General features: G+C 39.4%; 57 protein-coding genes, 1 pseudogene, 2 riboswitches and 1 other annotated feature (1 of these 61 running past the window's edge). Of the genes and pseudogenes, 26 read left to right on the forward strand and 32 right to left on the reverse strand.

The genetic code is table 11. The features are described from left to right. Window positions 1–307: 307 nt before the first annotated feature. Entirely contained in the window at window positions 308–619 is a 312-nt protein-coding gene (locus K3T81_RS10490) for a rhodanese-like domain-containing protein (protein ID WP_106897205.1), read from the reverse strand. 112 nt (window positions 620–731) lie between these two features. On the opposite strand from K3T81_RS10490, the gene K3T81_RS10495 reads away from it, so the two are divergent. Continuing rightward, on the forward strand, window positions 732–1,478 hold the full coding sequence (locus tag K3T81_RS10495; protein WP_238019917.1) for a hypothetical protein: 747 nt from the start codon (window positions 732–734) through the stop codon (window positions 1,476–1,478). 82 nt (window positions 1,479–1,560) lie between these two features. Here the strand turns inward: K3T81_RS10495 and leuS are convergent, their stop codons facing one another. Then, a complete protein-coding gene (gene leuS / locus K3T81_RS10500; RefSeq protein ID WP_238019925.1) occupies window positions 1,561–3,975 on the reverse strand; it encodes a leucine--tRNA ligase in 2,415 nt (804 codons plus the stop codon). Between the two features lie 95 nt (window positions 3,976–4,070). Beyond that, window positions 4,071–4,284 (reverse strand) — a binding site (T-box leader). 101 nt (window positions 4,285–4,385) lie between these two features. On the opposite strand from leuS, the gene mnmM reads away from it, so the two are divergent. Beyond that, on the forward strand, window positions 4,386–4,952 hold the full coding sequence (gene mnmM, locus K3T81_RS10505) for a tRNA 5-(aminomethyl)-2-thiouridylate-methyltransferase MnmM (RefSeq protein ID WP_238019926.1): 567 nt from the start codon (window positions 4,386–4,388) through the stop codon (window positions 4,950–4,952). Window positions 4,953–4,993: 41 nt separating this feature from the next. Here mnmM and K3T81_RS10510 read toward each other — a convergent pair whose 3' ends face one another. Next, window positions 4,994–6,052, reverse strand: a complete 1,059-nt coding sequence (locus tag K3T81_RS10510; protein ID WP_238019927.1) for a tetraprenyl-beta-curcumene synthase family protein — start codon at window positions 6,050–6,052, stop codon at window positions 4,994–4,996. Between the two features lie 81 nt (window positions 6,053–6,133). On the opposite strand from K3T81_RS10510, the gene K3T81_RS10515 reads away from it, so the two are divergent. Then, window positions 6,134–6,649, forward strand: a complete 516-nt coding sequence (locus K3T81_RS10515; RefSeq protein ID WP_238019928.1) for a gamma carbonic anhydrase — start codon at window positions 6,134–6,136, stop codon at window positions 6,647–6,649. Window positions 6,650–6,816: 167 nt separating this feature from the next. Here the strand turns inward: K3T81_RS10515 and metK are convergent, their stop codons facing one another. Further along, the gene (gene metK / locus K3T81_RS10520; protein WP_106897209.1) at window positions 6,817–8,019 is read right to left on the reverse strand and encodes a methionine adenosyltransferase; all 1,203 of its coding nucleotides are present in this window, start codon (window positions 8,017–8,019) and stop codon (window positions 6,817–6,819) included. Window positions 8,020–8,150: 131 nt separating this feature from the next. Next, window positions 8,151–8,257, reverse strand: a riboswitch (SAM riboswitch). Between the two features lie 198 nt (window positions 8,258–8,455). Between metK and pckA the strand changes: the two genes are divergently transcribed. The 4 genes from pckA to K3T81_RS10540 all read left to right on the forward strand — a co-directional run bounded on the left by pckA (window position 8,456) and on the right by K3T81_RS10540 (window position 12,817). Then, a complete protein-coding gene (pckA, locus tag K3T81_RS10525; protein ID WP_238020206.1) occupies window positions 8,456–10,045 on the forward strand; it encodes a phosphoenolpyruvate carboxykinase (ATP) in 1,590 nt (529 codons plus the stop codon). A gap of 157 nt (window positions 10,046–10,202) precedes the next feature. Further along, window positions 10,203–11,192 (forward strand): ABC transporter substrate-binding protein, encoded by a 990-nt coding sequence (locus K3T81_RS10530; RefSeq protein ID WP_238019929.1) that lies wholly within the window; start codon window positions 10,203–10,205, stop codon window positions 11,190–11,192. A gap of 13 nt (window positions 11,193–11,205) precedes the next feature. Further along, window positions 11,206–11,985 (forward strand): ABC transporter ATP-binding protein, encoded by a 780-nt coding sequence (locus tag K3T81_RS10535; RefSeq protein ID WP_106898538.1) that lies wholly within the window; start codon window positions 11,206–11,208, stop codon window positions 11,983–11,985. Between the two features lie 19 nt (window positions 11,986–12,004). After that, complete coding sequence (locus K3T81_RS10540) at window positions 12,005–12,817, forward strand: ABC transporter permease (RefSeq protein ID WP_106897211.1); 813 nt, start codon at window positions 12,005–12,007, stop codon at window positions 12,815–12,817. 33 nt (window positions 12,818–12,850) lie between these two features. Here the strand turns inward: K3T81_RS10540 and ytkD are convergent, their stop codons facing one another. The 4 genes from ytkD to K3T81_RS10560 all read right to left on the reverse strand — a co-directional run bounded on the left by ytkD (window position 12,851) and on the right by K3T81_RS10560 (window position 15,552). Continuing rightward, the gene (gene ytkD / locus K3T81_RS10545; RefSeq protein WP_238019931.1) at window positions 12,851–13,318 is read right to left on the reverse strand and encodes an RNA deprotection pyrophosphohydrolase; all 468 of its coding nucleotides are present in this window, start codon (window positions 13,316–13,318) and stop codon (window positions 12,851–12,853) included. Between the two features lie 36 nt (window positions 13,319–13,354). Then, window positions 13,355–13,903: a hypothetical protein gene (locus K3T81_RS10550; RefSeq protein ID WP_238019933.1), complete on the reverse strand. Its 549-nt coding sequence runs from the start codon at window positions 13,901–13,903 to the stop codon at window positions 13,355–13,357. 251 nt (window positions 13,904–14,154) lie between these two features. Further along, on the reverse strand, window positions 14,155–14,475 hold the full coding sequence (locus tag K3T81_RS10555) for a hydrolase (protein WP_106897214.1): 321 nt from the start codon (window positions 14,473–14,475) through the stop codon (window positions 14,155–14,157). A 249-nt stretch (window positions 14,476–14,724) separates the two neighbouring features. Further along, window positions 14,725–15,552, reverse strand: coding sequence for an ABC transporter ATP-binding protein (locus K3T81_RS10560; RefSeq protein ID WP_036574604.1), 828 nt, complete (start codon window positions 15,550–15,552; stop codon window positions 14,725–14,727). Between the two features lie 436 nt (window positions 15,553–15,988). On the opposite strand from K3T81_RS10560, the gene K3T81_RS10565 reads away from it, so the two are divergent. Continuing rightward, window positions 15,989–17,002, forward strand: coding sequence for an NAD(P)/FAD-dependent oxidoreductase (locus K3T81_RS10565; RefSeq protein WP_238019935.1), 1,014 nt, complete (start codon window positions 15,989–15,991; stop codon window positions 17,000–17,002). 79 nt (window positions 17,003–17,081) lie between these two features. On the opposite strand, the gene K3T81_RS10570 is transcribed toward K3T81_RS10565, so the two are convergent. From K3T81_RS10570 to K3T81_RS10590, 5 genes are all read right to left on the reverse strand, one after another. Beyond that, window positions 17,082–18,530 carry an o-succinylbenzoate--CoA ligase gene (locus K3T81_RS10570; protein WP_238019937.1) on the reverse strand — a complete coding sequence of 483 codons (1,449 nt, stop codon included), beginning with the start codon at window positions 18,528–18,530 and terminating at the stop codon, window positions 17,082–17,084. 122 nt (window positions 18,531–18,652) lie between these two features. Beyond that, entirely contained in the window at window positions 18,653–19,471 is an 819-nt protein-coding gene (gene menB / locus K3T81_RS10575) for a 1,4-dihydroxy-2-naphthoyl-CoA synthase (RefSeq protein ID WP_106897218.1), read from the reverse strand. Window positions 19,472–19,564: 93 nt separating this feature from the next. Further along, a complete protein-coding gene (menH, locus tag K3T81_RS10580; protein WP_238019940.1) occupies window positions 19,565–20,374 on the reverse strand; it encodes a 2-succinyl-6-hydroxy-2,4-cyclohexadiene-1-carboxylate synthase in 810 nt (269 codons plus the stop codon). 3 nt (window positions 20,375–20,377) lie between these two features. Continuing rightward, window positions 20,378–22,114: a 2-succinyl-5-enolpyruvyl-6-hydroxy-3-cyclohexene-1-carboxylic-acid synthase gene (gene menD, locus K3T81_RS10585; protein ID WP_238019942.1), complete on the reverse strand. Its 1,737-nt coding sequence runs from the start codon at window positions 22,112–22,114 to the stop codon at window positions 20,378–20,380. Next, on the reverse strand, window positions 22,111–23,499 hold the full coding sequence (locus tag K3T81_RS10590; RefSeq protein ID WP_238019950.1) for an isochorismate synthase: 1,389 nt from the start codon (window positions 23,497–23,499) through the stop codon (window positions 22,111–22,113). Before K3T81_RS10590 ends, menD begins: the two co-directional genes overlap by 4 nt. A 327-nt stretch (window positions 23,500–23,826) precedes the next feature. On the opposite strand from K3T81_RS10590, the gene K3T81_RS10595 reads away from it, so the two are divergent. The 3 genes from K3T81_RS10595 to K3T81_RS10605 are packed head-to-tail and all read left to right on the forward strand — an operon-like array spanning window position 23,827 to window position 25,541. Continuing rightward, window positions 23,827–24,765, forward strand: a complete 939-nt coding sequence (locus tag K3T81_RS10595; protein WP_161464047.1) for a 1,4-dihydroxy-2-naphthoate polyprenyltransferase — start codon at window positions 23,827–23,829, stop codon at window positions 24,763–24,765. Window positions 24,766–24,782: 17 nt separating this feature from the next. Continuing rightward, on the forward strand, window positions 24,783–25,172 hold the full coding sequence (locus tag K3T81_RS10600; protein WP_286162921.1) for a hotdog fold thioesterase: 390 nt from the start codon (window positions 24,783–24,785) through the stop codon (window positions 25,170–25,172). A gap of 15 nt (window positions 25,173–25,187) precedes the next feature. Then, window positions 25,188–25,541, forward strand: coding sequence for a TraR/DksA C4-type zinc finger protein (locus tag K3T81_RS10605; protein ID WP_106897223.1), 354 nt, complete (start codon window positions 25,188–25,190; stop codon window positions 25,539–25,541). A gap of 128 nt (window positions 25,542–25,669) precedes the next feature. Here the strand turns inward: K3T81_RS10605 and K3T81_RS10610 are convergent, their stop codons facing one another. The 3 genes from K3T81_RS10610 to K3T81_RS10620 form a co-directional block, all read right to left on the reverse strand. Then, window positions 25,670–26,254, reverse strand: a complete 585-nt coding sequence (locus K3T81_RS10610) for an ECF transporter S component (RefSeq protein ID WP_161464049.1) — start codon at window positions 26,252–26,254, stop codon at window positions 25,670–25,672. Between the two features lie 161 nt (window positions 26,255–26,415). Then, a riboswitch (FMN riboswitch) is annotated at window positions 26,416–26,559 on the reverse strand. A gap of 186 nt (window positions 26,560–26,745) precedes the next feature. After that, entirely contained in the window at window positions 26,746–31,131 is a 4,386-nt protein-coding gene (locus K3T81_RS10615) for a S8 family peptidase (protein ID WP_275949831.1), read from the reverse strand. 570 nt (window positions 31,132–31,701) lie between these two features. Beyond that, window positions 31,702–32,760, reverse strand: coding sequence for a M20/M25/M40 family metallo-hydrolase (locus K3T81_RS10620; RefSeq protein WP_238019965.1), 1,059 nt, complete (start codon window positions 32,758–32,760; stop codon window positions 31,702–31,704). 127 nt (window positions 32,761–32,887) lie between these two features. Between K3T81_RS10620 and K3T81_RS10625 the strand changes: the two genes are divergently transcribed. Together K3T81_RS10625 and K3T81_RS10630 are read left to right on the forward strand one after the other, a co-directional pair. Further along, complete coding sequence (locus K3T81_RS10625; RefSeq protein ID WP_106897225.1) at window positions 32,888–33,439, forward strand: thioredoxin family protein; 552 nt, start codon at window positions 32,888–32,890, stop codon at window positions 33,437–33,439. Window positions 33,440–33,532: 93 nt separating this feature from the next. Further along, window positions 33,533–34,540, forward strand: coding sequence for a potassium channel family protein (locus K3T81_RS10630; RefSeq protein WP_238019967.1), 1,008 nt, complete (start codon window positions 33,533–33,535; stop codon window positions 34,538–34,540). Here the strand turns inward: K3T81_RS10630 and K3T81_RS10635 are convergent. Then, a complete protein-coding gene (locus tag K3T81_RS10635; RefSeq protein ID WP_036574641.1) occupies window positions 34,517–34,930 on the reverse strand; it encodes a YugN family protein in 414 nt (137 codons plus the stop codon). The genes K3T81_RS10630 and K3T81_RS10635 overlap by 24 nt on opposite strands. Window positions 34,931–35,044: 114 nt before the next feature. Between K3T81_RS10635 and yugI the strand changes: the two genes are divergently transcribed. Then, window positions 35,045–35,431: a S1 domain-containing post-transcriptional regulator GSP13 gene (gene yugI / locus K3T81_RS10640; RefSeq protein WP_238019976.1), complete on the forward strand. Its 387-nt coding sequence runs from the start codon at window positions 35,045–35,047 to the stop codon at window positions 35,429–35,431. 415 nt (window positions 35,432–35,846) lie between these two features. On the opposite strand, the gene K3T81_RS10645 is transcribed toward yugI, so the two are convergent. Next, the gene (locus K3T81_RS10645; protein ID WP_238019978.1) at window positions 35,847–36,089 is read right to left on the reverse strand and encodes a DUF378 domain-containing protein; all 243 of its coding nucleotides are present in this window, start codon (window positions 36,087–36,089) and stop codon (window positions 35,847–35,849) included. 144 nt (window positions 36,090–36,233) lie between these two features. Here K3T81_RS10645 and K3T81_RS10650 point away from each other — a divergent pair, with 144 nt between their 5' ends. Continuing rightward, the gene (locus K3T81_RS10650) at window positions 36,234–37,583 is read left to right on the forward strand and encodes a glucose-6-phosphate isomerase (protein WP_238019980.1); all 1,350 of its coding nucleotides are present in this window, start codon (window positions 36,234–36,236) and stop codon (window positions 37,581–37,583) included. A gap of 41 nt (window positions 37,584–37,624) precedes the next feature. Here K3T81_RS10650 and K3T81_RS10655 read toward each other — a convergent pair whose 3' ends face one another. Then, window positions 37,625–39,118 carry a hypothetical protein gene (locus K3T81_RS10655; RefSeq protein ID WP_238019983.1) on the reverse strand — a complete coding sequence of 498 codons (1,494 nt, stop codon included), beginning with the start codon at window positions 39,116–39,118 and terminating at the stop codon, window positions 37,625–37,627. A gap of 231 nt (window positions 39,119–39,349) precedes the next feature. Here K3T81_RS10655 and K3T81_RS10660 point away from each other — a divergent pair, with 231 nt between their 5' ends. After that, window positions 39,350–40,519 carry a MalY/PatB family protein gene (locus K3T81_RS10660; RefSeq protein WP_238019985.1) on the forward strand — a complete coding sequence of 390 codons (1,170 nt, stop codon included), beginning with the start codon at window positions 39,350–39,352 and terminating at the stop codon, window positions 40,517–40,519. Between the two features lie 86 nt (window positions 40,520–40,605). On the opposite strand, the gene K3T81_RS10665 is transcribed toward K3T81_RS10660, so the two are convergent. After that, window positions 40,606–41,184, reverse strand: coding sequence for a superoxide dismutase family protein (locus tag K3T81_RS10665; protein ID WP_238019987.1), 579 nt, complete (start codon window positions 41,182–41,184; stop codon window positions 40,606–40,608). Between the two features lie 78 nt (window positions 41,185–41,262). Next, a complete protein-coding gene (locus K3T81_RS10670) occupies window positions 41,263–41,454 on the reverse strand; it encodes a hypothetical protein (protein ID WP_106897233.1) in 192 nt (63 codons plus the stop codon). A 119-nt stretch (window positions 41,455–41,573) separates the two neighbouring features. On the opposite strand from K3T81_RS10670, the gene kapB reads away from it, so the two are divergent. Next, entirely contained in the window at window positions 41,574–41,951 is a 378-nt protein-coding gene (gene kapB / locus K3T81_RS10675; protein WP_238019989.1) for a kinase-associated lipoprotein KapB, read from the forward strand. 92 nt (window positions 41,952–42,043) lie between these two features. Here kapB and K3T81_RS10680 read toward each other — a convergent pair whose 3' ends face one another. Then, window positions 42,044–42,307, reverse strand: a complete 264-nt coding sequence (locus K3T81_RS10680; protein WP_036574659.1) for a phosphocarrier protein HPr — start codon at window positions 42,305–42,307, stop codon at window positions 42,044–42,046. Between the two features lie 214 nt (window positions 42,308–42,521). Here K3T81_RS10680 and deoD point away from each other — a divergent pair, with 214 nt between their 5' ends. From deoD to K3T81_RS10695, 3 genes and pseudogenes are all read left to right on the forward strand, one after another. Continuing rightward, a complete protein-coding gene (gene deoD / locus K3T81_RS10685; RefSeq protein ID WP_036574661.1) occupies window positions 42,522–43,229 on the forward strand; it encodes a purine-nucleoside phosphorylase in 708 nt (235 codons plus the stop codon). A 180-nt stretch (window positions 43,230–43,409) separates the two neighbouring features. Continuing rightward, a complete protein-coding gene (locus K3T81_RS10690) occupies window positions 43,410–44,003 on the forward strand; it encodes a biotin transporter BioY (RefSeq protein ID WP_106897235.1) in 594 nt (197 codons plus the stop codon). 126 nt (window positions 44,004–44,129) lie between these two features. Next, window positions 44,130–44,594 (forward strand): annotated as a pseudogene (locus tag K3T81_RS10695) (divergent PAP2 family protein); the annotation flags it as partial. Between the two features lie 98 nt (window positions 44,595–44,692). On the opposite strand, the gene K3T81_RS10700 reads toward K3T81_RS10695, so the two are convergent. From K3T81_RS10700 to K3T81_RS10710, 3 genes are all read right to left on the reverse strand, one after another. Then, window positions 44,693–45,391, reverse strand: a complete 699-nt coding sequence (locus K3T81_RS10700) for a 3D domain-containing protein (protein WP_238019996.1) — start codon at window positions 45,389–45,391, stop codon at window positions 44,693–44,695. A gap of 107 nt (window positions 45,392–45,498) precedes the next feature. Next, on the reverse strand, window positions 45,499–45,810 hold the full coding sequence (locus tag K3T81_RS10705) for a YuiB family protein (protein ID WP_106898542.1): 312 nt from the start codon (window positions 45,808–45,810) through the stop codon (window positions 45,499–45,501). Between the two features lie 295 nt (window positions 45,811–46,105). Next, window positions 46,106–47,323, reverse strand: coding sequence for an NAD(P)/FAD-dependent oxidoreductase (locus K3T81_RS10710; protein WP_106897237.1), 1,218 nt, complete (start codon window positions 47,321–47,323; stop codon window positions 46,106–46,108). Window positions 47,324–47,966: 643 nt separating this feature from the next. Here K3T81_RS10710 and K3T81_RS10715 point away from each other — a divergent pair. Further along, complete coding sequence (locus K3T81_RS10715; protein ID WP_238019998.1) at window positions 47,967–48,953, forward strand: NAD(P)/FAD-dependent oxidoreductase; 987 nt, start codon at window positions 47,967–47,969, stop codon at window positions 48,951–48,953. 59 nt (window positions 48,954–49,012) lie between these two features. Here K3T81_RS10715 and K3T81_RS10720 read toward each other — a convergent pair whose 3' ends face one another. The 3 genes from K3T81_RS10720 to K3T81_RS10730 form a co-directional block, all read right to left on the reverse strand. After that, entirely contained in the window at window positions 49,013–49,369 is a 357-nt protein-coding gene (locus K3T81_RS10720) for a HesB/IscA family protein (protein WP_106897239.1), read from the reverse strand. Between the two features lie 81 nt (window positions 49,370–49,450). Next, a complete protein-coding gene (gene dapF, locus K3T81_RS10725; protein ID WP_234368498.1) occupies window positions 49,451–50,281 on the reverse strand; it encodes a diaminopimelate epimerase in 831 nt (276 codons plus the stop codon). A 36-nt stretch (window positions 50,282–50,317) separates the two neighbouring features. After that, the gene (locus K3T81_RS10730) at window positions 50,318–50,647 is read right to left on the reverse strand and encodes a YuzD family protein (RefSeq protein ID WP_238020000.1); all 330 of its coding nucleotides are present in this window, start codon (window positions 50,645–50,647) and stop codon (window positions 50,318–50,320) included. A 149-nt stretch (window positions 50,648–50,796) separates the two neighbouring features. On the opposite strand from K3T81_RS10730, the gene K3T81_RS10735 reads away from it, so the two are divergent. Continuing rightward, complete coding sequence (locus K3T81_RS10735) at window positions 50,797–51,021, forward strand: NifU family protein (RefSeq protein ID WP_036574679.1); 225 nt, start codon at window positions 50,797–50,799, stop codon at window positions 51,019–51,021. Window positions 51,022–51,393: 372 nt separating this feature from the next. Here K3T81_RS10735 and K3T81_RS10740 read toward each other — a convergent pair whose 3' ends face one another. Beyond that, window positions 51,394–52,359 carry a 2-hydroxyacid dehydrogenase gene (locus K3T81_RS10740; RefSeq protein ID WP_238020209.1) on the reverse strand — a complete coding sequence of 322 codons (966 nt, stop codon included), beginning with the start codon at window positions 52,357–52,359 and terminating at the stop codon, window positions 51,394–51,396. A 27-nt stretch (window positions 52,360–52,386) separates the two neighbouring features. Beyond that, complete coding sequence (locus K3T81_RS10745; protein ID WP_238020210.1) at window positions 52,387–53,355, reverse strand: protein kinase family protein; 969 nt, start codon at window positions 53,353–53,355, stop codon at window positions 52,387–52,389. Window positions 53,356–53,505: 150 nt separating this feature from the next. Here K3T81_RS10745 and K3T81_RS10750 point away from each other — a divergent pair, with 150 nt between their 5' ends. Next, window positions 53,506–54,015, forward strand: a complete 510-nt coding sequence (locus K3T81_RS10750; RefSeq protein ID WP_238020002.1) for a phosphatidylglycerophosphatase A family protein — start codon at window positions 53,506–53,508, stop codon at window positions 54,013–54,015. Window positions 54,016–54,076: 61 nt separating this feature from the next. Here K3T81_RS10750 and K3T81_RS10755 read toward each other — a convergent pair whose 3' ends face one another. Beyond that, window positions 54,077–54,850 (reverse strand): TIGR01457 family HAD-type hydrolase, encoded by a 774-nt coding sequence (locus K3T81_RS10755; RefSeq protein ID WP_238020004.1) that lies wholly within the window; start codon window positions 54,848–54,850, stop codon window positions 54,077–54,079. 36 nt (window positions 54,851–54,886) lie between these two features. Then, window positions 54,887–55,327 (reverse strand): DUF86 domain-containing protein, encoded by a 441-nt coding sequence (locus K3T81_RS10760; protein WP_106897244.1) that lies wholly within the window; start codon window positions 55,325–55,327, stop codon window positions 54,887–54,889. Window positions 55,328–55,468: 141 nt separating this feature from the next. On the opposite strand from K3T81_RS10760, the gene K3T81_RS10765 reads away from it, so the two are divergent. From K3T81_RS10765 to K3T81_RS10775, 3 genes are all read left to right on the forward strand, one after another. After that, a complete protein-coding gene (locus K3T81_RS10765) occupies window positions 55,469–55,738 on the forward strand; it encodes an SAV0927 family protein (RefSeq protein ID WP_106897245.1) in 270 nt (89 codons plus the stop codon). Window positions 55,739–55,774: 36 nt separating this feature from the next. After that, window positions 55,775–57,220, forward strand: a complete 1,446-nt coding sequence (locus tag K3T81_RS10770; RefSeq protein WP_238020006.1) for an amidase — start codon at window positions 55,775–55,777, stop codon at window positions 57,218–57,220. 67 nt (window positions 57,221–57,287) lie between these two features. After that, window positions 57,288–57,320: the start of a hypothetical protein gene (locus K3T81_RS10775; protein ID WP_106897247.1), read on the forward strand. Its footprint extends 222 nt past the window's final position; only the first 33 of its 255 coding nucleotides appear in the window; it begins with the start codon at window positions 57,288–57,290; its stop codon lies off the right edge, out of view.

Consider the following 57,320-nt stretch of genomic DNA (forward strand, 5'->3'; position numbering starts at 1 on the left):
CTTCGAAAAACAGAAAGTCTGTTTTTCCTTGACATACTAGTTGTTCTGTTCAGTTTTCAAAGAGCAATTTGTTTAGGTTGCTTTTTTAAGCAACTTTTATAGTATAACAAGATATTCCGGTGATGTCAACAACTTTCTTTGCGACAGCTTTGAAAATCTATATACCAGATTCCATCCACAATCACTAGTTAAATGAAACAACCTGTCCTTTGTGGTGGATAATTATTATAGCATTATTCTACAAAAATAGTCAATACCATTTTCACAAAAAAAGAGAAGGGTTTTAAAGCCTTCTCTTCGTTACGTTTTACGCTTTAATGTCGCCTTCCCATTCAAGCATTCCGCCAGCCATATTACTGACCTTATAACCATGCTCTTTTAAATGCATAGCTGCATGCATACTTCTTTTACCTGAGCGACAAACCATAATATATTGCTTATCCGTGTCTAATTCGTTAAGAGATTCAGGAATCTGCTGCAGAGGTATGTGTTTTGCTTCAGGTATAATTCCTTGGGCAACTTCTTCATTTTCCCTGACATCTATTACTACAAGGTCTTTCTCATCATCACGTAATCTGTTACGTAATTCATTAGGTGTAATCTCATTTATTTCTGTCAAAAAGCGCACCCTCTTTCAAATATTATCATGTTTATCATACGTTTTCGTTGGATAACATGCAACTTTCCAACACACACTATAAAAAATGTATTATATAGGAAGAAGGTATGAAATGAGAAGCGTGTCAACCATTATCTTAGCCCTGTTCTTAAATGTAATCTGGTTCTCTCCGATAAATGCTAAAGAGGCAGATGTTGTTTTAATTGAAACCCTTCAGGGAGATTTAACCGGGGATGGACAAAACGAAGAGATAAGCTTAAAAGGTATATTGTTTTCTCCTGACACTGTTTTTTACAAGGATATATGGGTAGAAATTGCTAGCCCAAACGAGGAAAGATGGAAGATTAGTTACCAAGGTGGTTATGAACCCGCTGTTGAACTAGTCGATTTAAATCATGACGGGATTAAAGATATCTTTTATCAAAGTGCGACAGGGGGAAGTGGTGGACTCTACAATTACCAGCTAAACACATTAGCAAATGGTGAGTTGAAAGAAATTCCATTACCCGAACAACTCTTCTTGCAAGGATCTTTTAAAGATGACTTTATTGTTTCAATCCAATTGACACCAGACAGTGACCCTTATTTAATGGATGTGTCAAATAGATCTGAAGATTATATCAGGTTAGGGATATATGACGAGAACGGAACCCTTCGAAAACCACAGTCACTAATGATTGATCCGATAGCGTTTTTCGAACCCGTGTTAATAAGCGATAGTAAAGGATATGGACTGAAAAGCAGCCAGCAAATAAGCGGCGCCTATCACGCAGATGGATTAGGCACGGTGGAATCACTTTGGTATTTAGAAAATGGCAAATGGATATTGCTTCAGACTGAGTGGTTGCCATCAAATTAAAAAAGGGCGTTCCTTTTAAATAAGGAGCGCCCTTTTATTGTATAAATTTTAATTGGTTTTTTACAACCTTGTGCAAGCATTGTTAATTTGCAACAATATTTACAAGTTTACCTGGTACCACAATTACTTTCCTAATCGTTTTACCTTCTAATAACTCTTGAATTTTCTCATCACGAAGCGCTTGCTTTTCTAGTTCATCCTTCGAAATATCTTTATCGACATTTAATTTTGCCCGAACTTTACCCATAATTTGAACTACTACTTCAATTTCATCTTCCACTAACTTGGATTCATCGTATTTCGGCCACTGTTCATAACTGACTGTACCCTCATGGCCCAAGCACTCCCAAAGTTCCTCAGAGATATGTGGTGCCACAGGTGAAAGCATCTTTACAAAGCCTTCCATATATTCTTTTGGTAATTGTTCAGCTTTGTATGCTTCGTTAATAAACACCATTAACTGTGAAATACCTGTATTAAAATGAAGATTGTTAAAGTCCGTGGTTACTTTTTTCACCGTTTCATGATATACCTTCTCCAAGGAGCCATCATTTGCATCGGTTATGTTAGCAGAAAGTGCTCCGTTTCCGTCCGTATACAATCTCCAAACTCTATCAAGAAATTTACGTGCACCATCTAGACCATTTGTAGACCAGGCTACCGCAGCATCTAATGGGCCCATAAACATTTCGTATAGACGTAAGGTATCGGCACCATGAGAGAAAATAATGTCATCAGGATTCACAACGTTTCCTTTTGACTTACTCATTTTCTCATTACCTTCCCCAAGGATCATACCTTGGTTAAACAATTTCATAAACGGTTCTTTTGTTGGAACTACACCGATATCGTAAAGGAATTTGTGCCAGAAACGCGCATACAATAAGTGAAGCACGGCGTGTTCTGCTCCACCAATATATATATCAATTGGCAGCCACTTCTTAAGGGCTTCTGGGTCAGCGAGTTGCTCTGTATTATCTGGATCTATAAAGCGCAGGAAATACCAACAGCTACCAGCCCATTGTGGCATTGTGCTTGTCTCTCTGCGACCCTTCATGCCAGTTTTAGGATCCACCACATTTACCCAGTCTTCGCTATTTGCAAGTGGGGATTCCCCTGTGCCAGACGGCTCTATTTTTGACATTTTAGGAAGTTCAAGTGGTAGTTCTTCTTCAGGTACTGTTGTCATGCTACCGTCTTCCCAGTGAATAACCGGGATTGGTTCTCCCCAATAACGCTGTCTAGCAAACAACCAGTCACGCAAGCGGTAAGTTACCTTTTTCTCACCTTTGGTGTTTTCTACTAGCCAATCAATCATTTTCGTTATGGCTTCATCTTTTGCCATGCCATTAAGAAATCCAGAGTTAACATGCTCGCCGTCTCCGGTGTATGCTTCTTTAGATATATCTCCACCAGCTACTACTTCTTGGATCGGCAAATCAAATTTCACAGCAAATTCATAGTCCCGCTCATCATGAGCAGGAACAGCCATAATGGCACCAGAACCATAAGACATCAGAACATAGTCAGCAACCCAGATCGGCATTTTTTCATTGTTAACTGGATTAATTGCATACGCACCAGTAAATACGCCACTTTTGTCTTTAGCAAGATCTGTTCGTTCCAAGTCGGATTTTGTTTGAACCTTATTTAAATATGCTTCTACTTCCTCTTTTTGTTCAGGTGTTACAATCTCTTTAACCAAATGATGCTCAGGTGCAAGAACTGCATATGTGGCACCAAAAAGTGTGTCTGGACGTGTCGTAAACACGGTAAACTTGTTTTCATGGCCATCAATAGAGAAATGAACTTCTGCTCCTTCTGAACGACCAATCCAATTTCGTTGCATATCTTTAATGCTCTCTGGCCAATCGACATCTTCCAAGTCCTCAAGAAGACGATCCGCATAAGCAGTAATTTTTAGCATCCATTGTTTCATTGGTTTACGAACAACCGGATGTCCACCCCGCTCACTTTTTCCATCAATAACTTCCTCGTTGGCCAAAACCGTACCTAATGCAGGGCACCAGTTCACTGCTACTTCATCCATGTATGCAAGGCCTTTTTCATATAGCTTTGTGAAAATCCACTGTGTCCATTTGTAGTAGTTTGGTTGCATTGTGGAAATCTCTCTGTCCCAATCATAGGAGAAACCTAGCTCCTCAATTTGTCGCTTAAATGTAGCGATGTTTTTCTCCGTAAAAGCCGCCGGACTATTACCAGTATCAATCGCATATTGTTCTGCAGGCAGTCCAAATGCATCCCATCCCATTGGATGAAGTACTTCATAGCCCTCCATTCTTTTCATTCTTGAAATAATATCTGTCGCCGTATAGCCTTCAGGGTGGCCAACATGCAGACCAGAACCGGATGGATAAGGGAACATATCCAACGCATAAAACTTCTCTTTGTCGGAAAACGTTTCTGCTTTAAATGTTTTGTTTTGCTTCCAATGATGTTGCCATTTCTTTTCCACGTCTCTGTGGTTAAAACTCATTGTATTTCCTCCTTTTATAGAAAAACTGCCGTGCCTTCTACTAGTAGCGAGAGTTCACTATCCAAACGCCCAATAAAAAAAGCCACTCATCCCAATAAAGGGACGAGAAGCTTTGCTCCCGCGGTACCACCCAAATTAACGCAGCGTTGCGTTCACTTGTGCTCCTTAACGCGGATATACGGCAGAAATTACTCAATTTCGTTTCTGCAACTTCAAGGTGAGTTCATACCGCTATTTGCGACAGTTTCCACCAACCACTGTCTCTCTATGCCAAAAAGTGATATTACTATTCCTTTGCATTGTCGTTACGTTATGTATATCGAATTGTAATGAATCCTTACCGCTTTGTCAAGACAATAGGTACGGATTTTTGATAAACTGTTACTATGAAACGCGAAAGGAGTACGTCTATGATAATGAACATACTAAATTATGCCCACTATCTGTTAGAGGGTTCTATAGAAAAGGGAGAAACTGTAATTGATGCCACATGTGGCAATGGCCATGACACACTGTTCCTAAGCAGGGTGGTCGGGAGCACAGGTCAAGTGCTAGCCTTCGATATTCAGCAAGAAGCAATTGATCAGACAAGGCAAACATTATTAGAAAACAACTACACCAACGTGTCCTTGATTTTAGATAGTCATGCGAATGTTACGTCACATTTACAAACGAAAGAAATTGAACGTGTTGGGGGTGCGATTTTTAACCTTGGTTACTTACCTCAAAGTGACAAACAAATCATAACGAGTGGAGATTCCACTGTAGAAGCGATCGAAAACATTTTACCCGTTTTAAAATCAAAAGGGTTAGTTGTGCTTGTCGTCTACCATGGTCATGAGGGTGGAAAGGACGAGATGCAAACCGTGCTAAAATATGCTATGAGATTACCGCAGCGAGCATTTCATGTTTTACAGTATGGATTTATAAATCAACAAAATGATCCGCCATTTATTATCGCGATCCAGAAAAGATAGGAACGAGAGAATCCTTGAATAGTTTATCATTAAATACAGGGTTATTTTTTCATTTTGTAATACAGTTTTGTAAACAAGTGAAAAAGACGTGCATTGGTTCCACTTGTTTTTAATAAATGCTTCTTTAACTTTGTTTCATTAGTCAGATGCTTTACCTTAGGATCAGCAAGGTATAGACCAACAAGACCTTGTCTTATCATCTGATGAAACGAATTATCTGGAAGTGGCTGTACTTGGTCAGCCGCTTTCTGGATAAACAGTGATAATCGCTGGCTCATTTTTTCCTCATTAGGATAATAAAAGCAAAAATTTAAATCCTCTGCCTCCACATCCTCTTTTTGATCAATATAATAATCGAGCATTATATGTAATCCTTGCAGATAAGGGAAATAGCCTTCAAAGATGCTTTTCGCTTTTGGCTCATCCAGCTTCCCGCCTAACAGGTAACTCACTAAGCAGAAGACAGTTAAAGTTGATCCGGAAGCAGCAGCAAATTCATACCAAGCCAACTCATCGTCTTCATTTTCTTCTTTGAACCAGTTTTCGAGTCGTGGCACCCTTTCTCTAATGTCTACATGTTTATGAACTTGCAAATCTGTATATAGTGAGACAAGACGATTTAAAAAGGGTTGTGCTACGTGCCGTTCAACCAGGGCTAGCTGAACTTGACACGTACGGACTAAATCATGTAGATAACCATTATCATTCTGATCTTCTCGTAATGCATAATAATTTTGTGTTTGCTGATCGGGATTCAAGGCACAAAACAAGGATTCATGAAGCAATCGGAAGTCAGCTGGATCAAGAGATGTACTCCGATCACAAAGGTTGTCTAAATAATCACTAATTGTTTGGTAGGCTACAATGAATTTGATTGCTTCTCTACTTCTCTCTCCTGCAAGTAGCGCGTACACAGCCCCACCTTGACAATGGAATTTTTTAGAACCAATACTGGCAAGTGCTTGGTTACGTAATTCTTGATTCGGAATTGCTCTTGCTTTTGCTGTCCAGTAGTTTAGCTCCTTTTCCACTTCAGGGAAAATATTCGTTTGTAACGACTTCAGCAATCTGATGGATGATGTTGGAACATTGTTTCGCATTTGTTTGCCTTCCTTCAATCAGTTTAAGCGTGTATTTTTTGCTATACTAATTATATCACCATATTATGGAGGAGGATTCAAATGATTCATCATTATCAGGATAAACAGCCCGTAATTCATGAAACAGCATTTATTGCAAAAGACGCTACTATTATCGGAGATGTGGAGATAGATCAATCAAGCAGTATTTGGTTTAAGACGATCATTCGTGGAGATGTGGCACCTACTCGAATCGGGGAACGGGTAAACATTCAGGATTTATCTATGCTTCACCAAAGTCCTGGAATGCCTTTAGTTATTGAAGATGATGTAACAGTGGGGCATCAGGTCACCCTACACTCTGCAATCATTAGAGAAAAAGCTTTAATTGGAATGGGCTCCATCATTCTTGATGGTGCAGAAATTGGTACAGGTGCATTTATCGGCGCTGGAAGCCTTGTACCTCCAGGCAAGAAAATCCCCCCCAATACGCTAGCTCTTGGGAGACCCGCCAAAGTAGTACGTAACTTAACGGAAGAGGACTTCGCAGAAATGGAACGAATTCGAAAATCATATGTGGAAAAAGGGCAATATTACAAAGCACATACCACCCTTTAGAGAAAGCAATCTAATGGAGGTATACATAAAGCCTTCATCTTCCGCTATAGATTTTATCAAGTACCGTGAAAACTCAAAAGCCGAACGGATTTCGAAAAAATAGACGGTTCCCTAAAAGGTACCTCATCATTTCGAATGACCGTTCGGCTTTTATAATTGATCTTTTTCTACTTCTTCTCCATCAATGCTTTTAATTCTACAACTTTATCTGTCTTTTCCCAAGGGAACAGGATATCTGTTCTTCCGAAATGACCATATGCCGCAGTGTTCTTGAAGATAGGTTTCTGTAAATCAAGCATACGGATAATTCCAGCTGGACGTAAATCAAACAGTTTGCGTATTGCATGCACTAACGCTTCTTCAGACACTTTTCCTGTTCCGAATGTGTTTACTGCAATTGAAACAGGTTCAGCTACACCAATAGCATAGGCTAGTTGTACCTCACAAGTCTTGGCAAGTTCTGCAGCTACTATGTTTTTCGCAACATAACGTGCAGCATAAGCAGCGGATCGATCCACTTTCGTTGAATCCTTCCCACTAAAGGCTCCCCCACCATGTCGAGCATATCCACCGTATGTGTCCACAATAATTTTTCTGCCAGTTAACCCAGCATCTCCTTGTGGTCCACCAATCACAAAGCGGCCTGTTGGATTAATAAAATACTTCGTTGTTTCATCCAAAAGATTCTCCGGTACGACTGGACGAATAACATGTTCAATTAAATCCTTTTCGATTTGCTCTGTCGTGATATCTTGATGATGCTGTGTAGAAATAACAATCGTATCTACCTTTACTGGTTGGTCCTGTTCATCATATTCAACAGTTACCTGTGTTTTCCCATCTGGACGCAAGTAATCTAATACCTTTTCTTTTCTTACATCAGCCAAACGCTTCGCCAATTTGTGTGCAAGTGAAATAGGTAATGGCATGAGTTCCTCCGTCTCGTCGCAAGCAAAACCAAACATAAGTCCTTGGTCCCCTGCTCCAATAGAAGCAATCTCTTCATCACTCATTTTTCCTTGGCGAGACTCTAGTGCCTCGTCTACACCTCCGGCAATATCAGCAGATTGTTCATCAATTGCTGTCAATACGGCACATGTATCCGCATCAAAGCCATACTTTGCACGCGTATACCCAATTTCTTTAATCGTTTTTCTTACAATAGCCGGAATGTCTACATACGTACTTGTAGAAATCTCTCCCGCTACGAGCACCAAACCTGTTGTAACGGTTGTTTCACAAGCAACACGCGCATATGGGTCCTTCTTTAAAATTTCATCTAGAATTGCATCTGAAATCTGATCAGATATTTTATCAGGATGCCCTTCTGTTACCGATTCTGAAGTAAATAAACGACGATTAGCAGCCATAGTGCTTAATCCTCCTTTTGATTTCTGTTACGGATCTCTGTTCATCAAGTTTTGCTATTTCATAACAAAGGTTTTTATAAAATAAAAAAAGCCCTTCCTTCAGTAATGAGGAAAGGAGTACCAGCCTTTCGCTCTTATTGTTCAAGGAAATTTCCTTGCACCAGGTTAGCACCTTTTCACCGATGTGATGGTTGCTGGGTTTCATCGGGGCTGTCCCTCCACCTACTCTGAATAAGAGAGTATCCGCTCGAAATTTAGCTTATCGAATGAGAACTGACATGTCAACTATTTTTGGTTCGTAACAAGGTTTGCGAAAATTTCATATGATTAGATTAGATATTTAGTATGGACTATTCAATTAAATGTGTTATACTAATAATCACATTAAGGCAACGTAATACAACACATTACCAAAGGTAGGTGCAGTGAAGTGAAAATGGTAGAAAAAAACCCTTGTACTGAATTAGAGCAGCATACTCCGATACTGGAGAATGAAACTGTCCCACGGCTTATCGAGATAATCTTAGCAAAAATGGAAGCAGTTTTAACCTCCACAGGTGCAATTAGAGCAACCACTGGTAAATATACCGGTCGCTCTCCTAAGGACAAATTTATTGTTCGCGACGCGGTCAGTGATTCTAAAATCGATTGGGGTCAAGTCAACCAATCTATTGATGAGGATGCATTTGAAAAACTATACAAAAAAACAACAGAATACTTGAAAAACCAGAAAGAAATATATAGATTTAAAGGATTTGCTGGGGCAGATGAAGACTCCCGCCTGCCGATCCAAGTAGTTTCCGAATATGCTTGGCATAGCTTGTTTGCAAGGCAGCTTTTCATAACCCCAACAGAGGAAGAACTCGCCAACCACCAAGCAGAATTTACAGTCCTATCTGCACCGGGATGTTTTGCCGATCCTGATACAGACAGTACTAATTCGGAAACATTTGTTATTGTTTCATTTAAAAAACGAGTCATTCTAATTGGCGGCACAGAATATGCGGGCGAAATAAAGAAATCAATTTTTTCCGTGATGAATTATCTCTTGCCACAACAAGATATCCTTCCCATGCATTGCTCTGCCAATGTCGGGGATGAGGGAGATGTCGCTTTGTTTTTTGGGTTATCTGGAACAGGCAAAACGACCCTATCCGCTGACCCTGACAGAAAATTAGTCGGGGATGATGAACATGGCTGGAGTAATAATGGTATATTCAATATAGAGGGCGGTTGTTATGCTAAATGCATTAATTTATCAGAAGAAAAAGAACCACAAATATATAATGCCATACGATTTGGATCTGTTTTGGAAAATGTCATGCTTGATTCCGAGAATGACAAGCCAGACTATTCCAATACGTCCCTAACGGAAAACACGCGAGCTGCTTATCCTATTGAACATATGGAGAATGTGATGGTCCCAAGTATCGCTGGTCACCCAAACACCATTATCTTTTTAACTGCAGATGCCTCTGGGACCCTACCGCCGATTAGTAAATTAACGAATGAACAGGCGATGTATCACTTTCTCAGTGGTTACACGAGCAAGCTTGCTGGGACTGAACGTGGAGTGACTAAACCCCAAGCAACTTTTTCGGCCTGCTTTGGTTCTCCATTCTTGCCGCTCTCTCCTTCTGTCTATGCAGAAATGCTTGGCAAAAAGATAGAGGAACATTCGGCAACTGTATTTTTGATTAATACAGGTTGGACTGGTGGCTCTTACGAAGATGGTGGCGAACGTATTAAATTATCCTACACAAGAGCAATGGTATATGCAGCATTGAAAGGCGAATTAAATAATACAGAAACCATTCTAGATGAAATATTCGGATTAGAGATTCCATACCATGTTCCAGGTGTACCTGAGCAGCTCTTAGTTCCTGCCAATACATGGGCAAACATTGCAGATTATCAAAAAGCAGCGGAGGAACTTGCAATGATGTTCCACAGAAATTTTAAAAAGTTCACAGAAGCTAGTAATGCGATTAAGCAAGCTGGACCTAAATACCAAAATTACATGTAACCAATATTTTTAAGAAGATTTTTTATACGTTTTTCAGCGGTCTCTACAAGGAGGCCGTTTTTTTATGCACTTATGTAATAGGCCATCACACATTTTAGGCGAATGCATAAAATGTTTTGACATAACTATCTACTTAAACTAAGGGGGGTCAAATAAAATGAAAAAATTAATTAAAATGACGCTTATAGTAGCTTTATTGCCACTCATTTTGCTCGGATGCAACCAAAGCAGCACTTCCTCCATAAAGCTTGCTGAAGTAACTCGATCCTTGTTTTATGCACCACAATACGTCGCGTTGGAAAAGGGATATTTTGAAGAGGAAGGGTTGGATGTAGAACTACAGACCACATGGGGTGGCGATAAAACCATGACGGCACTTCTTTCCGACGGAGCTGACATTGCATTGGTCGGTTCGGAAACATCCATTTATGTTTACGCACAAAACTCAAAGGACCCAGCAATTAACTTTGCTCAGTTAACACAGACAGATGGCACATTTCTTGTAGCGAAAGAACCAAAACCTGACTTTGAGTGGGGAGATTTAGAGGGTAGTACATTTTTAGGCCAACGAAAAGGCGGCATGCCTCAAATGGTTGGTGAATTTGTGCTGAAGAAACATGGCATTGATCCCAAAAATGATTTAGATCTTCAGCAGAACATTGATTTTGCTAACATACCTGGTGCCTTCGTTTCAGGAGATGCAGAGTATGTTCAATTATTTGAACCGACAGCAAGCACATTTGAAAAAGAAGGCAATGGGCATATCGTAGCCTCGTTTGGAGAAGAATCCGGCAATGTACCGTATACCGTCTTTATGACCAAGCAAAGCTATCTTGATAAAAATGAAGAAGAAGTACAAAAATTCACTCGTGCTGTTTACAAAGCACAGCAGTGGGTTGAACAAAACAGTGCAGAAGAAATTGCCAGTGTTATACAGCCTTATTTCGAGGATACGGAGCTTGATTTATTAGCCTCCTCTATCGAGAGATACAAGGGGCAGCAATCCTTTGCTACAAATCCAATACTAGATAAAGAAGAATGGGATAACTTGAAAGCTATTATGGAGGAAGCAGGAGAACTTCCAGCTGATATTCCATATGAGGACCTTGTAAATACAACCATCGCAGAAGAAATTATCAATGATTAGGGAGGATGGTCAAATGTCATTTCTCACATTAGATCATGTAACCCATCATTATTTTTCAGCAAGTAGTTATACAAAAGCGTTAAAGGATATCTCTCTTTCCATTAAGCAAGGGGAATTCGTCGCGTTACTTGGTCCTAGCGGTTGCGGAAAATCAACACTTCTTTCCATTATAGCAGGGATTGTAGAGCATACTTCAGGGAATGTTTTTCTGGAGAACACACCAATAAAGCCATCTGATAAAGCTATTGGTTATATGCTACAACAAGATTACTTGTTTCCCTGGAAGACTATTCTTGAAAATGTGATGATTGGCCCTAAGATCCACCGAAGTAATGACCCAGCAATCCGTACGAAAGCGGAAATGTTGTTAAAACAAGTAGGACTTACTGGCATTTCAGACGATTACCCAGGTTCATTATCAGGTGGGATGCGTCAACGAGTCGCACTTGTAAGAACATTACTTAATGACCCAAAAATCTTACTTCTTGATGAACCTTTTTCTGCATTAGATTATCAAACTAAACTTAAGCTTGAAGACCTTGTCTCTACTACTTTAAAGGCGTTCAACAAAACAGCTATCCTTGTTACACACGACATTGGAGAAGCAATTGCTATGGCGGACAGAATCTTTGTAATGGAAGCCAACCCTGGTATGATTTCAAAAGTATTTGAAGTCCCGATCGAACTACGACAGGAAGCTCCTTTTTCTGTACGCAAACACCCTAAATATCAAATGCTATTTGATAAAGTATGGGAGGAACTGGAAGATAAAGAAGGGAACCCTGCAGAATGAAAGGTGGTGAGAGAAGAGAATGGCACCCGAAACAAACACAGATAATCAGTTATTTCAACGACACAAATATAAGTTAAAAAGAGAAAAGAGAATTGTCATCACATGGCAGCTGCTCCTATTACTTGCTTTTATTGGTTTTTGGGAGGTTGCCAGCAGACTCTATTGGATTGATCCACTACTCTTCAGCTCTCCTTCAGAGGTTATCCAAGTGCTTTTCTCTAATATGGCGGATGGCTCCATGGTAAAACATATTCAGATAACCTTATTTGAAACAATTGCCGGGTTTATTATAGGTACACTTGTCGGTATATTATTTGCGAGTGTTTTATGGTCTTCTACACGATTTTCGAAAATTATGGATCCATACCTTGTTATTATGAATGCCATGCCTAAAGTTGCTTTGGGACCGATTTTAATCGTTGCACTAGGTACAGGTTACGTTTCCATTATTGCGATGGGAGCACTCATTTCAGTTATCATCACGACATTAGTTATTTATAACGCATTCAATGAGGTAGATCCCAATTATGAAAAAGTATTGAAAAGCTTTGGAGCAACACGGTGGCAGCAATTTAAAGAAGCGATATTCCCCGCCACCCTTCCTGCTATGATCTCGACGTTGAAAGTAAATGTAGGTCTTTCCTGGGTTGGTGTTATTGTAGGGGAATTTCTTGTCGCAAAACAAGGCTTGGGATATTTAATTATTTATGGCTTTCAGGTTTTCGATTTCTCACTTGTTCTTTCAAGTCTCGTACTTATTGCTATCTTTGCGGCAATTATGTATAAGGTCGTGGAAAGATTAGAGGGATGGCTCATAAAAAGTAAAACCTAATCAAAAAAATCGCCTATTATTAGATAGGCGATTTTATAATGTAATATTTATGTAGTCGATACAATGATACAAGACGTCATCTTTCATAATAAAACTGTATGCTTTACTTTTCCTTATATTGGTAGGCAAAGCGTCTAAAAGCTTAGGACCTTCCGTCTCATAATACGTTTTTCTAGGAAGCAAAGAATCTACTATCGCAAAATAAACATTTTTTGCAACATGCTCCCTTTTTCCATAAACATAATACTGTCCTATATAGTGTAATTGCTTAATCAATCCACCTGTTTCTTCCATTACTTCTCGTTCAGCTGCCTGTTCGGCTGTTTCTCCCTTTTCAACCTTACCACCAGGGAACTCCAAGCCTCTTTCTTTATGTTTCGTAAGCAACCATTTATCTCGATACTTGCAAATAACCCAGACATGTCTTGGATCATTTGAAAAAGGGTGGTTTTGAAAGGATAGCTTCACCTCATTATTGTAATAATCTTTAAATGTAAACATCGTTTCAACTACCTTCATCTACTGTCTATAATAATCTTAAGAAATAGTGACATTTCCTATTTTCCATTGTTTATCGTATACAAATTCAATTTCAATTGTATATGCACCATGTAATGCTGTTTCATTTTCCTGTTTAACTTTAACAAGGTCATTATCTAATTGTACCATATCATATGGGTTTTCTGCTATAAACCAAGGAGGTGTCTCAGTTGGTAGGATATATAGACCATCTGGTTTTTCCTCGAAATAAAACGAAACATACGGTTCAACCGTTTCTTTGACTGCAATAGATTCAAAAGCAGCAAACAACTCTGCCTTTGTATCCATATTCGTTACTCTATATGATTCGTCTGCTTCCTGAACTAAAGTATCCATAAAAGCACGCGTCAGTTCCTTCACTTTTTCTTCTTTTAATTCAGGCTGTTGTGGAAACGTTTTAGATGTCTGTTCCTTATTTAAAGTCTGGTGGGACTTAGCCGAGGCAGTTACTGGATCTGCTGGCTTGTCTTCCGTCATAAGTATGCTGCATATAATGAGTACGGGGGTCGCTATTGTGATAAGGGACGTTTGAACTAATTTTCTCATATAAAGCCTCCTCTAGGGGTCTGTAATACTATTCCATTTCTCACCTAGAGATAAACCTAAAAAAAGTTAAAAATAAGGATTCATTCGTCTTATAGCAATGTCTCCCTTTTTTATGAACTTGGAACGTCGACTATTATAATTGCATCCCAGTTGCGTCAGAGCTGCGATGTCATACTTTCTTAACGACTTAAAAAAGCTGCAGCAAAAACCATGCTGCAACCTTCTTTAATTGAAATCCTAACTGCTAAATCCTACATATGCCCATCAGTCAAAATGCCCATTTGTTCAATATGCGCTTTTGTTTCTGGCTCCCCTAATTGGTGAATCATGCGATAGGCTTGCGTCATTTCATCATCATAGTAATCATTTGATTTATCATTATGATAGGGGTTAATTGGAACATGTGCCCGAAAGAAAGTCTTTATTCCGGCTTCATGCATCAGATTAAACTTGTCTCGTAAAACCGCAACTTCATCCTCTGTAGCGTGAATAATAAATTCTTCATTGTTATTAAATTTCTCCTGTGAGATCTCTCCTGCACCAACGTTTATATAAAACTTTTTCTTCTCCATAACGCACCTCCTACTTGTAATCTGTCACAAATCATAAGGAAGCATGTATGAAGTAGGTAAGAAAAGTGCGTGCCACAAAAAATGATTTGTAAAACAATACAATTCGCTAGCATGTATGTACGGATTTCCAAGCTTTGGTTTTCACTATGCATCGATATAAAACAGCAATTCTAGGCACAAAAAACACCCCAAAAGTTAGAATTGGTTAGTCTAACTTTTGGGGTGCACATCAGAAGACAGGTCTTATCTCTAATTAACAGCAGTAGTCTGGTTTTTTCCTTGAGCAAATATACATCGCCCTTTTCCATGAGGAATGCACATTGGAGTCCCGAATCTTGGATCAAATGTAACGTCACACATCATTTCAAAAACTTCATGAACAAGATTACAATTGATTATTTCTTCCGGCTTACCTTGTGCGAAAACTTTTTTATCCTTAATTGCGACAATATGATGAGCATAGCGACAAGCCAGATTTAAATCATGCAGTACCATCACCACTGTTCGTCCATCTTTCTCATTAAGGTCGAATAACAAATCGAGTACATCAATTTGATGGGTCATATCTAAATAGGTTGTTGGTTCATCGAGCAATATTGTATCTGTTTCTTGCGCTAATGTCATCGCAATCCAAGCACGTTGGCGTTGACCACCTGAAAGGGAATCAACCGAACGATCCTTCAAATGATGCATATTTGTCGATTGAAGGGCATTGAAAACCGCCTCTTCATCATCCTTAGACCATTGTTTTAGAAAACCACGGTATGGATGTCTCCCCTGTTTCACCAGTTCATTCACGGTCAAGCCTTCTGGAGTGACAGGACTTTGTGGAAGAATCGCAAGTTTTTTTGCTACATCCTTTGTGCCAACCTTGGCAATATCCTCTCCATCCAATACAACTCCGCCGCCTTTTGGTTTAAGGAGCCTGGCTAATGAACGCAGCAGGGTGGATTTCCCACAGCCATTCCCACCAATAAAGACGGTGATTTCGCCTTTTGGTATAGCTAAATTTAAATCATCTATTATTATATCCTCGCCATAGCCGAGTGTTAAATCATTTGCGGTTAATGTTTGCATTGGAATCTCTCCCTCTACATCTTACTCCGTATCGTAGATCACTTACTTTTGGTACGTTCCTGATTTTACGTATTACATACAGTTTATTGGGTTTTTCCGATTTCGTCAATGTCTTTGAGAATGATTTTCAATGATTAAAGTAGAATCTAGACACGAAACGTACATTTTTGGTGGTTCTGATGGCTGACATAAACATGTAATATTTATTTCTTTACATACTAAACCTAGGTGATCTTGGCTACTAGGCATTGTATAATGACCTCGGTCAATTAACTAGTCTTTCTGCGATACTCCTTTCTTAAAATATGCCCCGCTTTTTGTATTATTCCATTCACCATTTATATTGCATAAGGAGCTAAATTTGATAATTCTTGTTAATTTTAATAACCTAATAGAGGACATATATCAAAGCAAATTAACCACAGGGGGCTGTATCATGCCACAGAATATAGAATTATATGACGTTACCATAGTTGGCGGAGGACCAGTGGGGTTGTTCACCGCATTTTACAGTGGGATGCGCGAGATGAAAACGAAAGTAATTGAGTTCTTGCCATTTCTTGGAGGAAAAGTACCTTATTTCTATCCTGAAAAAGTTATATATGATATTGGAGGAATCCCTCGGATCACGGGAGAGGCGTTTACAGAGCAATTAATAGATCAAGCTAAAACCTTTGACCCAACAATCGTGCTGAACGAACAGGTTATGCATATGGAAAAACAGCCAAGCGGACACATCTTGCTCACAAGCAATAACGGAGCGAAGCATTTAACAAAGACTGTTATCCTGGCAACAGGGTTTGGAAGTCTAAAATCCGTGAAGCTTGCATTACCTGAAGCTACTCATTACGAAGGGACAAGCTTGCATTATGCAATCAGAAAAATGTCTAACTTTAAAGGAAAGAATGTTTTGATTTCCGGCGGAGGCAATACAGCTATCGATTGGGCGAATGAGTTGGAGGGAATTGCGAATAGTATTTCCGTTGTTTACCGGAAGTCTGCTTTCTCAGGAATAGAACGTAATATTAGTAAAATGATGAGTTCCTCAGTTGACGTATATCAACCCTATCAACTTACTAGTTTATCGGGTGAGAACGGTTTTGTGTCCTCTGCAACTATTGCCCATACGGAAAGTGGCAGCCAAAAGGAAATCTCTGTCGACAGCGTGGTTGTGAACCATGGGTTTGAGATAGATCTTGGTCCCATTTCAGAATGGGGGCTTAAGATGGAAGATGGCACCATCGTGGTAGATGGCAAGATGGAAACAAATATTCCTGGCATCTTTGCAGTTGGCGATATATCGAATTACCCTCATAAGTTAAAATTAATTGCTGGTGGCTTTCATGATGGCCCAATTGCTGTCAATAGTGCGAAGCTTCATATTGCACCAAAAGAGGAACTAAAACCCCTTTATTCAACTAATCATGAACCATTATTGAACAAAAAATAGCTCACACTATTAGAGCTGATACCCATAAAAAAAATGGGGATGCAATCCTTCATTCAGGTAGGGCATCCCATTTTATTGTTCAATCTAAAAGGTTCAATAATTTATTTCTTTGTAGTTTATTTGAAGCGTTCCTTGGTAATGCATTTACAAGATGGAATGAAACCGGAACTTTGTATGAGGCCAGCTTTTCCCTCGCATAATTTTCGACTTGCTCAACCGTAATAGACTCATGAACAACTAGGAAAGCGATAGGTTTACTCCCCCAGATAGGATCTGGTTTTCCTGTAACGCCGACTTCTCTTACCCCGTCTAGCGCTGATAGGACACTCTCAATTTCTGAAGGATAAATATTTTCCCCACCTGAAATAATTAAGTCAGTTCTTCTCTCCACTACAAATAAAAAGCCTTCCTTATCGACGTAACCAAGATCTCCTGTTGCCAACCAACCATCCTGAATCGCTTTATTTGTTGCCTCTTCATTTTCAAAGTACCCTTTTGTCACCATGGGGCCCTTTACAAAGATCTCACCTACTCCATCAAGATCTGGTTGATTAATCTTAAGTCGGGCTGGAGATAGCGGTTTACCCGCAGAGCCAATTTTTTGTAAGGCGTCCTTCTCGCTTAATGTAACTATTTGTGAAGCAGTTTCCGTCATACCGAATGACTGAAATACAGGCACCTGCTTTTCTTTTGCCTTTAGCAACAGGGACTCTGGCGCTGGTCCTCCACCTAGCAACATACAACGCAGGGTATTGGGGTAATCAGCCTCTCCAAGCTTTTCTAAAAGCTGCTGTAGCGTCACTGTTACAACAGAAACAATGGTAACTCTACTATGTATGATCGCATCGTGTACTGTTTTAGCATGAAATTTGTCCAATAAATATACAGGCATGCCGTAAACAACACTACGGATAAGAATGGAAAAGCCACTTACATGGAATATAGGTAGTGCAGCAAGCCACTTATCCTGCTTTTCCACACCAAGGTTTAAAGCTGAACCAATAGCACTCCACCAGTGATTGCCATACGTATGCATAACACCTTTTGGGAATCCGGTAGTACCTGAGGTATACATGATGGTAAAAAGGTCATCTAACTGAATTTCCTCAGCTAAAGAGACAGCACTCTCCATAAATGCTTCCACTTCATTCAGTTGTACTGCCGTCCTCACTTCCAATGTTTCCGATCTTTTCTGTTGAGTGTCAGACGTTAGCAAAATAGACACATCAGCATCTTTCAATTGGAAATTTAATTCAGAATCAGTGAGACGTATATTGAGCAGTACCCCAACAGCTCCTATGTAGCTTAGCGCATGAATTGCAATCATCATTTGGAGGCTGTTTTCGGAGAGGATGCCAATATGGGCTCCTCTTTCGACCCCTACTGATGCGAGTTTTTTAGCATATATTTGGCTTTCCTGCTTTAACTTATTAAACGTGATGGAGTACCCATCTGGTAATTCAATTGCTGTTTGATCCGGAGCTAGTTCTGCCTGTTTAGACAACCAGTGAGGAATTGTCGTACTCATGGATGTGCCCTCCTTCATTTAATAAAGAACAGCTTCGTGTGCAGTTATTTAACTTAATTGCACGAAGCTAAACATTAAAGAAAACCCTTTGCTTCTGACTAGCAAAGGGTTGAAAATTACTTTTAAGGGAAACGTGGGAACTGCTTGAAGTTTGGCTTTCTTTTTTCTTTGAAAGCGTCTCTTCCTTCTTTTGCTTCATCTGTTGTATAGTACAACAATGTCGCATCTCCACCCATTTGTTGAAGCCCTGCAAGGCCATCCGTATCAGCATTGAAGGATGCTTTAAGGAATCTTAATGCAGTAGGCGATTTTTCTAAAATCTCTTGACACCATTGAACTGTCTCTTCTTCTAGCTTGTCCAGAGGAACAACGGTGTTTACCATACCCATTTCATAGGCTTGCTCTGCATCATATTGACGGCATAGGTACCAAATTTCTCTTGCACGTTTGTGCCCTACCATTCTAGCCAAATATCCTGCTCCATATCCTGCATCAAAGCTCCCCACTTTAGGGCCTGTTTGTCCAAAAATAGCATTATCTGCTGCTATAGTAAGGTCACACACAACATGTAAAACATGTCCCCCACCAATAGCGTAGCCAGATACCATTGCAATAACAGGTTTTGGAATCGTTCTAATAAGTCTTTGTAAATCTAAAACATTTAGACGTGGAACTTGGTCTTCTCCTATATAGCCTCCATGTCCACGAACCGATTGATCTCCGCCTGAACAAAATGCTTTGTCTCCAGCTCCAGCCAGAATGATAACTCCAATACTAGAGTCATCCCGAGCATCAGCAAATGCATCAATCATCTCATTTACTGTCAAAGGGGTGAAGGCATTGCGTTTTTCTGGACGGTTAATTGTCACCTTAGCAATTCCATCATACTTCTCATAAACGATTTCGTTGTAATCTCTTACGTTTTCCCATTGTACCGTCATACTTATTCCTCCTCATTATGTACATTTTTGTTGTCCACTTGAACTGGTATTCCTATACCATGTGTTAAATGGAAGATTTATAAATCTATATTTCTATACCATCTTAGAGTCATAAATAAACTCCCCTACTATCTTACCAAAAATCTCTGCTTGTTCCACGTGAATTGCATGGCCTGCATTTTCAATGATACGAAAATCGCTTTGTGGCAACAGTTTATGCATGTTTTCATTTAGCTTTATAAATTTTATATCGTTTTCGCCAGCAAGTAAAAGTGTGGGAATAGATAGCCTTTCAAGATACTCCCACCACGAAGGCTGAGTTCCCGTTCCCATCGCGCGCAGTGACATTGCAAGGCCGTCTGCTGTATGGGAAAGTCTTTCCTTTCTAATGGCTTTCCTTTTCTCAAACGATAATTGCTTTTGTGAAGCAAAAAGAGGGATTTCTTCCCAAAAATCAACAAATGCGCTTACGCCATCCTTCTCAATCATCATCGCCAGCTGTTCATCTTTGTTTTGTCTAGCGGCTCTTTCCTCTGCAGACTGCAAACCCGGTGAGGCACTTTCTAATATCAATTTACCAACCAGATCTGGATAGAGACAAGCAAAAGATAATCCTGTCCTACCACCCATTGAATATCCGAGAACAATTACTTTGTTTAAGCCAAATGATTGAAGAATTTCTGCAATATCCTGACAGCACCTCTTCATCGTTACAGAATAAGTTGAAGTTGTTTTGGCATGACCTGGAAGATCAATGGCAAGTACCGTATGTGTTGCTTGCCATTTTTCTACAAAAGCCTTCCATGTTTCCGCTGAGCCTGTGAAACCATGAAGGAGAAGCAATGCTGGACCAGAACCGCTTTTTTTAATCCTATACGTTGTCCCATTTACCTCATAATACACGTTCTAAACCTCACCCTTCAGCTCTTCCGCGATAGCTTTCCATTTACTACGATGCCAGCTTGTGTTCGTCTCACGATCTGTCTTCACTTCAACAACAGACAGCCCCTTATGCTGGTAACTGTCATACAGTACTGCTTTTAGTTCCTCTTCGGTACCTGCGGAAGCGTGCATGCCTCCATACATTTGCACAGCATGCTTAAACTCAATATCTACAGGTGTGCCAAATAGTACTTCAAAATGTTTTTTCTCTTGTGATTGTGGAAGAAAGGAGAAAATCCCACCACCATTATTATTAATCAATAGGATCGTAATATTCAGCTTATATTGCTTCGCTATTAATAATGCATTCAGATCATGGTAAAAAGATAAGTCGCCAACCACAAGGGTTACAGGGGCACCAGTTATCGCTGCTCCCAATCCACTTGATACCATGCCATCAATGCCATTTGCTCCACGATTTGCCAAAATAAACAAATGTTTAGGAGTAGTGAAGAAGAAAGTGTCTAAATCTCGCACCGCCATACTGTTCCCAACATAAATACTACTTGATTCTGGAATAACATCCACCAATGCCCTAACCGCTTCTCCCTCGGTTAATTCATCACCATCTTCAGCAAGAAGATGTTTTTTTGCAATTCGGTTCATGGATTGCCAGCCTTCCAGCCATTCCTTGTCCTGTTCAGGTGTATATTCAATGGTCAAAAGCGACTTACAGAATAAAACTGCGTCTGAAAAGATAAATTCTGTATTATTACCGGTTGGTTCCCGGAAGCCTGTATAATTTTCCACAACGAATTGAGGAATATGCTTATTTTCATTCACATAAAAAAGGTAAGGTTTAGATACCGGCATAGCTCCAAACCGGATAATATAATCTGGCCGTAGCTTATTTCGTAGCTTCTCATCCCGGAATATCGCATCATACGTTTCCACGATTAAATCCTTGGCATGCTCCCCTGCACGAAGCTGTGAAAGCGGATCTGCCAAAATAGGAAGTCCCCAAGCTTCGGCAACTTGTGTGACCGCCTGTGCCAACTCCTGATCCGTTTGTGGTCCACAGACAATAAGTCCTCTTCCTTTACCTTTCAGTTTCTCTATAATAGAGGTAATTTGATTAGTGGAAAGCTGTTTTTTCCCTTCTACTGTATGATTTCGTGGGTCTGAAGATTGGTTGCTCCACAAATTCTCAATTGAGAAATCAGGTACTAGTGGGTCTCGAAACGGAAAATTTAACTGTACCGGCCCAGGGTTACCCTCATTAGCCATAAACACAGCACGTGCCGACTTATTCCTCACATAGGAGAGCATGTTTTCAGATGCCTCTGGCAAAGCCATTTCCTGAAACCATTTTACATAATCCCCATATAGCTTTAGTTGTTCAATCGCCTGCGGTGCTCCAATATCACGTAATTCATGGGGGCGATCAGCAGTCAATACAATGAGCGGTACTCTGCTATAATTTGCTTCCACAATGGCAGGAAAATAATTAGCTGCTGCCGTACCCGAAGTACACACCAGAGCAACAGCACGTCCTGTTTTTTTAGCTATACCCATAGCAAAAAATGCTGCAGAACGCTCGTCAATGACGATCCACTCTTTTATATCTGAATGCTCAGCTATTGTCATGGCAAGCGGCGTGGATCGAGAACCAGGTGAAATAACAATATCTGTTACACCGTTTTTTGATAACTCATCAACAAAATTAGCTGTATACCTTGTTAACACTTCGGTTGGATTCATTCTGCACCTCCAAGTACCGAGAGCATCGGTGTTAGTTTAATGTTTGTTTCCTCGTATTCTTCTTCAGGGTCGGAATCCTTAACGACGCCACACCCTGCGAATAAGGATGCTTCATCCCCTTGAAGTAACCCCGATCGAATGGCCACTGCAAATTCGCCGTTATCTCGGTTATCAAGCCACCCAACTGGTGCTCCGTACCAGCCTCTGTCTAAGAGCTCGTGTTTTCGAATAAAGGCAACCGACTCCTTACGAGGTGTGCCACCAAGTGCCGGAGTGGGATGTAACTTTTTAATAATATCTAAGATCGTATAGTCTTTTTTCATGCGGGCCGTAACCGGTGTATATAAGTGCTGTAAATTCTTTAAAGGATAAACGACCGGTTCATTTGGAATCTCAATATCAGTACAATAATTCTCAATCGCCTTCTTCATCATCTGTACAACAAAATCATGCTCCCCGCGATTCTTTTGGTCGTGAAACAAATTATGGCTGATACGAGCATCCTCTTCCTCCGTTTCACCTCTTGGGGCAGTACCTGCTAAACATGTTGAGAAAAGGCTATTTTGCCTTATTTTCACTAATCTTTCAGGTGTAGCACCAATAAAACAATCTTTCCCTCTTTCAAAGGAGAAAATGAAGCTATTTGACTGGGTATTCAATAGTTTTCTTAAAATATTACCACTATCTGCCTCTTTGTCTAGCTTCAAGCGTACTTCCCTAGCTAAAACAATTTTCTCAACCTTTTGCTGACGTATTTCTTCTGTTGCCAGCTTAACTGTTTGCTTCCACTTTTCTGGAGAGATTTCATGCCTGCCGACAATTTGTGTGTCAGACTCGTAACGAGGAGTTCCATTCAAAAGCTGTCCCTCCATTTCCCGTAACTGATTTGCTAGTTGACGGGGATGGTCATCCGCTCTCACCATTATATTCATCGTAAAATAAAAGTCATTTTCATACTCTGTAAGCAAATATTCTGGAACAGTAAACCGAATCGGTTCAAAATTTGCCCACAGCTTCGTCTTTTCTTTTTCAGGGTCAAAGGCCGCTCCCCCCATGCTGACGATGCCTGTACCAGGAACATCATAAGGATTATTACTTACAGCATCGTTAAGGAGATTATGCCATTCTTGCTCTGCTGTTTCAAAGCGATCCTTGATCGCAGTAATTTCAAAAGCACACCCCGTTCCAACGAGAGTATAAGCCTCTGCGGTACTGGACCAATAAAGTCTTTCCGTTCTTAATTGTTTTGCTGCATCATAAAATGAAAGGGGGTCTATAGCCTCCACCCTTTTCGTAATACTGACAAGCCTGCTATTTTGAGGCTGAATCATATCGATCGCCTCTTGAAATACAGCTTCTATATTTTCTTCCTTCAGTTCTATCATCAATTTAAACCTCCGTAACCAAACAATGCGCCAACATAATACTTTATATAGTGCGTGTTCAAAAAGGAGGATAAAAAGGACCGAGAAGTTCGAGGCGGCGTAGCTTTGAGAACCGGAACGTATGCAATTAATACGTGAGGAACGGAAAAGCAAGCCAACGAAGAAATTCGATGTGTCATTTTTACTGGACTTTTTGAACAAACTCTTATCCTATTTTATTCCCTTTTTGCTGGTTTCTCAAGGAAATCCTCCTAGTGAATTGACACCCCCTAATAATTTCCCTAAAATTGATACGATACGCATGTGAAATCAGGGGGAAAAAAAGAAATGAGCACATCAGATAATCATACAATAAAACAAGCTTTAAATGAAAAAGAAGGATTCCAGATATGGTGGCGTTTATTACGCCCGCACACACTAACGGCTTCTTTCGTACCCGTTTTTGTCGGTTCCATGTTCGCTCTTACAGAAGATACGAACTTTCATCTTCTGTTATTTTTTGCCATGCTTCTTGCTTCAATGCTAATCCAATCTGCCACAAATATGTTTAATGAGTATTACGACTTCGTGAGAGGTTTAGATACCGAGGAATCTGTCGGGATTGGTGGAACCATTGTTCGTGATGGAATTCAACCCAAAACAGTATTGACCTTGGCTTTGACTTTTTTTGGAATCGCCATTCTTCTCGGAGTATATATCTGTATTGAGTCTAGTTGGTGGATTGCATTGATTGGTTTAGTATGCATGCTTTTCGGTTATTTATATACAGGTGGACCATTACCAATTGCGTATACACCATTTGGCGAATTGTTCTCTGGCTTTTTAATGGGGACAGTCATTATAGGAATTAGTTACTTCATCCAAACAAGCGCCATCACAGCAGCAGTTATCTGGGTTTCCATTCCGGTTGCATTATTTATTGGTGCAATAATGTTATCCAATAACATTCGAGACCTTGATGGAGATAAAAAGAATGGACGAAAAACGATTGCAATTCTAGTAGGAAGAAAGAATGCCATTAAGGTGCTTGCAGCATTTTTCATTCTTTCATTTATACTAACTGCGGCTTACATCATTACCGGTATCCTTCCATTATGGTCACTTATTTCGTTTCTTGCTATCGTGAAGGCATTTGATGTTATCAAGAAATTTCAAGGTAAAACCATGCCGATCGAAATGATGCCTGCCATGGCAGCAACTGGAAAAACTAATAGTATTTATGGACTTCTTTTAGGAATTTCATTACTAATTGACGCTGTAATTTAAGAAGGGATGTCCTTTACGTGGAATTTAACCAGACACTAATGGAAGCACTTGGTATCGAAACGAAATCATTGGATAAAAATCTTATTATCCTTACCATGCCAGTTGATGGAAGAACTCGTCAGCCTGCCGGTTATTTGCATGGTGGAGCGAGTGTAGCTCTCGCAGAAACTGCTGCCAGTATTGGGGCTATGGCCAATATTGACACAGAACAATCGAACGTTTTTGGAATGGAAATTAATGCAAATCATGTTAGGAGTAAGCGTGACGGGATAGTCACTGCTTTAGCAAAACCGATCCATCTCGGTAAAACTTCCATGGTATGGGAAATACAGATAGTCGATGAAGCAGAAAAACTAATTTGTATTTCAAGATGTACGCTTGGAATTGTTCCTAAAAAGCAGTCATAAAGAAAGGAGATACAAATGAAGACACATCTAAGTAGAGATCAATTAGATAAATTCAAAAAACAACTCCTACAATTAAGAAAAGAGAATGCGGAAAAGATCGATGAAAACCGAGAAAAAAGCCCAAATGATTCCATCAGTGAGTTAGCAGACTATGACAACCACCCCGGAGACATGGGTACCGAACAATTTGAACAAGAACGCGACGCTGGATTGAACCTTGTGCGCGAAGATCGTCTCCGAGAAATAGATGATGCACTAGAGCGAATTGAAAATGGCACATACGGTCTAAGTGAAAAATCAGGCAAACCTATTCCTGAAGAACGATTAGAAGTTCAACCCACAGCAAGATATCTTGTTGAAGAACAATAGATAACTGACGTACCCGCTTGCATAAAATTAATGCAAGCGGGTTTTTCTAATAATATTGAGATATAGTAAAAGATGCAAAAAGGGCTAGTCATTGCATGACTAGCCCTTTTAGGGAATAAAATATTAAATTAGATAAGACTAGCTCGCTTTTCCTCAATCCACTGTCTCATTTTCAAGAATAATGGTACAAACAAAAGCCCGACCACAATTCCTTTTATTAGATTAAATGGTAGTATACCAGCATATACCGAAAACCACTTAAATTGCTCTGTCATTTCCCAACCCATAAACCAACCATAAGCCGGTAATATCAAGAAGTAATTCAGTACACTCATGCCCAATGCCATCACAATTGTGCCCGTAACTAACCCTGAAATAACACTTTTAACACCTTTAAATTTATGATACATCAAGGCAACAGGGACGATAAATAAAACACCAGTAAGGAAATTAGCTAGTACGCCAATTATTTCCCCCCCACCAATCGCTAAATATAAAACATTTTTGATTGCAACAACGATTACTCCTGCTAATGGCGAGAAAATAAACGCGGCCATAAGAGCTGGAACCTCACTAAAATCAATTTTTAGGTAAGGGGTTGGTAGAAAAGGTAGTGGAAAGTTAATAAAGAATAACACCAATGAAATAGTCCCCAGTAATGCGAGAATAATAAGTTTTAATAAGCTGAATGATTGCGTCTTTGATGATTGCATCATCATTCTCCTCCTTCATCTTTAATCGATTCCTATCTCGTGATGAAGGATCCGCCGTCTTCCATTTAAACACAAAAAACCCTAAAGCCTAATCGGGGCTTTAGGGTATGTTTAAAAAATCATAGGAAAAATAAGCGCAATATATGCACTAAATTCCGGCTCGACATCTTCTCCCATCCAGACTGTAACTGTCGGTTCTGGACTTGCACCAGATCAGCCGCAAATAAATTTGCGGGTCACGGACTTAAAGCATGAAATTGCTTCTTACCGTCGGTCGGGAATTGCACCCTGCCCCGAAGATGGAATCGATTATTAAATTATATTAATAGTATACGTGAGTTTACGAAATTTGAAAAGTGTTTTGCTTCGTTTCCTTATATGTAGTTTGAGAAACCTTTGTTTAGTATACCTGAACCTCATCTACACTTATAATCTTTATCAAAAAAACAAGGTGTGTAGCCTAGGCTACACACCTTGTTACATTAATTGGTTCAGTCGACGTTAATGATTAGTTTTCCGTCCGCCTGTTCCCTTGTTTCATTTCCATAGTCATCCTTAACTTTCACTTCTACTACAGCACCATCTGCTTCAACATTGCTAGTCGCAGTCCAGTAACCTACATAGTGCCCATCTGAGGTTTCCATCATAGGCAATTCTGTAGCATTAGATACACTGCTCTTTGCATTTGTTAGTGGCATATGGATAGCGAAAGTTGCGTCTAACCCAGGCTCACTGTCAAATTCAATTTTGACACTTTCGCCTGCTTTTAGTGTTTTATCTTCAGTTGGTGTTAGATTCTCAATCTCAGGCGCATCGTATTTAACGTCAATTGTTACTGTTTCAGATGTCGTATTACCGGCAAGATCGTGTGCGATAACTTCGATTTCATTTTCCCCGTTATCTAACAGAATCCGCTTAGAGTACGTACCATCTTCTACAGTTGCAGACTGTCCATTAACTTCTACAAAGTCTAGGTTAGCATCAGATACAGTTCCTTCTACAGTAACTGTCTCACGATTAGATTTGTCCCCATCCTCTGGGCTGTCAATGGTTAATTCAGGAGCTTCTGTATCCAATGTTACGACAACCGGTTCTGATTCACCTATTTCTGTACCATCTAGTAGAGATACAGCAGTAAGCTCATTTTCTCCTTCTGTTAATTCTGCATCGATAGCGAAAGATCCTTCTTCACCTATTTCAGCAGACCCAACTTCTTCTCCGTTGTTAAGAAGTTGTACAGTAGTTGTTGATGAAGCAGTTCCTTCTACAGTGATTTCTGCTTCATTTGTAATTAGATCCTCTGCAGGAGAGGTAATTACCGGTGTTTCTGCTTCATAACTTACACGTGAACGAATCATATAGTTACCTTCAGCAGCTGGTGACGGAGACCAAGCTCCTCCTACCATTTGATAACTTCTTTCTGCATTCGGCCCATTTTCATCTGTTGCAAGGCCAGGTGCGGCAGTATTTGGCTGTGTTTGGACATAAACCATGTAGAAGTCACCCTCTACAACAATTCCATGCTCTGATAAGTCTACAACAGTCCAAGTACTAGAATCTCGGGTTGCTTCAGCAGAAATTGGTCCAGCTAGCTTCTCACCAGGCTGTCCATCTGTACCAGAGGCATCCCAAACTTCCACTGCAAATTCTGTTCCACCTGGAGAAGGAAATTCTTCATCCCAGAATTTGAATACACCGTCCGTTACGACAGCAGATTCTTCGCCTTCTGGTAGTGACATTTTTACTGCCCAGCCGTTTCCTGCATCATAGAAAGCACGTGCGTTTTCAGGGGTACCATCATCATAGCCGATTTCCCCACCTGGTACAGTGTAGAAAGGTTCTAGAGAGACGTTTGCTTCTGCATCGCCATCCTCCAAATTAACTTCTACTTCTGTTCCATGGTAACCAGCAGCTAAGATTTTCAGCGTATAGTTGCCTTCATAAGCTGTTAATTCATAATTACCTTCTGCATCCGTTTCTACCGGTGCAATATTTGCATCTTCCACTACTATTACAGTAGCACCTTCCACTGGTTCATCAGTAGCCGCATCTGTCACGGTACCACTTACAGTGTGCTGTGCAACTTCTTCTAGCGTGAAGTCAGCAGTTGTGCTTTCATCACCTTCTATTGTGACTGTTTGTTCTTCTGACTCAAATCCATAAGCTTCTGCTTTAACAGTAAACTCACCTGCAGCATGAAGTAAAGAATACGAGCCATTTTCTGGATCCGTATTAACTGTTCTTCCACTCTCAAGCACACTTACTTGTGCACTCATAGGTAACAATACCGGGCTTATTGGATCCTTTTCTGGCTTATCTTTCTTTTCCGGCATTAGTGGAGCAATTTTAGCCGGATTTACTTTTTCTTTTAAAGAAGCTTTTTTATCACTCTTTATTACTCCAAGTGCATTGTTAAAGCCTGCAATTCCCATCTGCCCATTATTCAGGCTGATGGCACCTTTATTCTCACCTTTAGTTTTGCCTTTAGTTTCTTTTACAGAAGCACTCGCACTATCAGAAGTGTCAGCTAGTTTAACATCATCAATGTAGAAACCATCTTTGACAACAGAGCCATCTGTAGTTAAGTTAAATCCAATGTAAACACGTTGCCCACTGTATTCGGATAGGTCTAGTTCAACCTCTTCCCAATCCTCAGATACATTTGTTATTCTAGCTAACTGTGTCCACTGTTCTTGATCTGTTGAAATAAACACATGGCCATAATCCCAGTTATTTTCTATGTTGTACCACTGACTGAATTGTAAGTATGATTCTCCTTCTGGTAAGTCAACGGGAGGCATAACCAGTGTTGTATTGGCATTACTATCATAAGTTCCTGCTAGGTTTGTTGCATATACGTTCTCACCGGATACAGCACTTTCCGGCCCTGACGTTGGAACACCGCGTTCCCAGCTGTTATTTTCTCCGAATACTGTCCAGCCTGGAGCCTCTGATTCAAAGTCCTCTGAATAACCAACAGAGATTCCAGGGTGCAAGGTTACAACATACTCGTCACTGGAAACTTCATTGTTTCCAAAGTCGTTAATTTTCCAGCTGTAAGTCAGGGAGTCACCATCAATGTGGTCTCCAGGAATGGTAGCTGTATATTCTCCATCTTTGAAGTCACCAGAAATTCGATCAGCATCAATTGTTTGAGTATCCCCATTATGATCGGTGTACTCAAGCTGAACAGAGGATACACTGATGTTGTCCATAACTTGAATGGATAAACCTAGATCCATTCCAATGTAGGATTCTGCAGGTGCTTCATGTTCAAAAGTAGGCGCTTCCGTATCTTCTCCTTCTTTTGTAACTTGACCTTCAAGTGTTCCTAATCCAGTAACAAGGGATGATACTGCGTCATATCCACTTACAAGGCCATATCCATAACCATTGTTTGGCACTTCTGTAAAGTTACCATCCGTTAATGGTGTGGCAGTAGTGGTGATAAGTTCTTCAATTTCATCTACAGTTAGACTAGCATCCGCTTGCTTTATCAAAGCAACCACTGCAGCTACTGCTGGTCCTGCCATTGAAGTACCATTCCAGCCACCTTCATAACCTCCACCCGGTACACTAGAGCGAATATTCACTCCAGGTGCAGAAATATCCGGTTTCACTTCATCATAAGGAGAAGGTCCTTGTAATGAAAAGCTTGCCAGCGCATCATTCGCATCAGTAGCTCCAGTTGCGAATGACTCTGGGTAATTGGCTGGTACTGCAATTGATTCAGGTCCGCCTGGGTTCGTCAATGTAGTATTACCTGCAGAGAATTCAGGGAAAATTTCCGCTGCTCTCCAGTTAGTAACAACATCACGGTACCATTCATCTAATCCAGGTCCACCGCCCCACGAGTTGTTTACGACATCTGGTGCCATATCAACACGTGCATTACCTTCTGAGTCTGTAGGAGCTAAAATCCACTCCGCAGCTTCAAGTAAATCTACATCTGTCCCACCAGCTGCTGTAAATGCTTTAACAGCGATCCATTGTGCACCAGGTGCCACACCAACCTGGTTAGATCCATCTGGCTCACTACCTACCATTGTACCCGTCACGTGTGTACCATGTCCTTGATCATCGTACGGTGCTTCTTCACCTGCAGTAGCGTCAAACCAGTTATAATCATGGTTGACTTCGCCCGTACTTGCATCATAACCACGGTATTTTTCTTGTAGTGCTGGGTGATCATATTGAACCCCTGTATCAATGCTTGCCACTGTAACGCCAGAACCATCAAACCCCATGTCCCAGACAGCTGGCGCGCCAACTCTTTCAACGTTCCATTCTACATTGGCGATATCGGAAGTAGGTGCTTTCGCGTCTTCTGTAACGGTTGTAAACAGTTCACGATTTTCGTTTGGCAAAATCTTTTCAACTTCCGCAAATGTGGCTATTTTTTCGGCCACTTCTTTAGTAGCAGTAACAGACATACCGTTTACTATATGAAAAGATTTATAATCCTCTACCTTCCCTGAATCCAATTGTGATTCTAGAAAGTCTTTTACATTTTGTTGAGAAGTAAGAGATGTCGCTTTTAATTCGGCAACGACTGCTGAACGTTGTGCCAGCTCTGCCTTCTGTGCCGAAAGGTTTGCTTTAGCTGTAGATTTCTTAGCTTCTTCCGCTACCTTTGCCGTATCTGCCTTTTCTGCAAACTTTACGAGAAAGGTAACTTTATCGTCTTTCTTAAACGTATCAAGCAATCGATCTGTTACCTTATTTTGTACAACCGAACTTGATGACTCATTAACAGACTGATGCAGCTTGTTGTTTGATTCGGCACTGGCCAAGCCTGGTGTGACCAATGAGAAAGTCATTAATACGGACGCAGCAATACTAAATGCTTTCGTCTGACGCCTCTTCTTTGTTTTCAAACTATTTCCTCCCCTCAATTTGTAAAACAGATTTTGCTAAGCAAAAAAACACCTACTGCCTCCTCTCCCTTTTGTTTCTTACGCGGGTTCAATGATGTCAGTGGTGGGATTTGTAGAATCTATGTTGTTAATGTAAGTATAATTAGCGCCTAGCTTGTTTTGTGTCGATTCATGTCGATTATATACTGAATTTTCAAAATTAATTAAATAGTCGCAGTTTTTCCTCCAGAGTTCATAGGACCAACGACTAAAGACTATCAGAGAACTGTTCTCCCACACCCTGCCAAGCCCGTCATCATAGGAATTATAACGTTTAGCAAAAGGTATTTTACTTAGCAATAATATTAAAAATGAATCAAATTACCCTGTCGAACCAATTGAAAAAGTCCTTTTATTTCTTATGAAAGAAACAAAAGGACTTTTGCAGCTATTTATTTAACTAAACATCCATCTATCTTCACCTTAAAGTTAACAAATGAATCTTTCGAACTAGACGCTATCTAATCTCGTTTTTGCAGAAAATAGCATTTGATGGACTTTTTGCAAACATCTTTTGTTATTACAAGAGAATTAATCTTCTAATGGGTTTAAGCTTTCTTCTCCTGTTAGCGATCCAAGCATTGTAACCAATAGTTCAATTTCTTCATCAATATCTTTCAAGCTCGCAGTTTCCACCGGAGAATGCATGTACCGTAATGGTAATGAGACGAGCGACACCGGAACACCCGCTCCAGTTAATCTCATTTTATCTGCATCCGTACCAGTCATTCTCGGTGTCAATTCATATTGAACAGCCATTTCTAAACGTTTTGCAGCTTTTTCCAACAGTTTATTTATTTTAATATTAATCGGCGCACCCTTTGCTAAAACAGGGCCTTTCTCAAGTCTCACTTCACCGTGTTTGTTTTTGTTTACGCCAGGATAATCTGTTGCAAAGGTAACATCACAAGCAATTGCCATAGTCGGTTGAATACCTGCCGCAGCGAAATAAGCTCCACCCATATTTGTTTCTTCATTAACTGTACTTGCTGCATATACACCTACAGAACATCCTCTTTCCTTTAAACGCCTTAATACTTCAGCAACAATAAATGCACCAGTGCGATTATCCAAACCACGGCCGGCAACATAACGATCCTTTAAAATTTCTGGTTCTGTTTTATAAACAGCTAGATCTCCAATCTGAATATTTTTTTCAGCTTCTTCTTTTGATTGATAGCCACAATCAATAAATAAATCTTCCAATCCAAAGTCGTTTTTTAGGCCACCATGATGCTGGGCATTCACACCAATCACACCTGTTACGGTTTTGTTATAGCCCAGTACTGTTGTTTTCATGCCTACTGCAGCCTTGGGATTTATGCCACCCATCTTATCGAAATGCAAAAATCCTTCTTCATCAATTCGGTTGATAACAAGACCTATCTCATCACAATGCCCTGCAAGCAATACCTTAAATGTAGCGTCAGGATTTAAAACACCAATTGCGTTGCCTGCATTATCTGTTCTTATTTCATCTGCAAATTCCTTTACATAGGTAATCCATTTCTTTTGAATTTCCATTTCATTACTCGACGGTGATGCTGTATGTAACAGTTCTAATAGGAAATCACGGTTTGCATTTTCCATTTATTATTCCTCCTTCAATTACTTCTTTTACTATAATAGCAAATAATCAAATAAAGAGCACTTTAGTTTACGTATCATTTTATTATGGATACACTCAAAGTAAATATAAAAAAGGGAGCAGATAGCAATGAATCTGAATACGTGGTTTGAAAAAGGAATGTCTCCAGATATGTATATAGAATCAATGGAAAAGCATAAGGAAAACCTTCTTTATATATACGATACTTTTTCTTTACCAGAGGATACTGCGTTTTTCACACGATTGCAGAAAGAGCAACTACGTGCCATTGTCTTAACGGAAGACTGGTGTGGCGATGCCATGCTTAACATTCCAATACTACTTCATATTGCTGAAGCAGGTGACATTGATGTTCGTATGTTACTTCGTGATCAGAATTTGGAGCTGATGGATAACTATTTAACAAATGGAAAATCCAGATCCATCCCTATTATCATCTTTCTGGACCAAGAAGGGAATGAAGTTGCAAAATGGGGACCGAGGGCAGAAAAGATACAAGCATTCGTAAATGAGTCACAGGCAAAACTCCCAGAAAAGGATGCGTCTGACTATAAAGTGAAATTTAACGAAATGATTCTTTTTATGACAAAATCGTTCCGTGACAATCATGATTTTTGGGAAGAAGTTTATAACAGTTTAAAAGGAACCCTATCTAAGTAATAGAAAAAGCTGGCAAATTATTGTCAGCTTTTTTGTATACACCTTAAAAGCCTGTGTCCATACTAAAAGTAAAAAGGAACAACAGGTGAGCATATGAGTGTTCGATTTATTAAACAAGTGTACCATCAATTACCAGTTATTTTCAGACTGCTATTGAGTATTACTGCCCTTATGCTTTTTTTCGGTACCATCATTCATTTAGTGGAACCAAATCAGTTTCCTACTGTATTCGAGGGAATTTGGTGGGCAATTGTTACAGGAGCAACAGTTGGCTATGGAGATTACGTTCCTCTAACTATGCCCGGGAAAATCGTGGCAATCACACTAATTCTGTCAGGTGGAGGACTCGTAGCATTCTATATTACCACTTTGTCAGCAGCCACGGTACAGCATGAGAAGGATCTCTTGGAAGGAAAACTTCAGTTTAAAGGGAATAATCATTACATTTTTATTGGCTGGAATGAACGCACCCGCAGACTGATCGACTTGACCATTGCAAATAGTCCCAGCACCCAAATTGTCTTAATTGACCGCACACTAAAGTCTGTAGAATATCGTCACTATCCTGTGCATTTTATAAAAGGAGATCCTACGGAGGATGACACCCTCAAAAAGGCAAACATTTCGCTGGCTCAACGTGTCCTCATTTCAGCAGACATCTCTGCAAAGAACGAAAGACAGGCGGATAATGATACAATTCTATCAACCGTGGCCATAAGAGGAAATAATAAACACGTACTCATTATTGCCGAGATCCTCACAAGGGTACAGATAGAAAACGCACTGCGAGCTGGTGCTACGACGATTATTCGCACGAATGATTTTATGTCTGGGCTTTTTTATCATGAATTATCTCATACAGCATCCTCTACACCCTTTGAAGACTTATTACAGCTAATGAAAACACAGCAATTCCATCATACGAAGATCACCGAGGACCTGCACGAAAAGACATTTAGTGAACTTTCTACCATTCAAACAAAACAGCAACATATTTTACTCGGGATTATACGTAACCATGACTATTATTTGAATTGTGCCCCCACTTTTGTACTAAAGCAGGGCGACATTGTAATTTCATTGGTCGCTTGGAAGAATTAGCGCCTCAAGTTTTTGAACGAGGCTTTTACCGATCTCAATATATTCTGCAGGAACATCTGCATCTGGGTTTGTCGGTGTCTGGAATTGATTAACCATACCTTGAAATGGACCATTTCGACTATCTTGATCATTCCCAGACTCATACTCATGCGCCAACAAGAAGGGTTTTTCCAAACGAACCGTGACCCCGGGATAATCCAGAGAACCTGCTACGGCATAAAAAGGCACACGCAAAAAATAATATGCCCCCTTATCATCCACTTTCAAGTCAAAGTAACCATTATCATAATCCCAATTCGCACCAATCACATAGCCTTCTGGTTTTAAAAGTTCTTCCAATACAAATAACGGATAAATTCTCTCTTCCACTTTTGAGTCTAATGGTACCATTCTTAACATCCCTTTCTACTTTGTTTTTCTTATATTTTGCCTAAACCTGTTTATTATGCTAAAATAATATATTGTGTGAAATGAATCGAATAATGTATATAGGAGTTGTTCAGCATGACAAACAAATTTGAGGTTGGTCAAATATTAGATGGTAAGGTAACAGGCATTCAACCATACGGTGCTTTCGTTGCGTTAGATGAGGAAACACAGGGCTTAGTTCATATATCCGAAGTAACACATGGCTTTGTAAAGGATATTAACGAACATCTAACTACTGGCGATGAAGTAAAAGTTAAAGTTCTTACTATTGATGAAGAAAAGAACAAAGTTTCTTTATCCATCCGGGCTACAGAAGAAGCACCAAAAAAAGCACCGAAGCCACGTAAGCAACAAACTGCAGCAGTTCAACATACCAATGATTCAGCTGGTTTTAACACACTAAAAGACAAGCTTGAAGAATGGATTGAACAATCTGAAGAACGTGACTCATTTAAGAAATAAGTAGAAGAGGTTGTTCAAAAAGTCCAGTTAAAATGACACATCAGTACTGATGACCTTCGACTAAATTCCGACACGTCCTGTGTCGAACGTCGAAGTCACCACATCCTGTGGAAGCTCGTTGGCTTGCTTTTCCGTTCCTCACGTATTAATACAATACGTTCTGGTACTCAAAGCTACGCCGCCTCGAACTTCTCGGTCCTTTTTATCCTCCTTTTTGAACACGCATTAGAAAGGGAAACTCAAACTTGAGTTTCCCTTTTTTTTACACGTTGGGAATGTTTGAAATTCAGCCAGGAAGCCATGACAATCTCGCTGGAATTTCGAAGTCCCAAGTATAAGAAAACCTACACATTCGCTAAAAGACGAGTGCATGCAAGCTTTTCTAATTTGTATAGCGACTTACTTATGTTCAGGATTAACCATCAACACGGTCGGGTTCTCTTTGTTTTGAAAAAGCCTCATCTGTTTTAAATAGCAATGGAATGAGCACAAGGCCGCTAATACCAACCAATCCATAAATAATTCTGGCTAAGGCTGCACTTTGCTCTCCTCCACCGAAAATAGCTGCCACTAAATCAAATTGGAATAAGGCGATTAGTCCCCAGTTAACAGCTCCAATAATTGTCAGCGCTAAGGCTGCTCTTTGTAAACCATTCATTTTTGTATCCTCCTTTTTCTAGTGATCGTGACTAGTTTTTACAGTTCCGTAAAGAAATATGCAGGGTACTTTTCTTGATTTAACCCCAACGCTTAGGTAAAGTAAATGTTGAACATTGAAACAAGAATCAAGGAGGGAAATAACGTGACACATGTTTCGTTTGCGTATGATAAAGCATTATCATTTTTCAACAAAGAGGAAATAAATAACATGGCAGGTTTCGTTGAGACTGCACACCAAGCATTACATAATAAAACTGGAGCAGGTAATGATTATCTTGGTTGGATTGATCTACCAAGTAATTATGATAAAGAGGAATATAGCCGTATCAAAGCTAGTGCCGAGAAAATTAGACAAGATTCTGATGTTTTACTCGTAATCGGTATTGGAGGTTCATATTTAGGAGCCCGAGCAGCGATTGAAATGCTTACCCACTCCTTCCAGAATTTGATCTCTAAAGAAGACAGGAAAGCACCACAGGTTATCTTTGTTGGACATCATATGAGTTCAGCTTATGTGAACGAGCTTTTTGATGTGCTAAAAGATAAAGATGTATCCATCAATGTTATCTCTAAAAGTGGTACAACGACAGAGCCGGCAATTGCCTTCCGCATTTTTAAAAAGTTCCTTGAAGAAAAATATGGTGTCGAGGAAGCTACAAAACGTATCTATGCAACTACAGACCGTGAAAAAGGGGCACTAAAAACATCTGCTGATGAAGCAGGCTACGAAACTTTCGTGATACCTGATGATGTAGGTGGACGCTATTCTGTTCTTACAGCTGTAGGACTATTGCCAATTGCAGTGAGTGGCGTTTCCATTGACAGCATGATGGAAGGTGCACAGGCTGCAGAGAAAGATCTATCCACTTCTTCTCTTGAGGAAAACCCTGCATATCAATATGCTGTTGTTCGAAATGTCCTATACAATAAAGGCAAAACCATTGAAATGTTAATTAATTATGAGCCACAGCTACAATACTTTGCAGAATGGTGGAAGCAATTATTTGGTGAAAGTGAAGGGAAAGACCAAAAAGGAATCTACCCTTCATCTGCTAACTTCTCTACAGACCTTCACTCTCTTGGACAGTACGTACAGGATGGAAGAAGAGATTTATTTGAGACAGTTCTACATGTCAGTAAATCGAAAAAGGAAGTCATTGTGGAAGAGGAATCTAATGATTCAGATGGCCTGAATTACCTAGCTGGTAAATCACTTCACGAAATTAATGATAAGGCATTCCAAGGTACACTTCTTGCCCATACAGATGGTGATGTTCCAAACTTAATCGTAGAAGTTCCAGAGCTGGATGCATATACATTTGGCTACCTTGTGTATTTCTTTGAAAAAGCATGTGCCTTGAGTGGCTACTTACTTGGTGTGAATCCTTTTGATCAGCCAGGAGTAGAAGCATACAAGAAAAACATGTTCGCCCTACTTGGTAAGCCAGGTTTTGAAAAAGAAAAAGCAGAGCTTGAAAACCGATTAAAGTAAACTCTTTTATATAGCAAAATAAAAACCCCATTTTGGGGTTTTTATTTTGCCGTTATATCTAGTAGTTTCCATCCTTCATTTGTTTTTCGCAATATAAACTTCATCGCTATCTCATTCGGCGAATCTGCATTCTTTAGGAAGAAAACTGTCGCTTCTTTTTTATTCTTCCTTTCCACCACATATTCTGTTTCATAAGCCAAATCCAGCCAGAAATGAGCTGCAGATTGACGTAGCATCTCCTGCCTTAAACTAGCCATTCCATCCTCTATAGTAGAAGCATCATATAGCGTTATTGTATCGTCTACTTGCCCCTCCTCTATGCTATACATGTAAAGAGAAACAACTTGTTTTGGAGATAAATCGTTTAGAAAGTCTTGATCCTTTTTTTCTGTAAGTAAATCAAAATGATCTAATGTCTGTTTATGTAATGGCCAACGGTTTGCATTTGTAATATCATCTTCCCGAACGCCTGAAAACGTGTCATCAAACATAATGATTAGTTTATTCGAAAAGCTGTAATCAGTATGTTGCCAATCATTTGATCTGTAATCTTGTACTGCTTTGTCAATGATACTCCAATAGATGGAATCTTGATGGTTTGCTAAAAAACCCTCCAACTCAGACTTACTTTCCTCCAAGTCAGTATCGCTTCTGATATACAGCCCAAGAAGTTCGGTGGCATGCCAACTTAATCTCAACGTCGCCCATGATGAGAGATCATCATCTTTATATGTATTATAAATCTCTTCAAGCTTTAATAATGTTACGGAGATTTCCTCCATGGATAACAACGTCATTTCTTCATATGCTGCTCCGGTAGCCGTTTCTTTATCTGTTAAAAGTTGAAGGTAGGCCTTATCCCCTTGGATGCCCTCCCAATTTCCAATATGTTCAAGTAGCCATTGTGGATCTTGATCGACACCGTAGTCCCCCATTTTATAGCCATGTGTTTCAAGGGCCTTTATCAAATTATCTAAATCTTCAACACCTGTCGCTTCCCCTTTCTGCATTTGTTCGAATGTTTTTTCAGATTGTTGAGTAAAATCTTCTTGTAACGCATTTTCTATTGCTTCAAGTAGGTACATATTAAAAGACTGTAGAAAGTCGGTTCTATCCGCTTGCAAATCCTCGTATGCTTGCAAGTCAAACTTTTCGTTTTTATTAAATGTTTCGACTAACATGGCGGGCGTTGATAATAGTTGCTCTATTTCTTTTTTGGTGTTTTTCAATTCATCTCCGCTGACTTTCTTCTCAGTGGATTCTACAATGCTTTGCGCTTCCTCTACTTGTGGGAAAGCATTCGTATTTTCTACCCCTAATGATTCACGGAAAGCTAATTTCTCCTGCGAAAAGAATTCCTCAATAGAAAGCTCTTTTTCTACAGTCTTTTTATGCTTCATTACACCAACTATAGTAGCTACAGTAGCATTAACTATAAAAACTATTATAAACCCTAAAATATAGTGGGATTTTTTCGATTTTGTCTGTTTACTAAAACTGTTTTCATGCTTTCTTTCTCCCCAGTTACCTGCCATTTCAATACTCCTTTCAAGAAAAACGTAAAAATAATAATAAAAACTATGTTTTAAACTTTAAAATGCTGGGTAATACTATCAATGTAAGACTTTCTCGTATTCCCCCTGTAAGCAAGGCGTTCTGAACGCTTTGCTTTTTTTTGTTCTATTTTTAAAAACAGCGAGCATGCAGTTCTGTTATCAAGTTTGCTATACTTAGTATAATTGAATTTTGTAAGGAGGAGAACAACATTGGGAAAATTTGATATATTACATGATAGAAAAAATACAAGATCAGTAAAATGGGATATGCTTCACCCCGTCTTTCAGACAGAAGACGTCCTGCCAATGTGGGTTGCTGATATGGATTTCATGGCGCCTGAAGAGGTCAATCAAGCTATTATTGATCGGGCAAAGCATGGTATATATGGCTACACAATCGTAGACCAAGCCGTAAAGCGGTCAATTGAGTCATGGTTAAAGGAACGCCACAATTGGCAAATTGATCAAGGATGGCTATCTTTCAGTCCAGGTGTGGTAACCAGTTTACATATGGCCATTCAAGCCTTCACAGAAGTTGGCGATAAAGTATTAATTCAAACACCTGTCTACACCCCTTTTTATAAGGTAGTAGAAAGCCATGACAGACAGGTTGTGAAAAACCCGCTACTTTACGAAGAAAATACGTATCAAATTGACTTCGTTGATTTTGAGGAGAAATTACAAGAAGGTGTAAAGGCATTTATTCTTTGTTCACCACATAATCCAGTTGGGCGCGTATGGTCAAAAGAAGAGCTAACAAAGTTGGCGGAACTATGTGTCAAACATGATGTTCTTATAATTTCAGATGAGATACATGGTGATCTGGTTTTTCCTGGGAACAAACATATCCCTATTGCCTCATTATCAGAGGAAATTGCGCATCAAACCATCACGTGTATGGCTCCATCTAAAACCTTTAATCTCGCTGGGTTGCAGGCATCCTATGTCGTGACACCAGATAAGCAAAAGCGAAAAACGCTTGAAGAGCATTTTAACAAGCAAGGTGCCCATATGTTAAATATAATGGGAAATACCGCCTTAGAAGCGGCCTATTTGCACGGTGGTCCATGGCTTGATGAACTTTTACAGGTCCTTTATGACAACAAAACCTATGTAAAGGAAATGTTTGCAGCACATGCAAGTGACCTAGAAGTTATTGATTCCCAAGGAACGTATCTACTATGGATTGATTGTACGAAGCTGGGTATGGATGAGAAAGAATTGAAAAAGTTTATGATTGAAAAAGCTAAAGTGGGACTGAATACCGGAATAGAATATGGTGAAGAGGGAAAACACTTTATGCGGATGAACATTGGCTGTCCTAAAGCAACCGTTGAAGAGGGTGTACAACGGATTATTCAGGCTATCCAAACAAAATAGTTACAATGAAAAAGGCCGAGCGAATTCTAATTCTACGTAGAATGTTGAATTCGCTCGGCCTTTTATCTTCCTTTTTAAGCTTGTTACTACTCTTCTTGGTCTTCATTAAACTCAGTCGGATCTGTTGGTGACTCCTCATTCTTTTCTTCATCAGGATTCGTTTTTAATTCTCCACATACAATTCTCTGCCCACCAGCGCCCCCCGGCTGTGTTAGTCCATCGTCTGGGCCTTCCTGTATAATAAAGGATGTTCCGTCTTCTTTTAACAAAGAGTTCTTACCCTCCATTAGGGTTGCTCCAGCCAGCATTAATTCAGCATCTACTAGTCCACCGGCATCTGCCTCAAGATTTGGTAAGTCTCCAAGATGTGGCCCCTCTGGATGCATTAGCCCATGCTCTTTTCCTTCAGGATTATAGTGGTTTCCAGCAGTTGTAAAATCAGGAGCTTCACATATTGGATATTCATGTACGTGAAAGCCATGGAAGCCGGGTTCCAGTCCCTCTAGCTTTACTTTTACTTGAATACCATCAGCTTGCTCACTTAAAGCAACTGTTCCTATCATATCACCAGACACATTATACATATCAACTGTTTTCATTTTTTCAGCAGCATTGGATTGGCAAGCAGTAAGGAAAAGTAAAACAATAAAAAAAACGAAGCGCATACGAAATACTCCTTTATGGTCATTTTAACTTAGTATTCGCCACTTCGTTTATTTTAATGAATTGGGCATAGGAAATGTTTAATTTTCCTTATTGCCCTGTTGCTCGGTTAAAGTCTCTTTGTAACTTTCATTAAATGCCTTTTCCTCTTTCTTTGACCGTTTATACAAGAGGTACATCACAACACATGCAGCAATCATAAAGATGATAAGTGTGATGACGGCAGGTATATATTCTGTTTTATCTTCTGGAAAATATAAAAATGGCATCATTTTGCTTCACGCCTTTCTGAGTATCATTATAGCAAATAAAATAAGATAACCAAATGGCAAACAATAATGTTCGCTAAACTGTGATATTTTTGGCAAAATAATAGAAGGAGGTAATATATATGACGGATAAACAAATTGGTGACAAGGTAAAGGCACATTATAAATCAGGTACCTACTTGGGAAAAATTATAGAAGATCGTGGTGATAAGTTTCTTGTAGAAGTCCTAGCTGTTGTGAAACATCCTATACAAGGGGATCTGCATAACCCTAATCAAACCGAAGGGGTCTTTTTCCATGAGCGAAAAGCACTTGCCTTTCATGAGAAAATGAATGTAAAAAAACCTGCAGTACACGCTTTTGAAAGTGATATACCGGAATACAAGATTTCCTTACAAGAAGCAGTTCAAAAATATAAGGAAAAATTGTTACAAGAGGACACAGCATATAACCGCGAAGCTCTTTTAGCAATAGAACGTCTTGAAAAGGAATATGCTTAGACAGTGATTGGCTAACATATCGCCTATGTTCGTTAATAAAAAAAGCTGCCCTCCCAATTTTTTGGAAGGAACAGCTTTTTTTACATGTAAAATTATTCACCAAGATGTTCTTTAATTACTTCTTCTACACCTTTAAGTGCATCTTCTTCATCACTACCGTTTGCAGTCACTTTAATTTCAGCACCTTTTGGAATTCCAAGTGACATAACACCCATGATGGATTTAAGGTTTACATTTTTGCCATTGTATGAAACCTCTACTTCTGATTCAAATTGTCCAGCTTTGTTTACTAAAAGTGTAGCTGGGCGTGCGTGTACTCCTGTATCAGCAGTAATAGTAAATGTTTGTTCTTTCATTGTGTATCATCCTTCCAACCATAATATTCATAGTATGTACTATTCTCTAGTACAACGTTCATTATAAGTGAATAACTGAACTAAATATATTATATACAAAAACAAAACTTTTTGAAACAAAAAAGCCCATATTTTTTAATTCATTTGTTTTTAAAGAGCGGTTATGATAACGTTTATTTGATATATGTTGCAAATTAAATTGGAGGGGTAAACAATGAGTGTCCATATAGGAGCTAAACAAGGAGAAATCGCTGACAAAATATTACTTCCAGGAGATCCGCTACGTGCTAAATTTATTGCGGAAAACTTCCTAGAAGACGTTTCACAATATAATGAGGTTCGTGGTATGTATGGTTTCACAGGTACATATAAAGGAGAAAGGATCTCCGTACAAGGTACAGGAATGGGTGTACCTTCCATCTCTATTTATGTAAATGAGTTAATTCAAAGCTATGATGTTAAGAAGCTAATTCGTGTTGGAACATGTGGTGCCATTCAGAAGGATGTAAAGGTACGCGACGTTATTCTAGCACAAGGTTCCACAACGGATTCACAAATGAACCGTATGGTATTCCAAGGGATTGACTATGCGCCACTTGCAGATTTTGAACTTCTTAAAAATGCATATGACGCTGGATTGGAAAAAGGATTAAATCTTCGTGTCGGAAATGTATTTACTAGTGATACCTTTTACCGTGATAATGCGAAGGAAGTAAATGAATTACTTGCTGCTTACAAAGTGCTGGCAGTGGAAATGGAGACAACGGCTTTATATACATTGGCTGCTAAGTATGGCCGACAAGCCCTTTCTGTTCTTACAGTTTCAGACCACATTCTTACTGGTGAAGAAACATCAGCAGAAGAACGCCAAACCACCTTTAATGAAATGATGGAAATAGCACTAGAAGCAGCTATAAAATAACATATCAGAAGCCAAATGAGATCGAACTGTACGATGGGTCGAACTTCTTTGGCTTTTTTCTATCACTTTAGCCAAATCTTTACAATAGCGTCTTGTTAGGCGATTTATTGTTAACCGAAAATAAAATAGGTTGACAAACGTGTCCATTTCTAACTATTATGTTGTTAAGGAGGAATGGATATGCGTACAAAACCAATCGATCTAACATTTGGAGCAGTATTTGTTTGTTTAATGGCAGTTGGAGCCAACATTACAGTCTGGTTTCCATTTCTTGCAATACCACTAGGTGGGACATCAGTTCCCTTATCACTGCAAACCTTTTTTGCGATAATAGCTGGCATGATGCTGGGGAAAAAACGTGCAAGTTATGCAATGATTACCTATATACTTGTCGGAACAGCTGGTGTACCGATCTTTGCAGGTTTATCTGCCGGTCCAATGCAACTAATTAGTCCAACGGGTGGCTTTATTTTCTCATTTGTTTTTATTGCCTTTTTTGTCGGATGGATCACAGAAAAACAAAAAAAAGCGCGTCTACCTCTCTATTCTTTAGCAGCACTAGTTGGCGTAGCGTTTAATTACGGAATTGGTGTCACCTACATGTATGTAGCAATGAACACATGGTTAGAACTTCCGGTTACATACGAATTGGCTTGGATTGGCATGATCCCATTTTTAATTAAGGACATTGCCCTCTCCTGTCTTGCTGCCCTATTTATCCTTCAGTTAGAGAAGCGAGTACCCGCAAAATGGATGTATGCGAAAGCTTCCTAATTAAATAAAGGACTTAGCAGCCAATAACTGATAACGGGAGTTTCATGCGTTTCCTGATGAGGTATGATAAACTAAGAGCAAGATCAAATATCGCATCAGGAAGGATGTTACGCATTTATGGATTAATTCCTAAATTTCCCTTTATGGGCTGCACTTGCTGCAATTGTCTTTGCCCAAGTTGTAAAAATACCAATTAAACTCATTGTGACAAAGGAGTTTATTCCTGGCCTTGCATTCAGCACAGGAGGCATGCCCAGTAGCCACTCTGCAGCTGTTGCCGCATTAACTACAGGTGTTGGTATTATCGAAGGTGTAACATCCACCGTATTTGCTGTTTCCTGTGTTTTCAGTATTATTATAATGTTTGATGCTTCCGGAGTACGCAGACAGGCTGGAGAACAGGCAGTAGTACTAAACCAGCTAATCAAAGACTTTCAACTGTTCGTAGATGGAGCAAAGGATTGGAATAAAAAAGAGGAATTTCAAAAGCGACAAGAGCTTAAAGAATTGCTCGGACATCAGCCAATCGAAGTTTTCTTCGGAGGTCTCTCCGGTATCCTAATTGCCTTTCTCCTATATACACTTTATTAATCCATAAGCGAAGAACCACGGTAGTAACTGAAGAAGCTTAACTCATACAAACACAAATAAAGGGAAGCCTGCCATTATTGGCGTGCTTCCCTTTTAAATTAGCTTTCTGTGATTTGTTGCCTGAATACCTGCAATGAATCTGTTTCATTTAATTGTTTGAGCTCTTTTTCCGTAAGTGTACCATCACCTAATTCAATTAGATGTACATCTAGCTCTTTCTTTCCCCATTGAGCATACACATCTTCAACGGTGTTAAAAAACAAGTCAATCTTATTGCCGGTAATGGCACTACCTTTGTCTGCAACAACCCCATAGCCATAGTCTGGAATGAAAAGTATCGTCCCAATAGGATATACATCTAAATCAGCCGCAATAGTAGAATACAAATCTCGTTTTACTTGAACACCTGAATACGTTATACCATACTCTGGATGTCCTGGTGATTTCCCAGTCGACTCTACTCCAGCAGTATATCCTGTTGCTACCACTTGTGATTTGGGATACTGATTAATATTAGCCGCTTCTTCTAGTGTTTTAGGTCCTTCAATTTCATCACTTGATATATACATTTTCTTCTGCTCTAAATAGTTCAATTCCTTTTTTTCTAATGATGATTGCCTGAATTTCGACTCTGCAACTGTGTTATTAACCGTGTTGGTAATACGCATCGGCTCATAATCTACCCAATCACGCACATCAGCAAATGATACGTTAGATATAGATGTGATGGTAACTAAAAAGGCTGCTACAAACAACGAAAACATACCTACTCTTCGAAACGCTTTTTTGATTTTCATGATTAACACCTCTCTGGATGTCATCATTTCCAATCTAGTAATATTTTATTCAAAGAAAGATAAATTCTCTATAATATTCTGTCTTTTCCTGATTGCTACTTTATCAATTAAAACATTTGATAACCGCTTTTGCGTAGCATTTTAATCACAATACCTGAAACTACTGCTCCTGCAAAACCTGCCAATAAAATAGTAATATCAGCCGGTGTAATAGATAGAAATTTTGAATACGCCTCAGAAAATGCGATTCCTGGATTTTTGAAATATTCTAGTGTAGACATATCATCCACAATCATTATCACTACTATTGGGTATAATATGGCCATTAACCACGTTTTCCTTAATAGCATATTTAGGATAAAGGCAATGCCAAAAAAGATAACAAAATATAGTACGATCGATACAAGCAATTGAACGATTTGCGCCAACTTGTGTCTCCCCTTCCACCTATGTACAGTAAAAATTTCATACAAAATCCATTTTATACGAAAGCCAACAAAAAGTACATGTTCTCCTATTCCTCTTCATTTAGAATAGTATGAAGGAAATTAATCAATTGAAAAACTTTCATTTGTTCATCTTTTAGCGAATGTGTATGTTTCCTTATATTTCGTACTTCAAAACCTTAACTTCATCGTAAATGTTCGCTAGCTAACATTTTTCCTAACGTCTACAAAAAATGCAAAGCGACTATTGCCGCTTCACATACAAGGATTAATAGAAGATATTAAATTTTCCCTTTTTCATTAAAAGTCCAGGCCCTCCCAGTTTTAGGAGGTAACGATTGTCGCTCATCTTTTTCATGAAGGTTGCTTTCCAGCCGAATAACTTGTACTGATTAAATAGTACAGCTATCCCATCATTATGACCTAAAGATGCTATTGTTCCTAAAAGTTTCGGAGTGAATTCTTCTAGCTCTCCTTCGTTAATAAAGGCTTTTACATTATGGGCGACGGTTCCTGATTGCTGAATCGCAATTTGCGCGGTAGGTGGAAATGGTCTACCTGTTTCTGGATCCATGATCAAAGCACAATCCCCAATAACAAAAACATCATCATAATCTGGTGTACGCATATCTTTGCGAACTTCAACTTTACCGCGATTTGTTGAAAATCCTGATTTCTCTACTATAGAATTCGCCTTAACACCTGCAGCCCAGATAGTTGTCATGGTCGGAATCTCTACAAGCCTTCCATCCTTCTCATATGTCACTTTATCTGGTGTACATTCTTTCAACATCGCCCCAGTCACAAATTCAACTCCACGTGATTCCAAGGAGTTCATGGCATATTCGACTAACTGTGGGTCAAAGCCAGGTAATACAGTTGGGGACCCTTCAATGTTGATGATTCGAACAAGATGCTTATCAATATCGTATTCTTCACAAAGCTCTGGAACACGGTTTGCTATTTCACCAAGGAATTCAACCCCAGTAAATCCACCGCCTCCGACCACAATATTAATTCTTGCCTGATTATTTGGTTCTTCATTATGATATAAAGCAAAGTTATACTCTAGATGTTCTCTAATTAGACGAGCACTGTTAATATCCCCAATGGTAAATGCATGTTCCTCAAGACCTGGTATGCCAAATGTAGCTGCTTCGAACCCTAATCCGATAACCAACACATCATAATTCAACTCATTATTAGACAGCTTAACTTTTTTAGCATCTGGTTTGATCGAAATCACTTTATCTTGAACAAAATGGACACGGTTCAAATTTACGACTTCTTTAATGGATATGCGAGTTCGATCTTGATGCAAGGTGCCGGCAGCATTTTCGTGAAGCCATGTAGTTTGGTAATGGTAATCATTCATATTTACCAATGTAATATCTGCCTCGTTCATTCCAATACTTTTTTGCAGCTTTACGGCCGTCATGATGCCTCCATAACCTGCACCCAAAATAACAATATGTGGATTATTCATTATGATCACTTCCGTTTATAATTTTCTGTTGTTGTTACCGTCCCAAACCCCAGTTACAATTTTTCGTTCATTACCTTACCAAAACAGAGCATTATCTCCGCATAAGGAGGTAAGCTGTCTCAATAAAAACTCCTGATAATGAATATATCTTTTATAGTGCGAGATACTACCAGAGGTATGAAAGCCCTGTTCATTAAAGAGAGATTGATGCTGTAGAGTGGGCCGTTCTTGATGATTACTGTCTCTGTATCGTTAATACGTTAAAGTGGAGTCTATATACATATATTTACATGTTTGTGACAAACTTCACTTAATCACTCAATTAAAATGACAAGCTATCTAAATGCTTTGTCACCTTGTACCTTTAAAGAAAAATATGAGTCTAGTATTCATAGAAATATCATACATCTGTTACACAATTGTAATATAGAGCACTAAGTAATAGTATATCTTTCAATTCTTTTTTTCAAGTGTTTCTTTTACTTTCTTAATTATTAATTTATTAGCTGATTTCCCCAATATATAATGGGAAAATTACCCTTTCACCTACTTCGTAATAAGCCATTCCAAAGCCTTTTTACGTTAATTATGATACGATAGGACTGTTGGGCAAGGAATTAACATGTAATGGAGGTATATAAGCATGACAGAAAAGGTTTATGACGTCACCATCATAGGGGCAGGTCCTGTAGGTCTATTCACTGCTTTCTATGGCGGAATGAGACAGGCAAGTGTGAAAATTATTGAGAGTCTACCACATACCGGGGGACAACTAACTGCTTTGTACCCGGAGAAATATATATACGATGTTGCTGGGTATCCGAAAGTACGGGCACAGGAATTAATTGATAATTTAGAGGAACAGGCAAACATTTTTGACCCTACGATTGTACTCGAGCAATCCATTGAGAAAATTGAAAGATTAGAGGACCAATCATTTAAACTAATATCGAATACAGATGAGGTTCATTATACCAAGACAATTATTATTACAGGGGGTAATGGTGCCTTCCAACCTCGACGACTAGATGTAGATAATTGTGAACAATTTGAAGGAGTTAACCTTCACTATCATGTGAAGGATATGAATCAGTACAAAGACCAAAATGTTGTACTGCTTGGTGGCGGAGATTCTGCAGTTGATTGGGCGCTAATGCTGGAGCCCATCGCAAAAAAAGTGACCCTTGTTCACCGTCGAGATAAGTTTAGAGCACATGAACATAGTGTTGAAAAGCTAATGGCATCAAATGTAGAGATTATGACCCCATTTGTACCATCAAGTGTCGTTGCAAGCGACCAAATTGATAAGGTTCTTTTTGAAGAAGTAAAAGGGGACAGACAGGTTGAACTTGAGGTCGATGCTGTACTCTGTAACTATGGATTCGTATCCTCGCTTGGACCTATCAAAGACTGGGGTCTAGATATTGAAAAAAACAGTATTGTAGTGAATTCTAAAATGGAAACAAATATCGCAGGAATTTATGCAGCAGGAGATATTTGTACTTATGATGGAAAAGTAAAATTAATTGCCACAGGATTTGGAGAAGGACCAACTGCCATCAATAATGCCAAGCAGTATATTGATCCAAAAGCAAGAATCCAACCAAAACATTCAACAAGCATGTTCTAGAAAATAAGTGAGTGAAAAAAGGAGCAGTGGATTATACCACTGCTCCTTTAATATGTTAGTTAACAATCTCCTGGTGTGCCAACTTTATCTTTCGTTCTAAATGATGAGCCACAACCACAAGATACTATGGCATTTGGATTATCAATACTGAACCCGCCGCCCATCATATTTTGTTTGTAATCAATTTGCGTTCCTTCAATAATTGGAATGTCCTGATTGAAAAACACAACTGGCACCCCGTTTATTTCATCTACTGTATCGAGTTCTTCATTGATTTCATATTCAAAGCCCAATGAATAGGACAGTCCACTGCAACCTCCGCCTTTAATACCAAAGCGTAGGCGTGCCTCCGCGGACTCTTCCTTCATCATTTCATGGATTTGATTTGCCGCATTGTCGGTAATTGTTATAACCATCCCTTGGACCTCCTCAGATCATGATCATTACATTTAAGTATACAAAGAATAACTATACAATTCAACTATTTGAGTTGATCTTTAAAAGTGAAAAACACCCGTAGCTATCGTTTTGGCTTCCCCACTCATCCAGACCATACCATTTTCATCCCAGTTAATCACAAGGTCCCCTCCCGACAAATGAACCGTAATATCCTTCCCTCGAGAAACAAGACCATTTAATGCTGCAGCTACAACCGCCGCACAAGCCCCTGTTCCACAAGCCTGTGTAACTCCTGATCCTCGCTCCCATACACGAAAATGAAGTTCCCTTTCGGATACTACCTGAATGAATTCTACATTTATGCCTTCAGGAAAGCGGGTGTCCTTTTCGATAACTGGCCCAAGATCATATAGCGGAGCATCCTGAATATCTTCTACAAAAAAGACAGCATGCGGATTTCCCATAGAGACAGCTGTTAGTTCTAATAGTTGGCCTTCTATCGTATAATCTTCCCTAATAACCGCTTCTGTTTCGTCTCCTAACATAGGGATAGCCGTTCTTTGTAATGCTGGCTCCCCCATGTTTATTGTTACCTGATCAACGCTTCCTTCTAAAGGAAAAACTTCTGCTTCCACAATATTCGCTTTCGTTTCAATTTGGAAAGTAGGCTCTGTTACAATCCCGTTTTCAAAAGCATACTTCGCTGTGCACCTGAGTCCGTTCCCACAACTTTTCCCTTCCGACCCATCCTTATTAAAAATTCGCATCCCAACTTCAGCTTTCGTACTAGGGTGGATTAAAATCATTCCATCCGAGCCGATCCCTTTATGTACATCTGCCATTGCTCTGGCTATTTTGGGCATACTTGCTTCGTCCATTTGATATTGAAATAAATCTACATATATATAATTATTTCCTAAACCATGCATTTTTGTAAAAGGTATTTCCACATTAATCACTCATTTCTAATTAGACTGGAGGTGGATTTCATTTCGATCTAGCTCCTGATAAATTGTTTTTAGCTTCGGAATGCCTTCTGCTACCAGTTTATCATTAACCAGTACAACTGGATAAAATAAATCCTCCTCGATTATTCGTTCGACAAACTGTTGATGTTTCTCCACGGTCGGTGGATTATCTAAATCGATATACTCATAGTCAATGTGGTCAACCACGTATTTTCTTCCAATTGCCGCCTGTAACCAATCATATGTATCCTTTGACCCAGGTGCGCCAACACAGCTTGCGCAAATCTGATCTGCACCATAGACCGTAATTGTAACCTTCTCCACCATTTGTAGCCCCCTTTTTGCAGTTACTTATATTTTACAAAATGTTTGGTTAAAGATAAAATATAAGTAACCGATGAGTAAAAATATAATTTCAGATAGATTTTTACATGAATTCGTTTTATACTATTTATAAGGAAAGGAGAAGATGGATAATGCAAGAACAGGTACAGGAAGTTTTAAATAAACTACGCCCTTTTCTACTACGTGATGGTGGAGATGTGGAGCTAGTTGATGTAGATGATAATGGCATTGTACTTCTTCGTCTTATGGGTGCATGCGGCAATTGTCCAAGTTCTACCATAACATTAAAGGCAGGAATTGAGCGCGCCCTGATGGCTGAGGTCCCAGGCGTTACAGAAATTGAACAAGTATTTTAGAGCTACCAAATATAAAGTGAAACTTCAATCAGTGGGGGTAATCTTTCTTTCCCCACTGATTGGTAGTTGAACGAATCGGGGTGTTAGCGTCCGATTACTTCCACTGAAAACACAGGGTTTCACTTCATGTTTTGAAATGGGAGTCTTACGGACGGTTGCACCGGGATAAAAAAAGGCAGACTTAATCGTCTGCCTTTTTTGCACGTTAGAAAAGTATAAAGTTTTAGATTGGTAAAATTGACGATGTAGTTAACATCTTGAAGTTTTAAATATAAGAAAACCTCGTATTCGCTGAAAGACCAGCAGATACGAGGTTTTCTAAATTCAGCTACTATAGATAGGTATAGGTTACATGCTCGTAGTTTATATTCCTTATTTCACTTCTGTAATCGGCCCTGTACCATGTATAACCCCTGATATATTCTCCAGGCATAACTGTAGCATACTGCTTCTCGTTTCAGTGCTTGCTGATCCAATATGCGGTAAACAGATAACGTTTGTTTTATTTAGTAGCGGGTGATCAGATCGGATTGGTTCTTCTGCAAACACATCTAATCCTGCTGCAGAAATTTCTCCCGTTTCTAGCGCTTCAACTAATGCATTTTCATTTACTACACTGCCACGTGAAATATTAATGAAAATTGAGGAACGTTTCATTTTCTGAAAAGCTTCTTTATTAAACATTTGATTTGTCTGAGGAGTAGCTGGTACTACAGAAACAACAAAATCAGCTTTGTTAAGCAATGTAGCATAATCTACGTAGGTAGCCCCAATCTGCTTTTCCGATTCTACTTTACGAGAACGATTATGATACAAGATTTCCATCCCAAACCCTTGGGCTCGTCTGGCAATCGCTTCGCCAATCCTCCCCATTCCTACAATACCGATTGTTTTATTATGTACATCCATACCTGCAAGTAAATAAGGCGACCATTGTTTCCATTTATCTTCTTTTATATATTGGTTTGCTTCCACAATCCTTCTTGCTGTCGCCAGAAGAAGAGAAAACGCTAAATCAGCTGTAGATTCTGTTAAAACCCCTGGTGTGTTTGTCACAACAACACCCGCTTCTCTAGCTGCATGAAGATCAATATTATCGTAGCCTACTGCCAAGTTGGCAACAACCTGAAGTGAACTGCCGGTATTAAATACCTCCCGGTCCATTGTTTCACTTAGCATACAAAGAACCCCTTGCGAATCGGAAATCTCTTTTAAAAGTACTTCTCTAGGAACCGGCTCTTCCTCATATTTCCACATTGATATAGTAAAATCTTGCTGAAAAGGTTCCAAGATCTTTTCTGGTACCTTTCTTGTGATGTATAGCTTCGGTTTTTCTATCATCGCCCTCTCCCTCCAGCTTCCTTCTTACAGCCAGTGTAACACAGGGATTTGTAATGAGGTAGAATCTAAACCAACCCATTGATAAAGGTCGCGCATTTTCTTTTCATACTCTTCTTGCATCGTTATTAAAGACGAATAGGCTGTAAAAGGATCTTCAAGTGTCCTACCGCTCATCACAGAATCAAAATGATCAAAAAAATGTACGGGATAAAGTAGCCTTGCATACAACAAGCGCCAACTAAAAATAGATAGCGGTCTTTCTGATTGGTAGTCATGCAAGAATTGTACAATGTCTTCTGATGGTGCATCGCTTAACAGCATGCCCCTCGTATATTCCGCTAAATCACGTACCGGATGATCAAAAACAAAGTCATCTAGCCAGATAACAGATTTTTGTAGATTATTTGTATATCGTTGAAATGAGATAGTTCCTTGGTCTACCGTATCAAATCTGTTTTCGCGTTCACTCTCCTGTAAATACTGGATAGCATTTTCACTTACCCCAATAATATAGGGCAAGGTATCCATCACCATGCGAAAGTAATCGTTTGGTGATTCCTTAGCGGCCAAGGGCACGTTTTTTTCATATGCCTCTAGTTTGTCTATCCACAGTTTTTTCCATATTCCATAGCAAGATATCTGGTGTGGCTCGAAGCTATAAAGCGTACCGATAGTATGAAAGGCTGCTAGAGATCGCCCATTGCTTTCTCTTGTAATATTGTTAAGATGTTCTATCATGACGACCATGTATGTATTGTTCTGAAATACGGTGAACCAATCCCCGTTAGTATTGGCCACAGGGATAGCGGTGTGCCGGTAATTATTTTCCAGCAAATAGTAAGCAAGCGCTGCCTGTTCCATATGAATAATTTCCCTGTTATCAGAGGAAATGGTAAAATAAACATATTCGTCTTGTTTATAACCATCTCTTCCAGCCAGTACTACTTTCTCACTTGCTTGGATATTATAATGTGTGGCGAGCATGGTTTCCATTGACAATATGATCACACCCTTTGTTTTAACTTAATGAATCATCCTATCCCTTGTAGATAAACAGGGGATCAGATCTTTAACAAGATTAGTACTAATGTATGTAAGAAAAGGCAAATTCATTAACCAATTTATTAGGAAAAGGTGATGTACATGGATGCAAATACGAATCAAAGTGAACTTGAACTCAAAGCAAGACAATGGTTAACCCAGCGTGGCGTAACTTTAGAGGATATCGCTGAACTGGTCTATTACTTACAATCTAAATATCACGATAACTTAAGCATGGAGGACTGTAGACATAATGTAGACAGAGTGTTGACGAAAAGAGAAGTCCAAAACGCCATCCTTACTGGTATTCAATTAGACGTATTAGCTGAGAAAAAACAACTAGAAGAACCATTACAGAAGACGATAGAAGTTGATGAGAGTTTATATGGAGTAGATGAAATTATTGCCCTTTCCATTGTAAATGTATACGGCTCTATCGGTTTTACGAACTATGGTTATATTGATAAACAGAAACCAGGAATACTAAAAAAATTAAACGATAAATCAACCGGTGAGTGTCATACTTTCCTTGATGATATTGTTGGAGCAATTGCTGCCGCTGCATCGAGCAGACTAGCACATGCAACAGGTGACAGTGATATAGTGGACTAAATTCTATTAGTACCATACTGAAAAACAGGAGGGCCGGTTTAAAAAGGCCACTCCTGTTTTTTTATATGTTATCGATCCATTCATTTAGGCTGTGTACATAATAAGTAGGCTTTGTTGCAAAGCTGTTCATTTCCTCAAATGGTGTGACGCCTGTAAACACCATTAACGTGTCAAGGCCTGCTAGAATGCCGGCTTGAATGTCTGTTTGGTAATTATCCCCAACCATTATCGTTTCTTCTTTGGTTGTCCCAAGGATTTCTAGTGCTTGTTCCATTATAATTTTTTCTGGTTTCCCTATAAAAGTAGGTGTGAAACCTGTACTTACAGTCACAACAGATGTAAGGGAGCCATTTCCTGGGAGTAATCCTCTTTCAGTTGGTATTGCTATATCCCCATTTGTGGAAATAAAGGTTGCGCCATTCCGGACAGCTAAACATGCTTTTGCAAATTTCTCATACGTTACTTCACGGTCAATCCCTACTACAACAAAATCACACTTATCATCATCCGTTATTGTCAGCCCTTCAGCCTCCAGCGCTGTTTTTACCCCTTCTTCCCCAATCACGTAACAAGAAGCATCCTTCTTCCATTCTTTAATGTATCTAGCAGTAGCTAGACTAGTGGTTACAACCTGCTCAGATGTAGCATAAATACCAAGATAATTTAGTTTCTCTGCTACCTCTTCCTGTGTTTTTGAAGAATTATTTGTTACGAATAAATAAGGGATCTTTTTTGCTCGTAATGTGTCAATAAAGCCAGCAGCTTCCGCAATTGGCTCCTTTCCTAAATACATTGTTCCATCAAGATCAATTAAATACCCTTTATAGTTTTTCATCTATTGACTTCCTCTCTTAGCTGTTGTATTTGTCAGTTATTCTTCATTTGAGAAAGCATGAGCTACCCCAAGTTCATTATCAAGGTATTTTCGTATGTTGGTATGAAATTGACTTAATTGCACCATATTTTCGGAAAAGGCTTGATAAACCACTTGATGATTAACGTTCACGTAATCAACAACAAGCATTTTTCTTAGTCCAATAACCTGCTTGTATGGATCACCATCTTCATTAGGTAACACGTTTTCATCAAGTAATATATCGATAATATCTTCATAACTTCCTGGGTCTCGCATGATAAACCCATCTATCATCATATTTCCAACATCCAGTATGGCTTCAATCGAAACATGTCCTATTCTTTCTAAAGCTAATTTCTGCTGTAATGTTTCGTACTTCATTCCCTTCAATTCTGTTAGCATACTATCTAAATAGTTCAGGCGCTGCTCTATCTTACTTCTGTCTACAAAGTACATTCAGTTGACTCCTTTTAATATAATTCTTCTATAGTTAAATACTTAATTTGTATACTAATATTTTAGCATATTACACATGATATCGAGATACAAACGTGTTATAGTTAAGGAAATGTCAAAATAATGGAAAAGAGGGCGCAAATGGCCAGTAAATTTGAAATACTAAAAGATGAGACGAAAACAAAAGAATTAAGGTATATTAGTTTTATGGGCAATTATCAACGCTATGATTTCGCCCTAATGAATCATGAAGAAGATCCAGATAAAACGGTCGTGATCCATTTACAAAAAAACCGTTTTATCGTGGTTGGAAAAGAGGATCTCAACAACAATCGCGATGTGGAACATATTCTTCATGAAACAGCAATGGAAGCAGATGAAGTTCGTGCATTTTTAAAAGAAGTACTGTAAAAATTAACAGGTGAAGTTGCCTAAGGAGAAAACAAAATGGAGAGTATTGATTCTGTCTTAAAAGAGAAGTTACTAAAGATGGACGCCACAGCCTTGGCAGAATGGATTAAAAATAGAAAAGTGACAAGTAGTGAAGTGGTATCTATTTATATAGAACAGCAAAAAAAAGTTAACCCACCGATTAATGCAGTAGTAGAGGATCGCTATGAACTCGCTTTGAAGGAAGCTAAATCGTTTGATGAAAAAAGGCATACACTTAAACAGCTGCCGCCATTATATGGTGTTCCGATAACTGTCAAGGAATCTCTTCACGTAGCCGGAATGAAGACAACAAGCGGGTTAGAACATCGTCAGGATTTGATTTCCAGAGAAGACGCACCTGCCATTACCAGGTTACAAAACGCAGGCGCAATTATTTTAGGTAAAACAAATACACCTGCACTTTGCTTTAACCAGGAAACCGATAATCGGCTCTATGGCAGAACGAATAATCCATGGGATCTTACACGAACAGCGGGAGGATCAAGCGGCGGTGAAGGGGCAATTCTTGCTGCAGGAGGATCACCAGCAGGGATTGGTTCTGATATTGGCGGATCCATACGTTTTCCAGCTCATTTTAATGGAGTACTTGGCTTTAAACCAGGTATGTATAGAGGCTCTTCTGCAGGCCATTACCCATCCGCAACTACTCCCTTACAGGAAAGAATGCTGACAATCGGGCCGATGGGTAGATCTGTACGCGACATGGAGTTGTTATATTCCGTACTATCACCACATTCTACTGCAAATCGTTATTTACAGTTTTTTAAAATTGAAGTACTTCCTGGCACCGTCAATTACCCGCTTTCCGAAAAAACAATTGAGATGATGGACAATATCGAAAAATTCCTTACGGAGTCTTTCTCCACAAATCGATTTATCCCACCATACTTTGAAGAAAGCTCCCTGCTTTGGCTGGAAATGTTGGCGAGTGAAGGCAGTGAGCTTATTGAGAAGTCAGCATACCATAACGATCGCTCCAATCTTGTAAAAGCTTTTCTTAGAGAAAAGATAACAAATCGTGCATCCGTTGATCCCTATCTAACCATGGGGATTCTTGGTTCAAAGCTTTTCAGGCCATCAAAGAGCAGAGTGAAGGAAATAAAAAAAACCTTGGCTGAAGGTGATGACTTTCTATCGGAGTACTTGCATAACCGTTTGCTCCTCTTCCCTGTCTATCATACAAGTGCGCTAAAACACGGAAAAGTTTATAAAGAGATATTCTCTTTACGCAGAACGTTTCTTAACTTTATGCCGTTTATTGCTTATGCCAATGTATGGGGCTTGCCGTCCTTAACCGTTCCAATAGGGAACGATGAGAATAATATGCCAATTAGCATACAAGTCATATCAGCAAATGGAAATGAGGATGCGATCTTCCGTCTAGGTAAAATTCTTGAGAAGAAATTCAGAGGATATGTAGCAGCACAGCCAACTGACTAACGGTAAGATTTGGAACGGTTCAAAGATCGCTTTCCTTCATAAAGTAGGGTGGAGGAGAGTGGAAAAAATGTCACGTGAGCCAAAGGGCAAATATAGTGAT

It is taken from the genome of Oceanobacillus jordanicus, from assembly GCF_022095695.1.
Lineage (GTDB): Bacteria > Bacillota > Bacilli > Bacillales > Amphibacillaceae > Oceanobacillus_B > Oceanobacillus_B jordanicus.

What these genes read in the sequence shown, in the direction of transcription:
- K3T81_RS10495 (WP_238019917.1), top strand. Translation starts at nt 732, where the DNA reads ATGAGAAGCGTGTCAACCATTATCTTAGCCCTGTTCTTAAATGTAATC.
- leuS (WP_238019925.1), bottom strand. Translation starts at nt 3,975, where the DNA reads ATGAGTTTTAACCACAGAGACGTGGAAAAGAAATGGCAACATCATTGG.
- mnmM (WP_238019926.1), top strand. Translation starts at nt 4,386, where the DNA reads ATGATAATGAACATACTAAATTATGCCCACTATCTGTTAGAGGGTTCT.
- K3T81_RS10510 (WP_238019927.1), bottom strand. Translation starts at nt 6,052, where the DNA reads ATGCGAAACAATGTTCCAACATCATCCATCAGATTGCTGAAGTCGTTA.
- K3T81_RS10515 (WP_238019928.1), top strand. Translation starts at nt 6,134, where the DNA reads ATGATTCATCATTATCAGGATAAACAGCCCGTAATTCATGAAACAGCA.
- metK (WP_106897209.1), bottom strand. Translation starts at nt 8,019, where the DNA reads ATGGCTGCTAATCGTCGTTTATTTACTTCAGAATCGGTAACAGAAGGG.
- pckA (WP_238020206.1), top strand. Translation starts at nt 8,456, where the DNA reads ATGGTAGAAAAAAACCCTTGTACTGAATTAGAGCAGCATACTCCGATA.
- K3T81_RS10530 (WP_238019929.1), top strand. Translation starts at nt 10,203, where the DNA reads ATGAAAAAATTAATTAAAATGACGCTTATAGTAGCTTTATTGCCACTC.
- K3T81_RS10535 (WP_106898538.1), top strand. Translation starts at nt 11,206, where the DNA reads ATGTCATTTCTCACATTAGATCATGTAACCCATCATTATTTTTCAGCA.
- K3T81_RS10540 (WP_106897211.1), top strand. Translation starts at nt 12,005, where the DNA reads ATGGCACCCGAAACAAACACAGATAATCAGTTATTTCAACGACACAAA.
- ytkD (WP_238019931.1), bottom strand. Translation starts at nt 13,318, where the DNA reads ATGTTTACATTTAAAGATTATTACAATAATGAGGTGAAGCTATCCTTT.
- K3T81_RS10550 (WP_238019933.1), bottom strand. Translation starts at nt 13,903, where the DNA reads ATGAGAAAATTAGTTCAAACGTCCCTTATCACAATAGCGACCCCCGTA.
- K3T81_RS10555 (WP_106897214.1), bottom strand. Translation starts at nt 14,475, where the DNA reads ATGGAGAAGAAAAAGTTTTATATAAACGTTGGTGCAGGAGAGATCTCA.
- K3T81_RS10560 (WP_036574604.1), bottom strand. Translation starts at nt 15,552, where the DNA reads ATGCAAACATTAACCGCAAATGATTTAACACTCGGCTATGGCGAGGAT.
- K3T81_RS10565 (WP_238019935.1), top strand. Translation starts at nt 15,989, where the DNA reads ATGCCACAGAATATAGAATTATATGACGTTACCATAGTTGGCGGAGGA.
- K3T81_RS10570 (WP_238019937.1), bottom strand. Translation starts at nt 18,530, where the DNA reads ATGAGTACGACAATTCCTCACTGGTTGTCTAAACAGGCAGAACTAGCT.
- menB (WP_106897218.1), bottom strand. Translation starts at nt 19,471, where the DNA reads ATGACGGTACAATGGGAAAACGTAAGAGATTACAACGAAATCGTTTAT.
- menD (WP_238019942.1), bottom strand. Translation starts at nt 22,114, where the DNA reads ATGAATCCAACCGAAGTGTTAACAAGGTATACAGCTAATTTTGTTGAT.
- K3T81_RS10590 (WP_238019950.1), bottom strand. Translation starts at nt 23,499, where the DNA reads ATGATAGAACTGAAGGAAGAAAATATAGAAGCTGTATTTCAAGAGGCG.
- K3T81_RS10595 (WP_161464047.1), top strand. Translation starts at nt 23,827, where the DNA reads ATGAGCACATCAGATAATCATACAATAAAACAAGCTTTAAATGAAAAA.
- K3T81_RS10605 (WP_106897223.1), top strand. Translation starts at nt 25,188, where the DNA reads ATGAAGACACATCTAAGTAGAGATCAATTAGATAAATTCAAAAAACAA.
- K3T81_RS10610 (WP_161464049.1), bottom strand. Translation starts at nt 26,254, where the DNA reads ATGCAATCATCAAAGACGCAATCATTCAGCTTATTAAAACTTATTATT.
- K3T81_RS10620 (WP_238019965.1), bottom strand. Translation starts at nt 32,760, where the DNA reads ATGGAAAATGCAAACCGTGATTTCCTATTAGAACTGTTACATACAGCA.
- K3T81_RS10625 (WP_106897225.1), top strand. Translation starts at nt 32,888, where the DNA reads ATGAATCTGAATACGTGGTTTGAAAAAGGAATGTCTCCAGATATGTAT.
- K3T81_RS10630 (WP_238019967.1), top strand. Translation starts at nt 33,533, where the DNA reads ATGAGTGTTCGATTTATTAAACAAGTGTACCATCAATTACCAGTTATT.
- K3T81_RS10635 (WP_036574641.1), bottom strand. Translation starts at nt 34,930, where the DNA reads ATGGTACCATTAGACTCAAAAGTGGAAGAGAGAATTTATCCGTTATTT.
- yugI (WP_238019976.1), top strand. Translation starts at nt 35,045, where the DNA reads ATGACAAACAAATTTGAGGTTGGTCAAATATTAGATGGTAAGGTAACA.
- K3T81_RS10645 (WP_238019978.1), bottom strand. Translation starts at nt 36,089, where the DNA reads ATGAATGGTTTACAAAGAGCAGCCTTAGCGCTGACAATTATTGGAGCT.
- K3T81_RS10655 (WP_238019983.1), bottom strand. Translation starts at nt 39,118, where the DNA reads ATGGCAGGTAACTGGGGAGAAAGAAAGCATGAAAACAGTTTTAGTAAA.
- K3T81_RS10665 (WP_238019987.1), bottom strand. Translation starts at nt 41,184, where the DNA reads ATGCGCTTCGTTTTTTTTATTGTTTTACTTTTCCTTACTGCTTGCCAA.
- K3T81_RS10670 (WP_106897233.1), bottom strand. Translation starts at nt 41,454, where the DNA reads ATGATGCCATTTTTATATTTTCCAGAAGATAAAACAGAATATATACCT.
- kapB (WP_238019989.1), top strand. Translation starts at nt 41,574, where the DNA reads ATGACGGATAAACAAATTGGTGACAAGGTAAAGGCACATTATAAATCA.
- K3T81_RS10680 (WP_036574659.1), bottom strand. Translation starts at nt 42,307, where the DNA reads ATGAAAGAACAAACATTTACTATTACTGCTGATACAGGAGTACACGCA.
- deoD (WP_036574661.1), top strand. Translation starts at nt 42,522, where the DNA reads ATGAGTGTCCATATAGGAGCTAAACAAGGAGAAATCGCTGACAAAATA.
- K3T81_RS10690 (WP_106897235.1), top strand. Translation starts at nt 43,410, where the DNA reads ATGCGTACAAAACCAATCGATCTAACATTTGGAGCAGTATTTGTTTGT.
- K3T81_RS10700 (WP_238019996.1), bottom strand. Translation starts at nt 45,391, where the DNA reads ATGAAAATCAAAAAAGCGTTTCGAAGAGTAGGTATGTTTTCGTTGTTT.
- K3T81_RS10710 (WP_106897237.1), bottom strand. Translation starts at nt 47,323, where the DNA reads ATGAATAATCCACATATTGTTATTTTGGGTGCAGGTTATGGAGGCATC.
- K3T81_RS10715 (WP_238019998.1), top strand. Translation starts at nt 47,967, where the DNA reads ATGACAGAAAAGGTTTATGACGTCACCATCATAGGGGCAGGTCCTGTA.
- K3T81_RS10720 (WP_106897239.1), bottom strand. Translation starts at nt 49,369, where the DNA reads ATGGTTATAACAATTACCGACAATGCGGCAAATCAAATCCATGAAATG.
- dapF (WP_234368498.1), bottom strand. Translation starts at nt 50,281, where the DNA reads ATGCATGGTTTAGGAAATAATTATATATATGTAGATTTATTTCAATAT.
- K3T81_RS10730 (WP_238020000.1), bottom strand. Translation starts at nt 50,647, where the DNA reads ATGGTGGAGAAGGTTACAATTACGGTCTATGGTGCAGATCAGATTTGC.
- K3T81_RS10735 (WP_036574679.1), top strand. Translation starts at nt 50,797, where the DNA reads ATGCAAGAACAGGTACAGGAAGTTTTAAATAAACTACGCCCTTTTCTA.
- K3T81_RS10745 (WP_238020210.1), bottom strand. Translation starts at nt 53,355, where the DNA reads ATGGAAACCATGCTCGCCACACATTATAATATCCAAGCAAGTGAGAAA.
- K3T81_RS10750 (WP_238020002.1), top strand. Translation starts at nt 53,506, where the DNA reads ATGGATGCAAATACGAATCAAAGTGAACTTGAACTCAAAGCAAGACAA.
- K3T81_RS10755 (WP_238020004.1), bottom strand. Translation starts at nt 54,850, where the DNA reads ATGAAAAACTATAAAGGGTATTTAATTGATCTTGATGGAACAATGTAT.
- K3T81_RS10760 (WP_106897244.1), bottom strand. Translation starts at nt 55,327, where the DNA reads ATGTACTTTGTAGACAGAAGTAAGATAGAGCAGCGCCTGAACTATTTA.
- K3T81_RS10765 (WP_106897245.1), top strand. Translation starts at nt 55,469, where the DNA reads ATGGCCAGTAAATTTGAAATACTAAAAGATGAGACGAAAACAAAAGAA.
- K3T81_RS10770 (WP_238020006.1), top strand. Translation starts at nt 55,775, where the DNA reads ATGGAGAGTATTGATTCTGTCTTAAAAGAGAAGTTACTAAAGATGGAC.